The sequence below is a fragment of the Pseudomonas sp. UW4 genome, assembly GCF_000316175.1.
Lineage (GTDB): Bacteria > Pseudomonadota > Gammaproteobacteria > Pseudomonadales > Pseudomonadaceae > Aquipseudomonas > Aquipseudomonas laurylsulfatiphila.
Genome location: NC_019670.1, coordinates 4,160,949 through 4,218,099, shown reverse-complemented (window position 1 = coordinate 4,218,099; position 57,151 = coordinate 4,160,949). Strand labels below are relative to the sequence as shown.

Below are 57,151 nucleotides of genomic sequence, written 5' to 3'. Positions count from 1 at the left end.
CATCGAGCATCTGCGTCAGTCTGAAATACGCTCACGATGCGTGGTGGTGTATGCCACCTCGGATTTTTCCTCGGTGGATCGCTGCAACTCGGCCTTGCAGGCTACGGCTATCGCCGAGTATTTCCGTGACCAGGGCCTGCGTGTGGTGTTGTTGCTGGATTCGTTGACGCGCTACGCCAGGGCCCGTCGCGATCTGGCCCTGGCCGCGGGAGAAGCGCCGGCGCGACGAGGCTACCCGGCCTCGGTGTTCGATGCCTTGCCGCGCCTGCTGGAACGGCCCGGGGTGACTGCCTCCGGCAGCATTACCGCCTGGTACACGGTGCTGCTGGAAAGTGACGACGAACCGGACCCGATCGCCGAGGAGATTCGCTCAATCCTCGACGGCCATATTTACCTCAGCCGTGCGCTGGCGGCCAAGGGGCACTACCCGGCAATCGATGTGTTGCGCAGTGTCAGTCGCGTGGCGACGCAAGTCACTGCGCCGCAGGTGCAGCAACTGGCGGCGGCGACCCGGGAAACGCTGACGCGGCTTGAGCAGCTGCAGGTTTTTCTCGACATGGGCGAGTACAGCCCAGGCGCGGACGCTGCCAATGACCAGGCGCTGCAACGCCGTGAAGCCCTCTACCAGTGGTTGCGCCAGCCCACGGGCGAACGCTGTGAACCGGACGAGGCCCTGGGCCAATTGCAGGGGGTCATGGCATGAATCCATTAGCCGATCGTCGTCGCCTGTTGGCGCTCAGCCAGTTCCGCCTGCAACGCGGTCAACTGCTGATAGCGCGTACCCGGCAGCAACTGCAGCCGCTGGTCCAGGAGCGGGCCGCGTTCGACGGACAAGAGGCAGCGCTACACGGTTTGTTGGCCAGCCATCGCGCCAATGACTGTGTGCTCGATCACGGGCAACTGTTGGCGCTGTTGCGAAGGCAGGCGGTCATTCGGCGGCAGATCGAGCTGTTGCGCGTCGAGCGTAACCGGGTCGATCAGCAGTGCCGGGAGATTGAGCAAGCGTTGCAGGAGCAGCGCGAGCAACTGCGGTTCGCGCAGCGCAAACACGACAAGTACGAAGGGGCTGTTCAGCAGCTGTTACGGGGGCAACGGCTGGAGCAGGTACGCCGGGAAGAAAGAGAAGCCGAAGAGATGAACGGAGTTTCGCGATGAGCAATGTATCTGTAATTTCACCCTTGCCGGTTCAACCCTTGGACCCTGTCACCGAACAGCCGATGGATGAGTCGCACGACAGGCTGGTGCCGGTGCGGGAGGATGAGCTGCCGCAAGGTGTGCTGGAGCTGATGGCGCCGTTGATCCTGCGTCATCGGCCCCTGATGGACACGGGGCGCGCAATCACTCTGCAGGCGATGGTCACGCTCCCGGAAAAGCCGGCGGCTGAACTCGACGAAGTACGGCCGCTCGCACCGGTGTCTCATCCACAAGCGCAGCCGCTGTCGAGTAAACCTGAGCAGCTTCGGGTGTCGCCACCGGCGTCTCATCCACAAGCGCAGCCGCTGTCGAGTAAACCTGAGCAGCTTCGGGTGTCGCCACCGGTGTCTCATCCACAAGCGCAGTCGCTGTCGAGTAAACCTGAGCAGCCTCTGGTGTCGCCACCGGCGTCTCATCCACAAGCGCAGCCGCTGTTGAGCAAACCTGTGCCGCCTCGGTTGTTGCCAGCGGTGGCTGACGTTGCGCCTGTTGTCGACAGGGGGGGCGCGCAGACATCGACACTGACACCTACAAACCTGCCGACTCGGATCGTTGTTGAGCCAGGGCCGACCGAGCGCCCATCAAACATCGTCGAAGCGCTACCGGTCGAGCGTGCCGCCAGTCCAGGTGCACCCTCGATGTTTGAGTTCGAAGGGCAAAGGCCCGAAGCCTTATCGAACCTCCTGACCGCGCGCCATGTGCCGCCAATTGCCTCACCTGCGGCCTCGGCGCCCGGGATGCCGCCAGCGCCGCCTGCCCTCGACCCGATCATCGAAACCCTGCCGGTTGCCGACCGGGGGTTGCTGCAGGTTCCGTTCAATAAAGGTGCCGCCAGCGGGCAGGTGACGATCAGCCGCGTGGTCGATGAGCCCACCCGCAACCTGCAAATCAGCCCGAGCAATGCCCTGGTTTTCGAACAACTCAAAGTGTCGCTGGAGCACGTCCGCGAACCCGCCTGGCGCCTGACCGATAGCGACGGTGAGCAGCAGCGCCAGGGCTCGCGGCAGCCGCCGGACGACGAGCAGACCGAAGACGCCGGGCAGGGTGCATGAGCGCACTGAAGTTGCGTCGGGTCAACGCTTCGGCGCATGCCGCCGCGCAAGCGATACGACGCTGGCGAAACGCGGATGTCGACGCCGGTTCAGGCCATCCGCCAGGGCAATCGGGTTATCTGTGCTTTCGCGCATCAGGCGAGGGCGGGGAATGGCGGGGTTTGATCGACGCCCGCGACTGGTTGCATCGATCGCTCCCGGGGTTGCGCTCGTTACTGTCGGTCGAGTGCTCACTGATGAACATCGCCGAGCTGTTCCGCGCGGTGCCGCAACCCTTGCTGCTGGAGGTAGAGGACTTGCACTACCGGCAAATATCCGACGTCGATGGGGTCCTTCCCGGGCAATTGCCCCCGCAGGAACTGCCATGGCTCGACACGCCCCGCGGGCGCCTGTGGTTGACCCGATTGCCACCGGCACGAGCCGCCAGCCGGCCCCTGGACGCCGACTCATGGCTGAGCGATTTGCCGCTGCGCCTGGAGCTGATGCTGGGGGCGAGCCACCTCGGACACGGGACACGGCTCAAGGCCGGCGATGTCCTGCGAATCATTCAGCGTTCGCAACGATGCTACCTGGGGCATCAATGCCTCGGCGCTTTCACCTTTACTGAACAGGGGGTACACATGCAATCGACCGCGACCGACGCCCAAAGCACGGCAGATCTCGATACCGATACCGATACCGATTTTGACCTCGGTGCTTTGCCGGTGCGTCTGGAGTTCCTGCTCGCGACCCGGGAAATCGACCTGGCCACGCTGTCGCAGATCATTGCGGGCCAACTGATCCCGCTGGCGGACGATGCGGCGCGACACATCGAGGTACGCGCCAATGGCAAGCCGGTGGCCCGTGGCGAACTGGTGCAACTGCAAGAGCAGTTGGCTGTGGAGTTGCTCGAGGTCTATCGCAACGGTTCACCGGACGGAATGCCGCGATGAACGACGTTTCGCTGATCGCGCTGCTGGCGTTCGCTTCACTGCTGCCGTTTCTGGTGGCGGCCGGCACCTGCTACATCAAGTTTTCCATCGTCTTTGTCATCGTGCGTAATGCCTTGGGCTTGCAGCAGGTGCCCTCGAACATGGCCCTCAATGCAATCGCCTTGATGCTGGCGATTTTCGTGATGACGCCGGTGATGAAACAGGGCTATGGCTATTACAAGGAAGAACAGGTGGCTTTTACCGACATCGAGTCGGTGGTGAATTTCGCCGAGAACGGGTTGGGCGGCTACAAGGACTACCTGCGCAAGTACACCGACCCGGAACTGGCTCTGTTCTTCGAGCGGGCGCAAGCGGTGCAGAGTGAGTCCGACATCGTTCTGCCCGCCGATGAAGAACTCACGCCGTCGCTGTTTTCGCTGCTGCCGGCCTACGCATTGAGTGAAATCAAAAGCGCCTTCAAGATCGGCTTCTACCTGTACTTACCCTTTGTGATCGTCGACCTGGTGATCTCCAGCATCCTGCTGGCGCTGGGCATGATGATGATGAGCCCGGTGATCATTTCGGTGCCGATCAAATTGGTATTGTTTGTTGCTCTGGACGGCTGGGCGCTGCTGTCCACCGGGCTGGTCAAGCAATACCTGACGTTGCTGGCATAGGCGCGGGTTCATGAACGATCTGGTCTATGCCGGCAATAAAACCCTGTACCTGATCCTGTTGATGGTGGCGTGGCCAATCATCGTTGCCACGGTGGTCGGCCTGGTGGTCGGTCTGATTCAGACCGTGACCCAGTTACAGGAGCAGACCCTGCCGTTCGGTTTCAAACTGCTGGCCGTCGCCGCGTGCCTGTTTTTGCTGTCGGGCTGGTACGGCGAAACCTTGCTCGATTTCAGTCGAGAAGTCATCCGCCTGGCGCTGGCTTAGCGCGATGTCGGTGACGCTGTTTTTCGACCTGTACACCTGGCTTGCCGCCGCCCTCCTGGGGTTTGCACGCCTGGCGCCGATTTTTTTCATGTTGCCGTTCCTCAACAGTGGGGTGCTCACGGGCGCGCCACGCCAGGCTGTCATTGTGTTGGTGGCGTTGGGTTTCCAGGCTTATGTGGGGGTGCCGCTGCCGGACCTCGACGGGTTGGCATTCTTCGGTCTGATGTTGCGCGAGGCCGGCATTGGCGTGCTGCTTGGATGCCTGCTGTGCTGGCCGTTCTGGGTGCTGCACGCCATGGGCAATCTGATCGACAACCAGCGCGGGGCGATGCTCAGCAGCACCGTGGACCCGGCCAACGGCGTCGATACGTCGGAGCTGGCCAATTTTCTCCAGCTGTTTGCCGCGGTGGTTTATCTCGAGGGCGGCGGCATGCTGCTGATGCTTGAAACCGTTGGCCACAGTTACCGCCTATGCGCGCCGGTCAATGGCTGCGAGGTACACCTGACATCGATTCTGAGCCTGCTCGACGCGCTGGTGAGCAAGACCCTGGTGATCAGCGCGCCGGTGGTGGCCACGCTGTTGATCAGCGAAGCGCTGCTTGGCTTGCTCTCGCGGTATGCGCCGCAAATGAATGCTTTCTCGGTGTCGCTGACGGTCAAGAGCCTGGTGGCGCTGGTAGTGTTGATGCTGTATTTCGGCGTACACCTGCCGGACGAAGTCCTGCGCATGGGCATGAAATCCCAAGGGCTGGAACATTATCTGGGCCGCGAAGGGGAGGCTACCGATGTCGTCCAGCGCCTCGAAGACTGAGAAACCCACCGCCAAGCGCCTGCGCGATGCGTCACGCAAAGGGCAGACGTTCAAGGCCAAGGATCTGGTGATCACCTGCCTGACCCTCTGCGGCATCACCTACATGGTGTTCAACAGCTCGCTGGTGGAGGTCATGGAAGTCTATCGACGCATCATTGCCAGTGACTTTGACGTGGACCTGCAAGAGTACTCGGCCATGCTGGTGCTGGTCGGGCTCAAGGCATTGTTGCCATTGCTGCTGGTCTGTGTGTTGACCAGCGCATTGCCTGCACTGTTGCAAAGCGGTTTTGCCCTGGCCAGCGAAGCCTTGAAGCTCAACCTGGGAGCGTTGAACCCGATCAATGGCTTCAAAAAACTGTTCAGCATGCGCACCGTCAAGGACACGGTCAAAGCGCTGCTGTACCTGGGCAGTTTTGCCCTGGCCCTGTGGATTGTCTGGATCACCCAGCGGCAACTGCTGTTTGCCCAACTGTTCGCCCAAGCCTCTGACCTGTTCGCAATCTGGGGCCACTTGTTGCTGGTGCTGGTGCTGGCGTTCCTCGGATGCGTGCTGCTGATCGTCGTGCTCGATGCGTTGAGCGAATACTGGCTGTTCATGAAGGATCAGATGATGGACAAGGATTCGGTCAAGCGCGAACACAAGGAACAAGATGGCAATCCCGAGATCAAGGGACGCCGTCGTGATCTGCATCGTGAGTTGCTGTCAGAGCAAATCAAATCCGATGTGCGCAACTCGCGGATGATCATCGCCAACCCGACGCACATTGCCATCGGTGTGTATTTCCGCCCGGAAATCACCGTGTTGCCGTTTATCTCCCTGATGGAAACCAACCAGCGCGCCCTGGCCGTTCGCGCCTATGCCAAAGAGGTCGGTGTGCCGGTGATCAATGACATCGCATTGGCCCGGCGGATATTCAAAACCCACCAGCGCTACAGCTTTCTTCAAGTACAGGAAATCGAAGAAGTCCTGCGTCTGTTGATCTGGCTCGAACAGGTCGAGCAGGCCTGATTTCTCCCTTTTCCTTTTTCTTCCAAACGTTGGCATGAGCGCAATTTGGCAGCGTGCTCAGCAGCGCTTTGGCTCAATGCAGTCGTCAGCAATGCTGACGTTTTTCAGGAGTGTGGCTGATGAGTCGCGACAAACAACAAGATGAACAACTGGCCCTCGATGTCGTGGATGCGGTGCTCGGTGGTGCGGCATTGAAAGACGTGCAAGGCATCAGTGACGAACACATGAACGGTCTCTATGCCTTCGCGTTCCAGTTTTATGAGCAGGGGCGGCTGGACGATGCCGAAAAGTTCTTCCATTTCCTGTGCATCTACGACCTCAACAACAGCCATTACTGGATGGGGTTGGCCGCCGTACACCAACTCAAGCAGAACCACCAGAAAGCGATCGACCTGTATGCGATTGCCTTCGCCCAAGGCAAGAACGACTACCGACCGATGCTGTACACCGGCCAATGTCACCTGGCGCTGGGCAAGGTCGGCAAGGCCAGATTGTGCTTCGAATATGTGCTTGAGCAAGCCACGGAAGACGATTTGCGCAAACAGGCTCAGGTGTATCTCGACACCTTGAGTCACATGGAAAAAGATTGTTCGGAGACTGAACATGAGTGAAATCAGAAGCACCTTCAACCCGGTTTCTTTGGGCTTGACCGGTCGGGACGGGGCCGTTGAAAAATATGGCAAGGCTGTCAGTCAAGCGGCCGGAACGGTGGATTATCAGAAGGCCGGCCAAGAGGCATTGGCTCGCCTGATGTCGGTGAGCTACGAAGGCCTGCCCGGCCCATCCGTCGCCAGTGCGGGCAGACCCTTGCTGCACTTGCCAGCTCTACGCGCTGACGGCAACAAACAGGAAACCAACCTCGATCTGTTCACGCTGTTGATGGCGATGATCAGCGAGTTGATCGGCGAAGTCGACGTCAAAAAACTGAAAAACCGCCTGGCGATGCTGCAAAGCATGGCCGGTGCCAAGCAGCAGGGGTATGAAAAGCTGGCGGCTGACTACGCCGCCGCCGTCGAGGCGCTGGAAGTCGCCGAAGGCAATATCGGCAGCAGCCAGGAGCACCTCGATCAGTTGCAGGAGCGGGTTCGGCAGGTCCAGGGACTGCTGAATGAGAGTGAGGCACGGTTGGCGGAGCTGGATTCTGAATCACCGGAATACGCTCGCGAACTGGCACTGCGCGACAAGCTGAAAGGTGAACTGGCGGGCCATACCCAAACGCTGCAAAAGGCGACCGATGCTCACCTGAAACTGATCGAGATCGCCAACGCCTGCGCCAAAACGCTGGCCATGGTGGCCGTGAAGGTGCAAGAAGCCGGACTCGCCGGACCCTTGGTGAAGGAGTCTAACGAAAAAGCGCTGAACAGCAGCGCACTGGCGCTCCTGAACCGCTTGAAGATTATCGAGTTGCTTGGCGAGGCGGCGCAGAACAAGGAGGAGCTCAACCAGGAGTTGTTCCAGGAGATGCAAGCCAAGCTTCAGGAACACATGAAGCTCGAGTCGGAAAAGTACCTGGAAGAAGTGCGCAAGGCCGAGGCGCTGCAGAGCACCATGGGCTGCATTGGCAAGATCGTCGGTGCGATATTGACCCTTGCAACCATTGTTGTCAGCGTGCTGACCCTCAACCCGGTGCTGTTCGTGGTCGGGGTGATTGGCGCGGGAGTGATGATTAGCGATTTGGTGGTCGAGGAGGTGACGGGCAAGTCGTTCATGGCCGAAGCCATGAAGCCGCTGACCACGGTCATGCAGGAAGCCATCAAGCTGTTGACCGAACTATATAGAATAGGTCTGGTGACGTTTGGAATCGACGAGAAGACCGCAAAAGACATTGCGCAAATCGCCGGCATGATCGCGGGGATCGCGGCCACGTTGGCTGCCGTTGCAGTGGTGTCCGTGCTCGGGGCAAAGGTGGTCGGGCTAATGGCCGACGCCATTGCCTCGAGACTGTCCTCGATGATCGCCAACGCTGTGCCTGCTGCCATTGAGGCGTTCAAGCAGGTGTCTTCATCGGTCAGCAATTCACTGACCCAGATGCTGACCCAGTTGCGCAGCTTCATCACCAGAGGCGCCGATGCGGTGACCCTGGCCCGCATTACCGCCTATCTGCAGACGGCTCAGGCCGTCACCGAGTTCGGCAATGTGGTAGTGCAGGGCGGTTTGCAGATCGGTAGCGGCGAACATCTGGCCAAGGCAGCGAAGCACCTGGCGGACGTGCAGGTGCGCATGGCGATCAGCGAAGAGATCACTGACTACCTCACCCGGCTGGTCGAAGACTACGGCCAGGCGATGCAGGTCCGCACCGATGAGATCGGGAAGTTAATTGCCGACAACGATCGCAGTCATTACGTGAGCCTGCAAATGGCCCGGAACGTTCGAAGCCACGGATAAAAAGGTAATTTTTCATGACCACCATTCACACCACGACCAGGCCTGCTCCAGCGGTATTGACTCACGATCCGGTGAACGACGCAGGGTTGAGCGAGTTGATTGCCCAGGAGCAATTCTCGAAAAACCTCAAAGGCAAGCGCCTCTCGGATACGCCGCTTGTCAACCAGGTCACCACTGAGCAAGTGCTCCAGAACGGTAGCTTCATAGCGCCTACGGCTGCGGAGCTCGAAAGTAAAAGCAACGCCTACCAGCCCAGTGAGTCGGACTGGCAAGACTTCGCTGTAGCTTTGACGATGCTCAACGATGAAGTACGCAACGATCTGGTGTTTGATCCGGGCGCGTGGGAGAAACATGCCAACGTATTGGTCGCCGCGATCATTGCACTCAACGTCGCACGGGTCGCCAACGCGTATTTGCGCGGACATTTCAGTGTCTTGGCGGCGGAGGCCGCCAAGGCCCAGGGCGAGGCCATCGTCGAATCCGGTGATGCAGACTTCTACAGCGCCGCCAGTTCCGCCATAGTGTCCGGCTTTATTGCCGCTTCCGGTATGATCAAGACGTTGAAAGGCCTGGGGCTCAAGCATGACGATATCAACCTGCACAAGCGCAACGCTCTGGACGCCAACAAAATTGAGCGTGACCTGAAGCTCGATCGTTCCCGCGATGACTGGGATCCGCAAACCACCTACAAAATAGAGACTTTCGACGATTTCGGCCGGTCGAAATTCGTCGACTTCAAACCCGAGGGGACCACGCTGACGCCTCAGGAGCAGGCGTGGTTCGACGGGGAAATCTCCAAGGCGAAGGAGGTTGGGAAAACCTCCGACTGGTTGAGCCTTTCGGGCATCAAAGACATTGAGAAAAAGCTCGAAATCGGCCGTGCGCTCAGTGCGATGTCGATGAGCCTGAGTCAGGTCGTGTCCAGCATGGTGCGCATGAGCGTGTACGCTGCGCGGGAGAAAGAAGTCCTGCAGCAAAGTGCACAGAACACTCAGAAAAGCCTGAGTGACGAGGTCGCTCAGAAAGACTCCGCCGACAGGGCACTGGTGCAAAAGATGATGGATGAGATAGCGCAGATAAGCCGGTCGCGCATTGAAGTCCTTGGAAGGGTTTGAGTGAGGAAACCAATATGAGAATTGCAGAGCCCTCACATCCAGGAAGCGGTTTGCCTGCTGACTTCAATGCCAACGTTGATGCGCCGCTGCTTCCCGAAATGCCTGCCGAAGTCCACGCTGGATTTTCCCTTGCGCAGTTGCTCGAGCGTTCGGGGAAGGTGCTCAATCGTCACCTGGAAAACATGCTTAAGTGTCAAGCGGGCGTTCCAAGAGACCTTCAAGGCTCGCCTGCAGAAATTCTTGCGCAGTATTTTTCGTCTACCGAGTTTGCCGAGCAGACTCACGCTAAACGTATTCGATCGCTGATGTGGACACACCAGATGCGTCAGACTGGAATGGTGTTCAATCTTTGCCTCGATACGCTGCCAATGGAGCAACGTCAGCCACTCTACGATGAGCAAGATCGTATTCTCGATGAGCACAGACGAATGTCGGTGCCGGATGAGATCGCTGACGAGTTCGACGCGCGAGTGAACTCTTCAGTCGAATTTTTCGACAAGCTGATCGACCTCATTGACCTGATCAAAAAAGGTTATCTGGGCGGTTATGAATACATTATGGATGCCTATTCGGACTTCTTCGTCGATTTCAATGAGCTAATTACCGCGAGGTTGAAAGACTGGGTCGTGGGTGAGGACCAAGGTAACGGGGTCTGGTTGTACAACGGTCCGCTGCGAACCGCACTCAATGAGCTGATCAAAAAATACAGCCATCCAAATCCTGCATCCGTGCTGTTTCCCAAACCCGGAAAAGAAGGCGTGAGCAGGGAGGAAGCGAAAAAGTGGCTAGATACGCTGGGGCTGCCTGACGCTTGCCTTAAGCTAAATTCCGACGGCAGTTACTGCGTCGTCATAGACACTGGGCCGCTTTGGACGATGCGAGACAGCCTGCCACCAGGCGGGGGGAATGATAGTGTTTACTTCGATAACGCCAGATTCCAGGCTTGGCAAACCGGCTTCAATGCCCAGGAAGAGCGCCTGAAAAACACATTGCAGTCCTTCACGCAGAAATACTCGAATGCCAATTCCTATCATGACAATTTCAGTAAAACGCTGTCTTCACATTTGAATCAGTTTTTTGACATGTTGAAGGCGATGTTGAATTTTTGATGTGAGTCCGGGTTGTTTGGGCAAAGCATTTGAATGTCAGTAGATCGGGCGTAACACGGGTTCGTTTGAGCTGGCGTTGCGCCTGCGTCTTGTTATGTGGGAGAAAAGAATGTCAGATGAGTCAAGTGATAAGTTCGACATCGCGAGTCAAGTAATCAAGGTTTTGTCGGACTATTTTCCGGCGGGTCGTCGAGGCATCGAGTTGACTTCGCGATTGGTCCAGGATTTGTATGTTGACTCCATCAGTCTGATTGAGATTGTCATGGCGCTGAATGAAACCTTCGGTATTGACCTTCCTGAAGATAGAGTCGGGTTGTGGAGGACGGTAGAAGATGTTTGTGAATCAGTGATGAGTTCAAGAAGTTGCCGGGCGTCAGATTTGGAGTGAGAAAACAAAATGCCTTGTTTATATAGAAGCAAGGCATTTTTTCATGGTTGTTGTTTGTTTTGCGATTTTTCCTACAGGAAAAATCGTAGTTTCATTGCGTAATAAATCAATTCTCCTACGGAACCCTCCTACTCAATTTCCTATAGTCACGCGGTTTGTCATCTCGAGCCTGATCACGAACAGGCTTGATTGCGCTCAGTAACTTTCTATAGAGAAATTTCAAAGTATGGACAGTGCAGCTGATCAAACGCTGGTCAAGTCATTCGTTTTTGACCACTGGCTATTGCAAAGTGATGGAACGCTGATGCGAGATGGAGATGGCGTTCACGTCCCGCCCAAAGAGTTGAATGTTTTGCGCCTGCTGCTGAAGTCGGCGGGGGCGGTCGTCAGCAAGGATTATTTGCTGGACCATGTATGGCCCGAGATGGATGCCGCCGAAGAATCCTTGACCCGCTGCATTTATGCATTGCGCAAGCTGCTCAGGGAAAACAAGGATTACATTGCGACGGTATACGGCCAGGGTTATCGCTTTACCTGTGCGGTTGTCGAACTCGACACACCGGGTCAGGCGAGGGCTGTGGCGCCTTCGCTGGCTGTTTTGCCGTTTCGCAATCTGGGGGATACGGCAGCGCTGGATCTGCAGGATCTGATGATCCGTCAGTTGACGTTGGCGTTCGGCGAGATGTTGCACGTCATTCCCTCGGGATTGATGGCCGCATATACGCAACCGGTCGATGTGCGGTCGCTGGTCGGGCAGTTGTCTGCGGACTACTGCTTGAGCGGGCGTTGTAGCGGCCCAAGCGATCAGCAGCAATGGTCGGTCGAGTTGATCCGTGGCCGCGATCACGCTCTGCTGCATGGGCAGACACTGGATGCCCGTGATCCCGGGGCATCGCTTGGGGCATTGACGTGCCTGGTTGCACAGCGCATTCCCGGCTTGAGTTTTGTCGGTGATGCCTGCGCGTCATACCCGGCAGCGGTGGCGTACCTGCGTGGTTTGTGTAGCGTGCAGCAGCACACGCCGCAAAGCCTGCGCGATGCCCTGGTACTGTTTCGCCAGTGCCTGAAGCTCGATGCCGGGCACACATTGTCCTGGTATGGTTTGGCGGATGCGTGGCTGGGGCAGGCAATGATCGGATCCTGTGATCAGGGCCGGGCAATCGACGAGGCACAATCGGCGATTTCCAATGCCTTGGCATTGGACCCTGGCAACATCCCAGCATTGGCCCGCCTGGCTTTGCTCACCAGTCTGGGCGGCTGCGAACAGGCGGCCCAGGTGCTTTTCCGACGCTGTCTGCTGGCTGCCGATCAGGCTGACGTTCATTACTTTCATGCCTGGCATCACTGGTTCTGGCGGCATAACGATCTGGCTGCGCAAAGCATCGATAATGCTCTGCGGTACGATCCTGATTGCGTAAGGGCGCAGGTCTTGCGTATGCGCATTGCGCTTGCCGCAAGTCCCGAGTCGGCCTTGCAGATGGCTCGTCGAGCCCTGCAACAAGGCGCCTCGGGCAGTTCGTTGCTGGTGATCCTGTATGCCGTGGTGTTGGCTTATTTTGACCATCACGCGGCAGCCTGGAGCGAGCTCGAACAGGCCGGGCTCTGCGAAAGCGCAATCGGTGAACAGGGACTGGCTGCCTGGAATGTGCTGTTCGGCGTCAATCCGTTCAGTGCCCGCGACTTGCATGCGAACTGGTTGGCTCTGACCCGGTTGCGATCCGTTGATGACATTCCGTTGTCAGGTGGGTCCGGTTTATCGGGTGGTCCGGTGATTGAGCCGCTCTGGAGTTCTTTGCAACGAACACCTGAAGTGGGCTATCAGGCATCGACGCAGGACGATCCTGTCCGCGAGCAACTGATGCTGGTCAGCGAGCGGCGTATGGCATGACACAGCGCGGACTCAAGTGGCTAACGGTGCTGGTGTGCCTTGGCGCGGGTCAGGCGCAAGCCTGGTGCTGGAATGAGGCGGGGGCGCGACATGCGATCGAACCCGAACTGCTCCGAGCGATTGCCGATGTCGAATCGGGACAGAATCCGAACGCAATGAACTACAACAAGGATGGTTCGCGAGACATCGGGTTAATGCAGATCAACAGCCATCATCTCCCCCGGTTGAGTGCCCAGGGCATCACTGAGCAGCGACTGTTGGGTGATCCTTGCCTGTCGGTTGAAGTCGGTGCGTCGGTGCTTGCCGATTTTATCGCGCGTTACGGCTACAACTGGACGGCAGTGGGTGCCTACAACGCCGGTCATTCACCCGACCGGCAAGCCGCGCGCCTGCGCTATGCACGCAAGGTCTGGCAGCGTTATCAGGTGTTTTCCCTGGCTCGACAATGACGGTGCCATGAGCGCTGGCGCAAGATTCTGATCCTCCGCAGGGCGCGATCGGCAGAATTCGATCAGGAAGCCTGCAGCCAGCCTGTCTACCATGCCCGCTCATTTCACAGCCCAGGAGCTGCAACGGTGACAGTTCTGCCGACCCCCGACCCACAACCTTGCGTTCTACGGATACTCAATGGCGCGCTGCAAGGTTGCGAATTTCCCCTCGGCGAAACTACAACCCTGTTCGTGGTAGGGACTGTGGATCTGCTGGGAGAGGGGGTACTGACTGCCAGCGTCCCGGCGGATGCGATCTTCGTTCCCCTGGAGTCGGGGGGATGCAATTTTGAGGTATTGGCCGATCAAGTCACGCCGGATGGTCTGCCGCTGCGGGTGCTCAATGAGTCAATGGAAGTGCGCCACTGTGCCTTCCACACCAGGGTGCAGATCGGCGGCCTGCAGATCGCCCTGCGGCCTGAAGACCAATCCTGGGCACCTGAACTGCTCGGGCTGCAACCTGAAGCTACCACTGACGCCGCTGCTGTTGCGTGGTGGCGTGCCCCGCTGTCCAGGTGGGTCGCCAGCGGTCTGGCACTGGCCGCACTGGTCACCGCAGTTGGCATCTGGTCGATGCCTGGGCTGCCCACCCCTGAAACCGATGTTCGCGCGTTGATCGCCGGGGCCAGTGACGAGGCCAGGGTGTTGAGCGGTCGTGACAATGCGATCTATGTGTTCGTGGCTTCCGAACGCGATGCCGGCTGGAGTCGGCAAGTGCTGGTGCGGCACAACACGCTGAGCGGCAAAGTGCTGGTGATGGACCAGGAGCGTCGTCGGCTGGAGCATTTGCTGGACGACCATGATCCACAACTGGCCTGGCACTCCATTGATCTGAAGGATCCATCGATACCGCGACTGCTGCTGAGCGCACAACGCAATCTGCTCACCCCGCAAAAACAGGCAAAACTGCTCGAAGCACTGCTCTTGGCCGCGCCATATGCCCAGGACATCGCGGTGCAAATGCAGGATGACAGCCTGCTCGTCGATCTGGCGCAAGAGGGGTTGCAGCGCCTGTCACTGGACTTCAGCCGCGTCGAGCACGAGGACAGTGTCACGTTTGCCATTGCCGGCAATTTGCAGGATTCCGAATTGGCGAATGCTCGCCGGTACGTCGACAGCTTTTACCGGCAGTGGGGGGATCGCTACGTGCACTTCACCGTCGAACTCAAGGACGACTCGCTCAAGGACAAGTCGTTCCAGACCGGCCCGCAGGGCTACATCAAGATGACCTCGTCATCCTGGCATTTTCCTACACAACACTAAGAGGTGACTCATGGCCGACATCGGTATCCCCATCGACTTTTCCGATGACTTTCTCGGGCGTCAGGCCCAGGCATTCGAAGACGGTGCATCCAAACTCAAGGACAAGCTGGACGAAGCGCTGAAAGAATTGGAGGGCAATGTATCGGACCCTGGCAAGTTGGCCGCTTATCAGACCGCGTTTTCATCCTACACAGTGTTTCGAAACGCCCAGACCAACACCATCAAGGGCTTCAAGGATATCGACATGGCGATCATCCAGGCAGCTCGCTGATTCATCCTTTTTTGACCGGCCATTGGTACGTGTCAATGGCCATTTTCACGAGTGCATCGCATGGCTATTCAAAATATTTCCCTGTCTGACATCGGCCGGACAGCCTTTACGGAATTGCGCGGCCCCCAGGAAGGACCGATCGTATCCCTCGAGTCCCGATTGATCGAAGCGTTTGCCGGTTCCGCGGTCAATAGCGAGCAGGACGTTGCAGCCATCAATCAGATCATGCAGCGCCCGGATATCACCAGCCCCGAAGTATTGGCCAAGTTGCAGGAGCTGACAGGACAATACAACGTGGACATCAACCTGCTTAACGTACTGGTCCGCAAAGCGGTAGGTACTGCCGAAACCCTGTTGCGTGCCTCATGAAGCCTGGCGTGTTGCTGATACTGTTGTGCCTGGCGCTTTCGGGGTGTCGCCAACCCAATCTGCTTGAAGGGCTGGATCAACAGCAGGCCAATGAAGTGCTTTCGGTGTTGCAGCGCAACAATATAGCTGCGGTGAAAGTCGATGCCGGCAAAACCGGCTATGCGGTGAAAATCGATCAGGTCGATTTTTCCGCGGCCGTCGATTTGCTCAACCTCTATTCCTTGCCTTCGCGGCCGCGCCTGCAAGTGGCAGAGATGTTTCCTGCCGACTCGCTGGTGGCCTCGCCCCGCGCTGAAAAGGCCCGGCTTTATTCGGCGCTGGAGCAGCGAATCGAACAGTCGCTGGGGGTGCTCGAAGGCGTGGTGTCGGCGCGAGTGCATGTCAGTTATGACCTGGAGGCCGGCGAAGGCGGACGCAAGGCGCCGCCTGTCCACCTCTCGGCAGTGGCGATCCATGAGCTCGACGTCGACCCGCAATTGCTGATCACCGACATCAAGCGATTTCTCAAGAACAGTTTTGCGGCGGTCGAGTACGAGAACATCTCGGTGGTACTGTCCAAGCGTTCCCCGACCCAGCATGTCGCGCCGTCCGTGGCTGCAACGCAAGGGCATTCGCACTGGGTCTGGTGGTTGGCCGCGGTGACCGCATTGCTGGTGGCCAGTGGCGCAGCCTGGGCTTACCGCCAATCAAGCGCAGGTCAGCATGATGTCGCACGCTGAGTGTTTGGCGCAGATTCTCGCCGAGCCCTTGAGTTATCTGCATCCGCAGCGCCTGCCGACGCCGCAGGGATTTGATCGGCCCGAGGCACGCCATTGGCTCAACCAGATCCTGCTTGAAGATCTCGAACGGTCAGGCCTGCGGCCTTCGACGCCGTTGACAGCCGTAGCCAGGCAATGGGTTCGCCATTGGCGCCAGCTGACCTACATCGCCAGGCTGATGGGCGCTTATCGCTTGAAGCCCGACCTGGCGCGAGGCGCGGCGTTGCTAGGCCTGCCCTTGTCATTGCGCCGGTTCGCCGGTTACAGCCTCGGTGTTCGATGCGGCCTGCCGATCGAGGGCTCGCCCGTTTCGATAGAGCAGATCGAAGCCGCCGGCCTCAATGCGTTATGGAGTTGGTACGAGCAGGTACCGCCAGCCTTGCTCGAACGCCTGACCTTGCAATTTTCCGAACCGGTTGTTCGCCTGCACAGGCAATGGCCGGTCACGCAACCCGATACAACTCTTTTCTTTTGGCGGTGCAATATGCTCGACGCTATCCGAACCCTGACTGAACTCCCCGAGTCGAGCGACGCCCATTTGTCCCGCGAGGACATCGCCGCCGCACGTCGACGCCGGACCTTGCAGCGACAGGCGCAGCGCTGGGCCCGCGATTGTGTCGAGCAGGCCCGGCGTGATGCCCAGGCGCTTCATGCCCAGGCCTTTCAGGAGGGCTATGCGGCGGGCATCTTGCGCGCGACCGGGCAGCTGGCTGACGGCTTGCTGATGTCCCAGACGCTGGGGCTGCAATTGCGCAAAGACCTTGCGCAGGCCGCCCGCGATTTGCTCGCACAAGCCTTGGGTCGTCCCGAATGGCTGGATGACATGCTGGAGCGCTGGCTGAGCGAGCAACCGGGCGATTCGAGCGCCGTGTTGCAAGTGCTGCTGCCGCTGCGTTGTCGGCCGCAGGGCAATGAGCTGCGCGAGCGCTTGCGCAGGCATTGGCCCGGTGAACTGGTCCTCGACTATCACCCGCAAGAGCGCTATGTGGCGCGGCTTGCAGATCAGTTGCTGGAATTCGATCTGGAAACGACGCAGCAACGACTGGAGCCGCGGTTGCTGGCGTGCGTTGCGAACCTGCCGGAGTCGGTCCGCGCTCTGGACCGGGCTGCCATGCAGGCGCTCACGGATCTGTATTCGACCTTTGCCGAACGCACGGCCGGTTGCACTGAAACGGCCCCGACCGAGGTCCTCCATGAAGATTGAAAGCGGTTTGAGTCTGCGCACAACCGAGAGCGGGGGGCGCGCAACGCTCGAGTCGCTTGAGTCACGTGTGCTTGCGGCCAGCCGGAACGTGCCTGAAAGCAAGCGCCCGGACCCCGAATTCGAGCGCTTGTATGAGTTGCTGTCAGCCATGGAGGGGCAGGGAGAAAAGGTCATCTATGAGTTTCTCCGTTCACTTCGAGGTGCAGATGACCAATCACCCGCGTACCCCACTGCCCAGGCGTTGATGGCGGTCACGCTGCAGGTACTGGTTCGATTGAAGGACGACGGTCTGGAAAAGTCGCTGCTTTATAAGGAAATCAAAGGTGCCAATGGCCTGGCGTTCAGCATGGATCTCTTCGTCAAGGGCTTCATGCGTGAGGTGTTTCAACCGATTGAGGATGACGCTTGGGAGAAGAGTGAGTGGTGAGGCCGGGCACTAAGAATTTAATTAGCTGATCAGGGACGCGATAATGAATATTTCGATTGGTGGTTCAACAGGATATATCTCTGCCAATTCAGGCAATGAAACCTCACGCGTCAGTTCAGCTGCCATCGGTTTGAGGGAAGCTCTTGATCTCGTGAGCCCGGATTTTCATGCGGGACAGCTGGGGTCACCCAGGCAAATTGCTGCGGGGATAACACGCCTGGGTAACAGGATTGATAGCGAGTTGGAGGTGCTCCTTGAGGCGCAGGGCGAGACGGGCCGCGATTTGGCGGCTGCGGTGTGGAGCTTCATTGGCGATGGGACCCCTTTGAAAGGGGCGCAACATGAGGTGCTAGACGTTGTAATCAACGGGTTCGATGCATCTGATACCCAGCAAACCCGCGAAAGTCGAATGCAGTCCATTGTTGATGCGGGCTTGGAGTTGCTTGAGAGCGCCCGAGGGCCCGGGCTGAACCTGCTTAATGTCGCGGCGCGCACAGGCCTGGTCGTCACCCTGACCACAGTATTGCGTCAGTTGGTCGGTTTTTACGTGGAGAAAGCTATCCGGGAGGGCGATTCACCCGAGGCATCTCGCGCATGGGAGGTGGCCGCCATCACGATGATTGGTCCGGCACTGAGCCTGATGGGTGCCATCCGCGATGAGTGCGCAGGCACCGCCAATCTTCAGACTCGACTGGGGCGAGTGTGTATGGCGAGCATCACGATGGGGGCGCTGATCGCGGCACATCTGACCGGCGCATCCAGTTCAATGCTTTCGACGGCGGTCAATACGACTGTTTATACATTTGCCCGGGACCTGTGCAATGCCTTCTTTCCTTTCAAAGAAAAGAACGCCGGAGCGGTGAATGACAAAGCGACGGCAGTCTCCATGGCAGCCTTCGGTACGGTGCAGTATGTGTTGGAGCACTTGGCCCCACTGATGCCTGCCAGTGGCCCGGGGCGCGCAGCGGCGGACCTTGGTTGGAGCCTGGGGGCCGATGCCATTGCCGGAGCCGTGAATGCTTTGGGCGCGGTGATTGACGATGTCGTCTTTATCCTTTGCCGAAGTTGGTCGCTGTTATCGCCATCAGTGGGGTTAGAGGCGGCATCGGTTGACCCCGAATCACTCCGGCAACATGCCCTTGAAGTGCGCACCGAAGCACGCGTGCCCACGGCACAACAGTTGAGGGATGCGATGTTCAATAACGCGGCGTCGCGAACTTCTGCGTTTATGGGCATTGTTCTTGCCTTGGGGGCCGCAACCGTTGAACTGTCGTTGACTGAACTTGGTGAAAACACTCAAGCGCAACTCGTGAATATCGGCCTGGGGATGATGATGATGCTCATCTATTTCCCATTCATCTGGAGTTGCTCCCAGAGTGCGCCTGAGGCTAAACCTGCAGCGCTGTCGCAGGCGTAACCTGATGCGCCACCACCCGGCTCGACAGCGGCGATCCGGGTGGTGGATGAGGTCTGCGACGTTGAATCGCAGAGTTTCTCGCCCGCCACCCTCCACATGGCTATAATCGCCCCACTTTTCGTAGCCTTGAGTCAAACCCGCCCATGTACACCCTGGCCCGTCAGCTGTTGTTCAAACTCTCCCCGGAAACCTCCCACGATCTGTCCCTGGACCTGATCGGCGCGGGCGGGCGTCTTGGGCTCAACGGCTTGCTGTGCAAGGCCCCGGCGAAAATGCCGGTGAGCGTCATGGGCCTGGATTTCCCGAATCCGGTGGGGCTGGCCGCCGGCCTGGACAAGAACGGCGCGGCCATCGACGGTTTTGCCCAGCTGGGTTTCGGTTTTGTCGAAATCGGCACCATCACCCCGCGTCCACAGCCGGGCAACCCCAAGCCTCGCCTGTTCCGTTTGCCGGAAGCCGAGGCGATCATCAATCGCATGGGCTTCAACAACCTCGGCGTCGATCACCTGCTGGCCCGCGTGGCGGCGGCCAAATACAAGGGCGTGCTGGGCATCAACATCGGCAAGAACTTCGATACGCCGGTCGAGCGTGCCGTGGACGACTACCTGATCTGCCTGGACAAGGTGTACGCCCACGCCAGCTATGTGACGGTCAACGTCAGTTCACCGAATACGCCGGGACTGCGCAGCCTGCAATTCGGCGACTCGCTCAAGCAGTTGCTGGCTGATCTGGCCGAGCGCCGCGCGGAGCTGGCCTTGCGTCATGGCAAGCATGTACCGCTGGCGATCAAGATCGCGCCGGACATGAGCGACGAAGAAACCGCACAGGTTGCACAAGCGCTGATCGAAACCGGAATGGATGCGGTCATCGCCACCAACACCACCCTGAGCCGCGTCGGCGTCGAAGGCATGGAACATGGCGACGAGGCCGGTGGTCTGTCCGGCGCACCGGTTCGCGACAAGAGCACCCATACCGTGAAAGTGCTGGCATCGGAGCTGGGGGGTCGCCTGCCGATCATCGCGGCTGGCGGCATTACCGAAGGCAAGCACGCCGCAGAGAAAATCACCGCAGGCGCGAGCCTGGTGCAGATCTATTCGGGCTTCATCTACAAGGGCCCGGCGCTGATTCGTGAATCCGTAGACGCCATCGCCGCCCTGCGCTGATCCCCTGTAGGAGCGAGCCTGCTCGCGATGGTCGATAACGATAACGCGTGCTTTCTGGATACACGCGATGTTTTCGAGTCCATCGCGAGCAGGCTCGCTCCTACAGGGAAATTGCGTTTCCGGGAGGCATAAAAAAGGGCCCCTTTAAAGGAGCCCCTGGGCCGCAGCCCGCCGTCCGGATGGGACGTGCGTGGTTAATTCAGTACAAAATCAGATTGTCGTGTCGCAGTGTTGTGCCCTGTAATTAGCCGACGGCGTGAAGTTCGTTGAGTCTGTGGATTCCCGCAGTGCCGGTCATACCGTCCCAGTTGTCGCCGCGTCCTTCTCGCCAGCCGTTGATCCAGGCTTGGCGTACCGACGGTAGAGTAAATGGGCAAAGCTCACGGGATTTGCCACCAACGCCATATTGATATCCGCGCAAAAATGCTCTTTCCAACGGATCACGCTTAAGTCTTCTCATAGGGTGTTGCCCTCACTTGTTGACTGTATTTATCGCGTCGACCTCTATTGAGGTCTGGCAGAAAAACTCTGCCGTTGGGGGCTCGTTGCCGGCGTGACGAGCCAAGGTGTTGGCGTCATTGCGGCGCCAACCTGAGTTGAGTTCTAACCAATGCGTCACATCGAGGGAATGATCGTTTTGTCATAAGGACGTAACCATTCATGTGTTAAGGCCATAAGTAACAGAGTGTTTGTAGCGTATTTATTAGCCAAACCCCGGTATGATCGGCTCTGCGCTGGATGATGGGCTTAATCCTTTAGTGAGAATGGCTCCTGTTGCCGGGAGGTACTATTCGACGAAGGGTCGACTTATGACATTTCATTGCATCAACTTTTTTATCTGTCCTTGCATCTAAGCTCATTTAACCCGAGCAGCAGGGGTGGAACGGCACACCTTCGTGCCACGCGGGCGCTCTTCGAGAAAAGCGCCTGATTGAAAACCGGACCGGCAATGCGTTGCCCGGTCGCTCAGCTAAAGGTTCTGGAATTCCCATGTCCGATCGTTTCGAACTCTTCCTCACTTGCCCAAAAGGCCTTGAAGGCCTGCTCATCGAGGAAGCCGTCGGGCTTGGCCTTGAGGATGCACGGGAGCACACCTCTGCCGTGCGCGGCATGGCCACCATGGAAACCGCTTATCGCCTGTGCCTGTGGTCACGCCTGGCCAACCGCGTGCTGCTGGTGCTCAAGCGTTTCCCGATGAAGGACGCCGAAGACCTGTACCACGGCGTACTGGACATCGAGTGGCAAGACCACATGCTCAACGACGGCACCCTGGCCGTCGAATTCAGCGGCCATGGCTCGGGTATCGACAACACCCACTTCGGCGCGCTGAAGGTCAAGGACGCAATAGTCGACAAACTGCGCACCCCGCAAGGCGACCGTCCGTCCATCGACAAGCTCAATCCGGACCTGCGCATTCACCTGCGCCTGGACCGTGGCGAAGCCATTCTGTCTCTCGACCTGTCCGGCCACAGCCTGCACCAGCGCGGCTATCGCCTGCAGCAAGGTGCGGCACCGCTCAAGGAAAACCTCGCGGCCGCCATCCTGATCCGTTCCGGCTGGCCACGTATCGCGGCCGAAGGCGGCGCGCTGGCCGACCCTATGTGCGGTGTCGGTACTTTCCTGGTGGAAGCGGCGATGATTGCCGCCGACATCGCGCCGAACCTGCGCCGCGAGCAGTGGGGCTTCACTGCCTGGCTCGGTCACGTCCCGGCGTTGTGGAAAAAACTCCACGAAGAAGCGTCCGAGCGCGCCGCGGCCGGTCTGGCCAAGACACCGCTGTGGATTCGCGGCTACGAAGCCGATCCGCGCCTGATTCAACCGGGTCGCAACAACGTTGAGCGGGCCGGCCTGAGCGAGTGGATCAAGATCTACCAGGGTGAAGTCGCGACGTTCGAGCCGCGCCCGGACCAGAACCAGAAAGGCCTGGTGATCTGCAACCCTCCGTACGGCGAGCGTCTGGGCGACGAGGCGAGCCTGCTCTATCTCTACCAGAACCTCGGCGAACGCCTGCGTCAGGCCTGCCTGAACTGGGAAGCGGCGGTGTTCACCGGCGCGCCGGACCTGGGCAAGCGCATGGGCATCCGCAGCCACAAGCAGTATTCGTTCTGGAACGGCGCCTTGCCGTGCAAGCTGCTGCTGATCAAGGTGCTGCCCGATCAGTTCGTCACCGGCGAGCGTCGTACGCCGGAACAGCGCCAGGTCGAGCGTGAGCAAGCCGCCTACGATCAAACGCCGAACGAACCGCAGGAACGCAAGTTCAATAAAAACGGCAACCCGATCAAACCGACGCCGGCACCGGCTCCGGTGGTCGAGCAGCCGCGCCTGAGCGAAGGTGGGCAGATGTTTGCCAACCGTCTGCAAAAGAACCTCAAGGCCCTGGGCAAGTGGGTCAAGCGTGAAGGTATCGACTGCTACCGCGTGTACGATGCCGACATGCCGGAATACTCCATGGCCATCGACCTGTATCACGACTGGGTCCATGTTCAGGAGTACGCCGCGCCGAAATCCATCGATCCGGAAAAAGCGTCGGCCCGCATGTTCGATGCCCTGGCAGCCATCCCGCAGGCGTTGAACATCGACAAGAACCGTGTGGTGGTCAAGCGCCGCGAGCGTCAGAGCGGCACCAAACAGTACGAGCGCCAGGCGGCGCAGGGCAAATTTGTCGAGGTCAATGAAGGCGGTGTGAAGTTGCTGGTGAACCTCACCGACTACCTCGATACCGGTCTGTTCCTCGACCATCGGCCGATGCGCATGCGTATCCAGAAAGAGGCGGCCGGCAAACGCTTCCTCAATCTGTTCTGCTACACCGCAACGGCCAGTGTGCATGCGGCCAAGGGCGGCGCGCGCAGCACCACCAGTGTCGATCTGTCGAAAACCTATCTGGACTGGGCGCGTCGCAACCTGTCGCTGAACGGTTTTTCCGACAAGAACCGCCTGGAGCAGGGCGATGTGATGGCGTGGCTCGAAGCCAGTCGTGACGAGTACGACCTGATCTTCATCGACCCGCCGACGTTCTCCAACTCCAAGCGCATGGAAGGCGTGTTCGACGTGCAGCGCGACCAGGTGCAACTGATCGACCTGGCCATGGCGCGTCTGGCACCCGGTGGCGTGTTGTACTTCTCCAACAACTTCCGCAAGTTCGAACTGGAGGCCAATCTCGGCGAGCGTTATGCGGTCGAGGACATCACTTCCCAGACCCTCGATCCGGATTTTGCCCGTAACGCCAAGATCCATCGCGCCTGGAAAATCATGGCACGTTGATGGTTGCCCCCCTGTAGGAGCGAGCCTGCTCGCGATGGTCGACAACGATAACGCGTATATCTTGGAGTACGCGGCGCTTTCGAATCCATCGCGAGCAGGCTCGCTCCTACAGGGTGCTGGTCAAATTAGTGGCTAATAGCTATAACTCCACTCAGGGCCAAAGGGCTTTCCTGCACCTGGCGTTTTGAGTTGCGTTTTATGTCGTTGCACGCCGTGCGCCCCAGGATCCTGGGTTTTATCAGCGAAGATGCCTCGGCCTGGCTGGTCGCGCTGCTGGTTTTGTTGATCGGCGGGGTGCTCACCGGCTTGCTGGCGTGGTCGACGCTGAATCTGTTTCACCATCAATTGCGGCAACGCTTCCAACTGCTGGCCAGTGAGCGTTACAGCCGTATCGAAGAACGTTTCGAAGATCAGGAGCAGCGCCTCGACGGCCTGCGCCGGTTTTTCGCCAATTCCGGTTCGGTGTCCCGAGCGGAATTCGACGGTTACACCCAACCTTTGTTGCTGCGAACCCAGGCGTATTCCTATGCCCAGCGGGTCACTCGTGACGAGCGGGCGGCGTTCGAGCGAAGGGTGCGAGACGAGGGCGTGAACAGCTTCACCCTGAGAGAGCTCAACGCCGACGGCCAATTGCAACTGGCCGGCGAGCGCGATGAGTACGTGGCGGTGCTGTATAGCCAGACGCAAAGCAAACTCGGCGCTCCCCTCGGTTACGACTTGCTGGCCCAGCCGCTGCGGCGTGCCACGCTCGAGCGGGCCGATCGGCGTGGCGGCATGGCGGTGTCGCAACCGATGCATCTGGTGAGTATCGAACCGGCTTATGCGCGCGGCGTGCTGCTGGTCGCGCCGGTCACGCAGCGCACCGGACAGGCCCACAATGCCACGAAGCCCTACGGGTATGTGATGGCCGTGATCAGCATGCGCCAATTGCTGGCGGACGGACTGCCGGAAGCGAGTCGCGACTATCTCTCGGTACGCATCCTCGATTTGTCCACCGACGACCGGCACGAAGTGCTGTTCGAGTCGCCCAACCCGCCAGCCGTCAGCGAGCTGTCGGCCACGCGCCTGTTGCGCATGGCCGACCATCACTATCAAGTCGATATCCGGCCCAGCGACGCGTTCGTGCAGGCCAACCATTCCTCCGTGACCAGTCTGCTCGTGTTGGGCGGATTGCTCAGCCTGTTGCTCAGTGCCTTGCTCTATGTGCTGGTCAGTCAGCGGCAGCGGGCGTTGAGACTGGTCGAACAGCGTACCCAGGAGCTGCGCGATCGGGAACAGGAGCTGCGTGGCACCCATGGTCAGTTGCGTGGCGTGCTGAATGCCGCCACCCAGGTTGCGATCATCGCCACCGACCTGCGCGGCGTCATCAGCACGTTCAACGCCGGTGCCGAGCAGATGCTCGGCTATAGCAGTGCCGAAGTGGTCGGCCATATGACCCTGGAGAACCTGCACCTGCCCCGGGAGCTGGCCGGTCGTTCGGCCGAGTTGAGCGCGCGCTATGGCAAGCCGGTGCCGACCTGCCAGGCGATGCTGGTCGAAGGCGACGTAGAGGGCGGTCACGAGGCGCGGGAGTGGACACTGGTGCGCGGCGATGGCAGCCATCTGATGGTCAACATGCTCGCCACGCCGGTGCTCGACGAGCAAGGCCTGTGGGTCGGGCACCTGGCGGTGTGCATCGACATCACCGAACGCAAACGGGTCCATGAAGCGCTCGCGGCGCGGGACCTGCTGTTGAAAAAACTCAGCGCCCACGTGCCCGGCGGCATCTACCAGTTCAAGATGGAATTCGACGGGCGCTTCAGCGTGATCTATGCCAGCGACGGCATTCGCGATATCTACGAGCTGGAACCCGACGTACTGCTGCTCAATGCCGAAGCGATCTTCACCCGCATTCACCCCCAGGACACTACACGTGTCCGCGCCTCGATCCGCGCTTCGGCCGAAACCCTCAGCCCATGGCGCGAGGAGTACCGCGTGCAACTGCCGCTACGGGGTTTGCGTTGGGTTCGCGGCGAAGCCACTCCGGAGGAGCTGCCCGGTGGCGGTGTGCTCTGGCACGGCTACATCTCGGACATTTCCGATATGAAGCGGGTGGAAGAAGAATTACGTGCGTTGTCAGTCACCGATTCTCTGACCGGTATCCATAACCGACGTTATTTCCAGGAGCGCCTGAGCACCGAAATGGTCCGGGTGGAGCGTGGCGGTGGGGATTTGTCGGTGATCATGCTCGATATCGACCATTTCAAGCGCATCAATGACCTGCATGGCCACGCCATCGGTGACCGGGTGTTGCAGGCAGTGTGCGAGCGGATCGGCCACCGGTTGCGTCGCACCGATGTGTTCTGCCGCCTGGGCGGTGAGGAGTTCATGGTGTTGTGCCCGGACATCGGCGGCGAACATGCCTATGTGCTGGCCCAGCAATTGTGGCACAGCCTGCGCAGTTCACCCATTGAAGGCGTCGGTACGGTCACCGCCAGTTTCGGGATTGCCAGTTGGCGCGCCGGGGAGGGCGCCGATGCCTTGCTGTTGCGCGCGGACTCGGGGGTTTATGCGGCGAAGCAGGCAGGGCGAGACCGGGTAGAAGAGGAGATGAATTAACCCGGGTTGTACGCTGCCCCTGTAGGAGCGAGCCTGCTCGCGATGGTCGATAACGATAACGCGGACATACTGGATGTACGCGGCGCTCTGGAATCCATCGCGAGCAGGCTCGCTCCTACAAGGGGCAGAGCTGTGCTTTACAACACCGAAGCCGTCTGCGGCGCTTTCGGTTGGCGGTACAGGTCGAGCAGCACCTGATCGAGCACCGACGAGGCGCCGAACGGGGCCTTGTCGTTGAGGATCGCCACCACCGCCCAGGTGTTGCCGTTGACGTCGCGACTGAAGCCGGCAATCGCCCGTACGGTGTTCAGCGTGCCGGTCTTGACGTGGGCTTCACCGCGCATCGCCGTGGTCTTCAGGCGCTTGCGCATGGTGCCGTCGGTGCCGGCAATCGGCATCGAACTGATGTACTCGGCGGCATACGGGCTGCGCCACGCCGCTTCGAGCATCGAGGCCAATTCCCGGGCGCTGACGCGCTCGGAGCGGGACAGGCCGGAACCGTTCTCCATCACCAGGTGCGGCGCGGTGATGCCCTTTTTCGCCAGCCACTGACGCACGACACGCTGGGCAGCCTTGGCGTCGTCACCATCGGCATCGGTGCGGAAACGTTGGCCCAGGCTCAGGAACAACTGCTGGGCCATGGTGTTGTTACTGTACTTGTTGATGTCGCGGATGATTTCCGCCAGGTCCGGCGAGAACGCACGGGCCAGCACCTTGGCGTCTTTAGGGGTTGGCGCCAGCACATCCCTGCCCTGGATGCTGCCACCCAGTTCCTTCCAGATCGCGCGCACGGCGCCAGCGGTGTAGGTCGCGTGGTCGAGCAGCGACAGGTAAGTCTGCGAGCTGCAGCCTTCACCCAGTTGACCGCCGACGGTAACGGTCACGGTTCCATCGGCTTGCGCCACCGGGTTGTAACGCACGCCACCGGTGCATTGTTTGGAGTTGAGGGCCTTGACCTGGTTGTCGATGCGGATGCTCGCAATCGGCGGTTCCACCGAGACCAGTACCTTGCCCGAGTCATTGCGCGCAACGAAGCGCAGCGCCTTGAGGTTGACCAGCAGCGAGTCGGGTTTGACCAGGAACGGCTTGTTGTCATCGTTGCCGTCGTCATTGAACTCCGGCAGTTGCGGTTGCACGAAGAAGGTTTTATCCAGCACCAGGTCACCGGTGACCTGGGTGACACCGTTGGCACGCAGGTCGCGCATCAGCAGCCAGAGTTTCTCCATGTTTAGCTTCGGATCGCCGCCACCCTTGAGGTAGAGGTTGCCATTGAGGATGCCGCCACTGAGGGTGCCGTCGGTGTAGAACTCGGTTCTCCACTGGTGGTTCGGGCCGAGCATTTCCAGGGCCGCGTAGGTGGTGACCAGTTTCATGGTCGACGCCGGGTTGACCGACACGTCGGCGTTGAACACCGTAGGAGTGCCGGGGCCGGTGAGCGGGATCATCACCAGCGACAGGGCGTTGTCCTGCAACTTGCTGGCTTTCAGGGCTTTTTCAACGTTGGGCGACAACGCGGTATTGATTGGAGCAGCGCAAACGGGGAGGGCCAGGGGGAGAAGAAAACCGGCCAACAGCAATGGACGCAAAGACTTGATCATCTGAAATAAAACCCTACAGCCGAGGGGGAAATAAGATGAGGGCATGAAGATAAATTCCCTCAATGGTCATGAAAGTGTCGGCATTATGCCCCAAGGTGTCACGACTTGTGCCGTGCGAGGGCTGTCCGATCGGCTATTTTTTTACCGACGGTAGGCGAGGTGGCCCAGAGAGTCAGGCAATCGGCGGCTTAAACTGCTAAAGTGCCGCCCGTTATTACTTAAGAGGATTGTTCCAATGGCGACTAACCGTTCCCAGCGTCTGCGCAAAAAACTGTGCGTCGATGAATTTCAAGAGCTGGGTTTCGAACTGAACCTGGATTTCAAAGAAGATTTGGCTGATGAAGCCATTGATGCTTTCCTCGACGCGTTCCTCAAAGAAGCCATGGAAGCCAACGGCCTGGGTTATGTTGGCGGCGACGACTACGGTCTGGTTTGCCTGCAGAAGCGTGGCTCGGTCAGCGCCGAACAGCGCGCTGCCGTTGAAGCCTGGCTCAAAGGCCGCACCGAGCTGACCAGCGTTGAAGTCAGCCCGCTGCTGGACGTCTGGTACCCGGAAAAGCCGATCAATCCGGTAGCTTGATGTTCTGAAAAAGAACGGCGACCCAAGGGTCGCCGTTTTTTTTGCCTTTTCTTTGTAGGAGCGAGCTTGCTCGCGATGAACCTGAGAACACCGCGGGGTGTCAGGCTTCCAGCGTTATCGTTGACGACCATCGCGAGCAGGCTCGCTCCTACAGTTCAGAATCAGCAGCGTCACCACCCCCGCGACAATCCCCCAGAACGCCGAACCGATGGAAAACAGCGTCAGCCCCGATGCCGTGACCATGAAGGTGATGAGCGCCGCTTCACGCTCCTTCACTTCGCTCATGGCGATGCTCAAGCCGTTGATGATCGAGCCGAACAGCGCCAGTGCGGCAATCGACAGCACCAGTTCCTTGGGCAGCGCGGCAAACAATGCCGCGAGCGTTGCGCCGAACACGCCGGCGACCCCGTAGAAAATCCCGCACCAGACAGCTGCGGTGTAGCGTTTGTTGCGATCTTCATGGGCGTGCGGACCGGTGCAGATCGCCGCGCTGATCGCCGCCAGGTTGATCCCGTGAGAACCGAACGGTGCCAGCAGCAAACTGGCGATGCCGGTGGTGGTGATTAGCGGCGAGGCCGGTACGGTGTAGCCATCGGCGCGCAATACGGCGATGCCGGGCATGTTCTGTGACGTCATGGCGACGACAAACAGCGGGATGCCGATGCTGATGGTCGCGGCCAGGGAGAACTGCGGTGTGGTCCAGACCGGCGTGGCGACCTCCAGGTGAAACCCGCTGAAGTCCAGCAGCCCCATGAAACCTGACAATGCCGTGCCGATCAGCAAGGCTGCCAGTACCGCATAGCGTGGCGACAGGCGCTTGACCAGCAGATAAGTGACAAACATTCCCAGTACCAGGGCCGTGCGGTGTTGCGCGGCGACGAAAATCTCGCTGCCGATCTTGAACAGGATCCCTGCCAGCAGGGCGGCGGCCAGGGAGGCCGGGATTTTCTTCACCAGCCGTTCGAAGCTGCCGGTCAGCCCGCAAATCGTCACCAGCACCGCGCAGGTCATATAGGCACCAATGGCTTCGCCGTAGCTAACGCCGCCCAGGCTGGTGATCAGCAGCGCGGCACCGGGGGTCGACCAGGCAATGGTGATCGGCGTGCGAAAGCGCAGGGACAGGCCGATGGAGCACACCGCCATGCCGATGGAGATTGCCCAGATCCACGAAGAAATCTGCCCGCTGCTCAGGCCCGCCGCTTGCCCGGCCTGGAACATCAGCACCAGGGAGCTGGTGTAGCCGGTCATCATGGCGATGAACCCGGCGACGATGGCCGAGGGCGAGGTGTCGGCCAGAGGGCGGATTTGCGTGTGGGTGGCGTCGTTCATGACGGTGGTGTTCCTTATACAAATGAAGATGCCCGCAGTAACGCTGAACCCTGTGGGAGCGAGCTTGCTCGCGATAGCGGTGGATCAGCCAACAGGAATGCTGAATGTGACGCCGTCATCGCGAGCAAGCTCGCTCCCACAGGGATTGCATTACAAAAGGCGGATTCTGCGTTAAAGCCTAAACTCAAAAGTAATCAGGTGTTGCGATACAGCCGAGGCAACATTCAGCCGTACAGTCGTGTTGCCACCATCCATTGTGTACAATCGCAGTGTTTTTTACGCGATACTTGCCAGCGACCCACTGTGCCGTATTACAGTCACGGTCAATTCGCCGCAGTTCTTCCGACTCGAGTGCCCATGAACGAACAGTTGCAACCCCTAAAGAAACAACCGCGAGCAGGCAAAGCCGGCCGTAGCGGTACCCAGGACGATATTGTCTACGCGCATATCTTCGAGGCCATCCTCGAGCAGCGTCTGGCGCCCGGCACCAAGTTGAGCGAAGAAGCGCTGGGGGAAATTTTCGGGGTCAGCCGCACCATCATTCGCCGCGCCCTGTCGCGCCTGGCCCATGAAGGCGTGGTGCTGTTGCGTCCGAATCGCGGCGCCGTGGTTGCCAGCCCGAGTGTCGAAGAGGCGCGCCAGGTGTTCATGGCCCGGCGTCTGGTCGAGCGCGCGATCACCGAGCTGGCGGTGCAGCACGCCACCGCCGAGCAGATCGCCGAATTGCGCCAGATGGTCAACGACGAACGCGACAGCTTCTCCCGTGGCGACCGTGGTGCCGGCATCCGCCTGTCGGGCGAATTCCACCTGAAACTGGCTGAAGCGGCGAAAAACGCCCCGCTGATCAGCTTCCAGCGCAGCCTGGTGTCCCAGACCTCGCTGATCATCGCCCAGTACGAAAGCGGCAACCGCTCCCACTGTTCCTACGATGAGCACACACAGTTGATCGACGCCATCGAGAAGCGCGATGCTGAACTGGCGGTGAACCTGATGATGCATCACATGGATCACATCGACAGCAAACTCAACCTCGACGAGGAAAGTGCTTCGGATGACCTGCATGCGGTGTTCTCGCATTTGCTGCAGACCAAGAAGCCTGGGCGATCGCCGGCGAAAATCTGATAGACCGCGTCGCTGCTTTCGCGAGCAGGCTCGCTCCCACAGGGTTTTGTGTTGAATACATAAGCCAGGATCACTGAAGATCCATTGTGGGAGCGAGCCTGCTCGCGAAGGCGGTGTGACAGGCAATAAAAATCCCCCGGGCTGAAAAGCGGCGGGGGATTTTTTATGCCCGCAATACCTTAGCGCTGATGCACCAGGTTCCCCGCCGCATAGGTCTGCAACACCGTCCGGTCATCCCCCAGCGTCATCAACACAAACAACGTCTCGGCAATGTTATTGGCCTGCTTCAGGCGATAGCTCAGCAGCGGCGTGGCGTTGTAGTCCAGCACCAGGAAGTCGGCGTCGGTGCCCGGTTGCAGGGTGCCGATCTTGTCTTCCAGACGCAGCGCACGGGCGCCGCCGAGGGTGGCCAGGTACAGCGACTTGAACGGACTCAGGCGCGCACCTTGCAGCTGCATCACCTTGTACGCCTCGTTGAGCGTTTGCAGCAGCGAGAAACTGGTACCGCCGCCGACATCGGTGCCGATGCCGACATTGAGTTTGTGCTTCTCGGCCATCGGCAGGTTGAACAGGCCGCTGCCGAGGAAGAAGTTCGAGGTCGGGCAGAACGAGATGGCCGAACCGGTTTCTGCCAGTCGCGCGCACTCGTCATCGCACAGGTGCACACCGTGGGCGAACACCGAGCGTTCGCCGAGCAACTGGTAGTGATCGTAGACGTCCAGGTAGCCCTTGCGCTCGGGGAACAGCTCCTTGACCCACTCGATTTCCTTGAGGTTTTCGCTGATGTGGGTCTGCATGTACAGATCCGGGTATTCGGTCAGCAACTGGCCGGCCAGGGTCAACTGTTCCGGGGTGCTGGTCGGTGCGAAGCGTGGGGTGACGGCGTAGTGCAGGCGACCCTTGCCGTGCCAGCGCTCGATCAGCGCCTTGCTGTCGACGTAGCTGGATTCGGCGGTGTCGGTCAGGTAGTCCGGGGCGTTGCGGTCCATCATCACCTTGCCGGCGATCATCCGCAGGTCGAGCTGCTCGGCCGCTTCGAAGAACGAGTTCACCGATTGCGGGTGCACGCTGCCGAACACCAGCGCGGTGGTGGTGCCGTTGCGCAGCAGTTCCTTGATGAAAATGTCCGCGACCTGGTCAGCGTGGGCCTTGTCGGCGAACTGGCTTTCGCACGGGAAGGTGTAGGTGTTGAGCCAGTCCAGCAATTGCTCGCCGTAGGCGCCGACCATGCCGGTTTGCGGCAGGTGGATGTGGGTGTCGATGAAGCCGGGGGTGATCAGCGCATCCTGATAGTGGGTGATCTCGATATCCGCCGGCAGGGTCGGCAGTAATTCGCTGGCGTGGCCCAGGGCGCTGATCTGGCCGTTATCCACAACCAGCAAGCCGTCTTCGAAATACTCGTAGGAGGCTTCGATACCGACTTCGGCTGGGTCGGCAATGCTGTGCAGGATGGCGGCGCGGTAAGCTTTGCGAGTCAAAGGCATGAGATTCTCAGTTCGAGGCTTTCAAGTTTGCGGTTTGGCTGCGGCGTGACGCGGGCAGCAGTTTGGCAATCGGTTCGGCGCTGGAGGTCTGCTGGCCGAAGTTCGCGTTATAGGTGGCGATGATTTCGCCGGCGATGGAGATGGCGATTTCCACAGGCAACTTGCCTTTGACTTCGCCGATGCCCATCGGGCAGCGCATGCGTTGCACGACGCTGTTGTCGAAACCGCGGTCGCGCAGGCGATGTTCGAACTTCACGCGTTTGGTCTTCGAGCCGATCAGGCCGAAGTAGGCGAAGTCATTGCGCTTGAGGATCGCAGCGGTCAGTTCGAGGTCGAGCTGGTGGTTGTGGGTCATCACGATGCAATAGCTGCCGGCGGGCAGGTCATCGATTTCATCCACCGGCTCTTCGCTGACGATCTTGCGCACGCCGTGGGGGATCTGTTCGGGGAATTCCTCTTCCCGCGAGTCGATCCAGCGTACCCGGCAAGGCAGGCTGGCCAGCAGCGGCACCAGGGCGCGGCCGACGTGGCCGGCACCGAATACGGCGATCTGCGCCTGCACCTGGCCCATCGGTTCGAACAACAAAACGGTGGCACCGCCGCAGCACTGGCCGAGGCTGGCGCCGAGGCTGAAACGCTCCAGATGGGTGTCCTGCTTGCCGCTGACGAGCATCTCGCGGGCGATCTTCATGGCCTTGTATTCCAGGTGCCCGCCACCGATGGTGTCGAAGGCCTGGTTCGCGCTGATGACCATCTTCGAGCCGGCGTTGCGCGGCGTGGAGCCGAGCTCTTCGATGATGGTCACCAGCACGCAGGGTTCACCCCGGTTTTGCAGGTCGGCGAGGGCGTCGATCCAGTTGTACATGTTTCACCTCAACATCTCTGTTGTCAGTTCGGGCCTCTTCGCGAGCAAGCCCGCTCCCACATTTGGAATGCATTTCAATGTGGGAGCGGGCTTGCTCGCGAAGGCCGCACCTCGGTCTTAAAGCGAAGCCAACTCGGTTTCAGCCTCGACAGCCTTGGCCGCCTTCAACTGGCGCATCTGCTCACAGCCCCACAACACCCGCTCCGGAGTCGCCGGTGCGTCGATTTTCGGTTGATGCCTGTAATCACCCAGGCTCGCCACGGCGTCCTTGATCGCACACCACGAAGCGATGCCGAGCATGAACGGCGGCTCGCCCACGGCTTTGGAGTGGAACACCGTGTCTTCCGGGTTCTTGCGGTTTTCCACCAGCTTCACCCGCAGGTCCAGCGGCATGTCCGCAACGGCCGGGATCTTGTAGCTGGCCGGGCCGTTGGTCATCAGCTTGCCCTTGTTGTTCCACACCAGCTCTTCCATGGTCAGCCAACCCATGCCCTGGATGAAACCGCCCTCGACCTGACCGATGTCGATGGCCGGGTTCAACGAGGCGCCGACGTCGTGGAGGATGTCGGTGCGCAGCATCTTGTATTCGCCGGTCAGGGTATCGACCAGCACTTCGCAGCACGCCGCGCCAAAGGCGAAGTAGTAGAACGGCCGGCCACGGGCCTGGCTGCGGTCGTAGTAGATTTTCGGGGTCTTGTAGAACCCGGTGCTCGACAGCGACACCTGGGCGAAGTACGCCTGCTGGATCAACGCTTCGAAGGTCAGGATGTGATCGCGGACCCGCACGTGGCCGTTGTGGAACTCCACGTCTTCTTCGCTGACCTTGTACTGGCGAGCGGCGAATTCCACCAGGCGCTGCTTGATGGTTTCGGCGGCGTTCTGCGCAGCCTTGCCGTTCAGGTCGGCACCGCTGGACGCGGCAGTCGGCGAGGTGTTCGGCACCTTGTCGGTGTTGGTTGCGGTGATCTGCACGCGATCCATTTCCACCTGGAACACTTCGGCCACGACCTGCGCGACCTTGGTGTTCAGGCCCTGGCCCATTTCGGTGCCGCCGTGGTTCAGGTGGATGCTGCCGTCGGTGTAGACGTGCACCAGGGCACCGGCCTGGTTGAGGAAGCTGGCGGTGAAGGAAATGCCGAACTTCACCGGGGTCAGCGCCAGGCCTTTTTTCAGGATCGGGCTGTTGGCGTTGTAGCGACGGATCGCTTCGCGGCGCTCGGCGTACTGGCTGCTTTCTTCCAGTTCGGCGGTCATCTCCTCGAGCATGTTGTGCTCGACGGTCTGGTAGTAGTGGGTGACGTTGCGTTCGGTCTTGCCGTAGTAGTTGGCCTTGCGCACGGCCAAAGGATCGAGGGCCAGATGGCGGGAGATGGCGTCCATCACTTCTTCGATGGCGACCATGCCTTGCGGGCCGCCGAAACCACGGTAGGCGGTGTTCGATGCGGTGTTGGTCTTGCAGCGGTGACCGTTGATGGTCGCATCGCCCAGGTAATACGAGTTATCCGAGTGGAACATCGCGCGATCGACGATCGACGCCGACAGGTCAGGCGAGCAACCGCAGTTGCCGGCCAGTTCCAGGTTGATGCCGTGCAGGCGGCCGGTGCTGTCGAAGCCGACGTCGTACTCGACATAGAAGGGGTGACGCTTGCCGGTCATCAGCATGTCTTCGACCCGTGGCAGACGCATCTTGGTCGGCTGGCCGGTGAGGTGCGCGATCACCGCGCACAGGCACGCGGGGCTGGCCGCCTGGGTTTCCTTGCCGCCGAAACCACCGCCCATGCGGCGCATGTCGACGACGATCTTGTTCATCGACACGTCCAGTACTTCGGCCACCAACTTCTGAACTTCGGTGGGGTTCTGTGTGGAACAGTAGACGATCATGCCGCCGTCTTCGGTCGGCATCACCGAAGAGATCTGGGTTTCCAGGTAGAAGTGCTCCTGGCCGCCGATGTGCAGGGTGCCCTGGATACGATGCTCGGCAGTGGCCAACGCCGTGGCCGAATCGCCGCGCTTGTGGGTGTGGCTGTCGAGTACGAAGTGGCGCTTGCGCAGGGCTTCGACCACGTCCAGCACAGGTTCCAGATCTTCATATTCGATGATCGCGGCCATGGCCGCCTTGCGTGCGGTTTCCAGGTCTTTCGCCGCCACCGCGACCACCGGCTGGCCGACGAACTGCACGGTGTCGATCGCCAGCAGCGGATCGCCCGGCAGCAACGGACCGATGTCCTTCAGGCCCGGCACGTCTTCGTGGGTGATGGCGATGCGCACGCCTTCGAAGGCGTAGCAGGGCGAGGTGTCGATGCTGATGATGCGGGCATGGGCACGGTCCGACATGCGGGCGTAAACGTGCAACTGGTTCGGGAATTCCAGGCGATCGTCGATGTACTGCGCTTCACCGGCGACATGCTTGGCGGCGCTGTCGTGCTTGACGGCGCGGCCGACACCGGTGGTCAGGTCCTTGGCGAACAGTTCAGCCAATTCGGCTTGGGTCTTCTCTACGGCGTGATGATTAGACATAAGCGGTCACCCGAGTCTCGATGTGCGGTGTTTGCAGTTCGATGAAGTATTTGCGCAGCAGGTTTTGCGCGCTGAGCAGGCGATATTCCTTGCTGGCGCGGAAGTCCGAGAGCGGCGTGAAGTCTTCGCTCAGGGCGGCGCAGGCGCGTTCGACAGTAGCGTTGTTGAAGGGCGAACCGAGCAGCGCGGCTTCGCAGGCGGCGGCGCGTTTCGGGATGGCCGCCATGCCGCCGAAGGCGACGCGGGCTTCAGCGACCACGCCGTTTTCCAGGCGAATGTTGAAGGCGGCGCACACCGCAGAAATGTCATCGTCCAGGCGCTTGGAGACTTTGTAGGCGCGGAACAGTTTTTCGACGCTGGCGCGGGGCACGATGATCTTCTCGATGAACTCGCTTTCCTGGCGCGCCGTGACGCGGTAATCGATGAAGTAATCTTCCAGCGCCAGGGTGCGGCGGGTTTCGCCTTTGCACAGCACGATTTGCGCGCCGAGGGCGATCAGCAGGGGCGGCGAGTCACCAATAGGCGAGGCGTTGCCTATGTTGCCGCCCAGGGTGCCCTGGTTGCGGATCTGCAGGGACGCAAAGCGGTGCAGCAATTCACCGAAGTCCGGGTATTCGGCGTTCAGGGCTTCGTAGCAATCGGAAAGGGCGGTGGCGGCGCCGATTTCCAGGCGATCGTCAAAGCGGTCGATGCGTTTCATCTCGGCAACGTTGCCGACGTAGATCATCACCGGCAGCGTGCGGTGGAACTGCGTGACTTCCAGCGCCAGGTCGGTGCCGCCGGCCAGCAGGCGGGCCTGTGGATAAGCGTCGTAGAGGTCCGCCAGGTCGGCCACGGTCAGCGGCACCAGGCAGCGTTTGTCGCCGCTGTTGAGTTCGCCGATATCGGTGGGGGCAATGGCTTTGAGGCGCGCGATGGTGTCGGCCTCGCGGGCGTCGAACTGGTCCGGCTGCTTGCCGCAGCAGGACTGCTCGGCGGCTTCCAGGATCGGCCGGTAACCGGTGCAGCGGCAAAGATTGCCGGCCAGTGCTTCGTGGGCCTTGGCATGATCCGGTGCATCGCTGTTCTTTTGCAGGGCAAACAGCGACATCACGAAGCCGGGGGTGCAGAAGCCGCATTGCGAGCCGTGGCACTCGACCATGGCTTTCTGCACGCTGTGCAGTTCACCTTTGTGCTTGAGGTCTTCAACGCTGATCAGTTGTTTGCCGTGCAGGGACGATACGAAGGTCAGGCACGAGTTGAGGCTGCGATAGCGAATGTGTTCGCGGCCGTCGTCATCGGTCTGCAATTCGCCGACGACCACGGTGCAGGCGCCGCAGTCACCGCTGGCGCAGCCTTCTTTGGTGCCGGGTTTGCCCACATGGTCGCGCAGATAATTGAGCACGGTCAGGTTCGGGTCCAGGGCGTGCTCGCTACGGAGTTCCTGGTTTAGTAAAAACTGGATCACGGAAGGCCTCGCAGACTCATTATTGTTGTTAACCGATAGGAACCGAATTTAGCAGGTCTGACTTTTCGGTCAATGATTTTCTGACTTAAAGGTCAGGAAATTGCATTTTGTCGATCAACCCCTTGTTCCTTAATTATTGTCGTTGGTTCGATAGCCTGCTTTTTTGCTTGAATCGTGCCAAAAACCTCCGGGCGGGCACTCTAATGCTGTTCAGTTAAGCGAATGTGGTCCTCTGTAGGAGCGAGCTTGCTCGCGATGGTCGTTAACGATAACGCGTATTTACTGGCTAAACGCGGCGCGCTTGAGTCCATCGCGAGCAAGCTCGCTCCCACAAAGAATCACTTTGCTTAAGTGAACAACATTACGGGCGGGCACTGCGCCCTGACGCAGCAATTGCGCTACACTGCGCCGCTTGTACGGATCAAAGAGTTTGAAGGACAACCATGACGTTCAAGGCGCCGGACAGCCTCGCCGAGCAAATCGCTCACCACCTCGCCGAACGCATCATTCGCGGCGAAATGAAGCCCGGGGAGCGCATCCAGGAACAGAAGGTCACGCTGGCCCTCAATGTCAGCCGTGGTTCGGTCCGCGAGGCCTTGCTGATCCTCGAGCGTCGGCACCTGATCGCAATCCTGCCGCGACGTGGCGCCCACGTCACCGAGCTCACGCCGCACAAGGTGCAGAGCCTGTGCACGCTGATGAGCGAGATGTACATCCTGCTGGCCAACGCCGTTGCCAGCGGCTGGAAAGTCCAGGCCGACCTGGCGCCGTTCGTGCAAATCCAGCAGCGCCTGACCGCCAGCTACGAGCGCCAGGACATCCACACCTTCGTCGACGACAGTTTCAACGTGATGCGCGCCACGTACGGGTTTGCCAACAACCCGTACCTGCAGGAAACCGTCGAGAATCTGCAGCCGGCCATGAGCCGTGCCTATTTCCTTGCCCTGGACCAGCGCAAGGCGTCGATGAGCGAATACCTGGAACTGTTCGAGCGCCTGCTCGCGGCCGTGATCGCCCGTGACTTTGCGCAGATCCGCACCGTGCTGACCGCGTATGGCCAGCGCAGTTGCGATCTGGTGATCTCCGCCCTGACGGACGCCTGAGCGTGCGGCTCAAGTGCATCAAGCTGGCGGGGTTCAAGTCCTTCGTCGACCCGACCACGGTGAACTTCCCGAGCAACATGGCGGCGGTGGTCGGGCCCAATGGCTGCGGCAAATCGAACATCATCGACGCCGTTCGCTGGGTAATGGGTGAAAGTTCGGCGAAGAACCTCCGTGGCGAGTCGATGACCGACGTCATCTTCAACGGCTCCACCAGCCGCAAGCCGGTGAGCCAGGCGAGCATCGAACTGGTGTTCGATAACTCCGACGGCACCCTGCTTGGCGAATACGCCGCCTACGCGGAAATTTCCATTCGCCGCAAAGTGACGCGCGACAGCCAGACCACCTATTACCTCAACGGCACCAAGTGCCGGCGTCGTGACATCACCGACATCTTCCTCGGCACCGGCCTTGGCCCGCGCAGCTACTCGATCATTGAGCAGGGGATGATCTCCAAACTGATCGAGTCCAAGCCCGAAGACCTGCGCAACTTCATCGAAGAAGCGGCGGGCATCTCCAAGTACAAGGAGCGCCGGCGCGAAACCGAAAACCGCATCCGTCGTACCCACGAGAACCTGGAGCGCCTGACCGACCTGCGCGAAGAGTTGACGCGTCAGCTCGAGCGCTTGCATCGCCAGGCCGAGGCCGCCAAGAAGTACCAGGAATACAAGGGCGAGGAGCGCCAACTCAAGGCGCAACTGTCGGCCCTGCGCTGGCAGGCGTTGAACGATCAGGTCGGCCAGCGTGAAGCGATCATCGGCAACCAGGAGGTTTCCTTCGAAGCCCTGGTGGCCGAACAGCGCAATGCCGACGCGAGCATCGAGCGCCTGCGTGACGGGCACCACGACCTGTCGGAACGCTTCAATCTGGTGCAAGGGCGTTTCTACTCGGTCGGCGGTGACATTGCCCGGGTCGAGCAGAGCATCCAGCACGGCCAGCAACGCTTGCGGCAATTGCAGGACGACCTCAAGGAAGCCGAGCGCGCACGCCTGGAAACCGAATCCCACCTCGGCCATGACCGCACGCTGCTGCTGACCCTGGGCGAAGAGCTGGATATGCTGACCCCGGAACAGGAAGTCACCAGCGCCGCCGCCGAAGAGGCCGCCGCCGCGCTGGAAGAATCCGAAACCACCATGCATGGCTGGCAGGAGCAGTGGGATACGTTCAACCTCACCGCCGCCGAACCGCGCCGTCAGGCCGAAGTCCAGCAATCGCGGATCCAGCAGCTGGAAACCAGCCTGGAGCGCCTGGCCGATCGTCAGAAGCGCCTGGGCGAAGAGCGCGCCTTGCTCTCGGCGGACCCGGAAGACGCGGCGATCATGGAGCTTAGCGAGCAACTCGCCGAGTCCGAGGCGACCCTCGAAGATTTGCAGACCAGTGAAGAGGCTCAGGTCGAAAAGCTCGAGCAACTGCGCCAGCAATTACAGCAAACGCTGACGGCGCAACAACAGGCCCAGGGCGATTTGCAGCGGCTCAACGGTCGATTGGCTTCGCTCGAAGCCTTGCAGCAAGCCGCGCTCGATCCGGGCACCGGCACCGCCCAATGGCTGCGTGAACAGAACCTGGCGAATCGCCCGCGCCTTGCCGAAGGCCTGAAGGTCGAGGCCGGTTGGGAGCTGGCGGTGGAAACCGTGCTTGGTGCCGACCTGCAGGCGGTGCTGGTGGACGATTTCAACGATTTCGATCTGTCGGGCTTTGCCCAGGGCGACTTGCGCTTGCTCAGCCCGGCCGGCGATGGCGTACGGGTGCCGGGCAGCCTGCTGGACAAGGTCGAGGCGCAGATCGATCTGTCGCCATGGCTGGGGCAGGTCAAGCCGGTCGACAGCCTTGAACAGGCCTTGGCCTTGCGCGGGCAATTGGCTGCCGGGCAGAGCCTGATCAGCCGTGACGGTTACTGGGTCGGTCGGCATTTTCTGCGCGTACGTCGGGCCAGTGAGGCGGAAAGCGGCGTGCTCGCCCGTGGCCAGGAAATCCAGCAACTGGGCCTCGAGCGTGAAGAGCGCGAAGCCGCGGTCGAAACCCTGGAAACCCAACTGCAGAATCTCAGGGCGCAGCAGCGTCAGCAGGAAAACGGCCGCGAGCACTTGCGCCGTTTGCTGCAAGACGAAGCCCGTCAGCAAGGTGAATTGAAAGCCCAGTTGTCGGCCGGAAAAGCCAAGGCCGAGCAATTGACCCTGCGCCGCACTCGCCTCGACGAAGAGCTCACCGAGCTGGATGAACAGCGCGCGCTGGAGCACGAAAACATCGGTGAAGCGCGCCTGCAACTGCAGGAAGCCCTCGACAGCATGGCGCTGGACACCGAGCAGCGCGAGTTGCTGCTGGCCCAGCGCGACAGTTTGCGCGAGCGCCTGGATCGGGTGCGGCAGGAGGCGCGGCAGCACAAGGATCATGCCCATCAGTTGGCGGTGCGTCTGGGTTCGCTCAAGGCGCAGCACGATTCGACTCGCCAGGCGCTGGAGCGTCTGGAGATGCAGTCCGAGCGCCTGACCGAAAAGCGCGAACAACTGAGCCTCAATCTGGAGGAGGGCGAAGCGCCACTGGAAGAGCTGCGCCTGAAACTCGAGGAGTTGCTCGACAAGCGCATGACCGTCGACGAGGAACTCAAGACCGCGCAGATCGCCCTCGAAGACGCCGACCGCGAACTGCGCGACGCCGAAAAGCGCCGCAGCCAGGCCGAACAGCAATCCCAGTTGATTCGCAGCCAGCTCGAAACCCAGCGCATGGAATGGCAAGCCCTGACCGTACGCCGCAAGACCTTGCAGGACCAGTTGCTGGAAGACGGCTACGATCTCCACGGCGTACTCGCGACATTGACCGCCGAGGCCAGCGAGAAGGAAGCCGAGGAAGAACTCGAGCGCATCGCCGCGCGAATTCAGCGTCTGGGCGCGATCAACCTGGCGGCCATCGATGAGTACCAGCAACAATCGGAGCGTAAACGTTATCTGGATGCCCAGGACGCCGATCTGGTGGAAGCGCTTGAAACCCTTGAGAACGTGATTCGCAAGATCGACAAGGAAACCCGCAACCGCTTCAAGGATACCTTTGATCAGATCAATGGCGGTTTACAGGCGCTTTTCCCAAAAGTTTTCGGTGGAGGCCGCGCGTATTTGGAACTGACGGGCGAAGATCTACTCGATACAGGGGTGACAATCATGGCGCAGCCGCCTGGAAAGAAGAACAGCACCATCCATTTGCTCTCCGGTGGCGAAAAGGCCCTGACCGCATTGGCCCTGGTTTTTGCGATCTTCAAGTTGAATCCGGCGCCGTTCTGCATGCTCGATGAAGTTGACGCGCCACTGGATGACGCTAACGTTGGACGCTACGCAAAATTGGTTAAAGAGATGTCGCAGTCAGTGCAGTTCATCTATATCACCCACAACAAGATCGCCATGGAAATGGCCGATCAACTGATGGGGGTGACGATGCACGAACCCGGTTGTTCACGTCTGGTGGCGGTGGATGTCGAGGAGGCGATGGCGATGGTGGATGCCTGAGTCGTGGTTGCAGGAAGGCGTGTTCATGAGTTGTAGGACTCTTTTCCTCGCTTCGACTTGCTGGCCAATCGACATATTCGCGCTAGCCAAGGTAGTAGACGGTGTAAAGTTGCCTTTGGTCGTGCTAGTTTAATGTCAATTTTTCGTATACGTGGGCAAAACGCCTGTCAGAACATAGAGTTGGCGCCACGTTTTAAAGCGGTTTGCAGGTTGTAAACCCCTTATTTTTCAGCATTTTTTATAGAGGCACGGGATTACATGGAAATCGGTCTGCGCGAGTGGCTGATCGTCATCGGCATTATTGTCATTGCCGGTATTCTTTTTGATGGCTGGCGCCGTATGCGCGGCGGCAAGGGAAAACTGAAATTCCGCCTTGACCGAAGTCTGTCCAACCTGCCGGACGAGGACAGCAGCGCCGAGCTGCTGGGCCCGCCGCGCGTGCTGGACACGCATAAAGAGCCGCAACTGGACGAGCAGGACCTGCCGTCGGTGAGCATGCCGGCCCGCGAGCCTCGTGAATCGGGCTCCAAGCGCGGCAAGCGTGGCCACAGCGAACCATCCCAGGGCGACATGAACCTCAGCCTGGATCTGGATGGCGGCCCGAGCTTCAGCAGCCGCGACGACGATTTCCCGGATGACACCAAGTCTTCGCCTGCGCACAGCGAAAAAGATCAGCCGCAAGCTGAAGAAGTGCTGGTGATCAGCGTGATCTGCCGCGACGCTGCCGGCTTCAAGGGCCCGGCGCTGTTGCAGAACATTCTGGAAAGCGGCCTGCGTTTCGGCGAGATGGATATTTTCCATCGTCACGAAAGCATGGCGGGCAACGGCGAGGTGCTGTTCTCCATGGCCAACGCCGTCAAGCCGGGCGTATTCGACCTGGACGACATCGACCACTTCAGCACCCCGGCGGTAAGTTTCTTCCTGGGTCTGCCAGGCCCTCGCCATCCGAAGCAAGCCTTCGACGTGATGGTGGCCGCAGCGCGCAAATTGTCCCAGGAGCTCAACGGCGAACTGAAGGACGACCAGCGTAGCGTACTGACTGCCCAGACGATCGAGCACTACCGTCAGCGCATCGTCGAATTCGAACGCCGCGCCCTGACCCAGAAGCGCTAAATCAAACGGAGCTCTCTATGTCAGGAGAGCTTTTGTGGGGAGGGGTAAACCCCCTCGCCACAAATGCAGCCCCTTGCCGGGCCGAAATATGAAAATTGAGCAGCCTCGGCTGCTCTTTTGCTTTACGAGAGAACACCCATGACCGCCGCCAAGAACCGCATTTTAGAGCTGCGCGCTGAGCTGGATCAGCACAACTATCGCTATCACGTGCTCGACGAGCCGAGCATTCCGGACGTCGAATACGACCGCTTGTTCAACGAGCTCAAGGCGCTGGAAGCGGCCCATCCCGAGCTGATCACCAGCGACTCGCCCACCCAGCGAGTGGGCAGCGCGGCGCTGTCGGCGTTTACCCAGGTGCGTCACGAAGTGCCGATGCTCAGCCTCGGCAACGCCTTCGAAGAAACCGACATGCGTGAGTTCGACCGCCGGGTGACCGAAGGCCTGGACTTGCCGGCGGGCGACCTGTTCGGTGGCGGCGCAACAGTCGAATACAGCTGCGAGCCCAAGCTCGATGGTCTGGCCGTCAGCCTGTTGTACCAGGATGGCCTCCTGGTGCGCGGCGCGACCCGTGGCGACGGTACAACAGGCGAAGACATCAGCGTCAACGTGCGCACCGTACGCAACATTCCGCTCAAGCTGCACGGTACTGGCTGGCCGGCGACCCTGGAAGTGCGCGGCGAAGTGTTCATGTCCAAGGCCGGTTTCGAACGGCTCAACGCCACGCAAATGGAAGTCGGCGGCAAGACTTTCGCCAACCCGCGCAACGCAGCAGCGGGCAGCTTGCGCCAGCTGGATTCGAAGATCACCGCCAACCGTCCACTGGAATTCTGCTGCTACGGCATCGGCCAGGTGTCGGCGGACATTGCCGATACGCACATCGGCAATTTGCAGCAACTCAAGGCTTGGGGCATGCCGATCAGCCATGAGTTGAAGCTGGCGCAGGGTATCGCCGAGTGCCTGGATTACTATCGCGACATCGGTGAGCGGCGCAATGCGCTGCCCTATGAAATCGACGGCGTGGTGTTCAAGGTCAACAGCATCGCTTCGCAGCGCGAACTGGGTTTTCGCGCCCGTGAGCCGCGCTGGGCCATCGCCCACAAATTCCCGGCGATGGAAGAGCTCACCGAACTGCTCGATGTGGAATTCCAGGTCGGCCGCACCGGTGCGGTGACACCAGTGGCGCGTCTGAAGCCGGTCAAGGTCGCGGGCGTCACGGTGGCCAATGCCACGCTGCATAACATGGACGAAGTGGCGCGCCTGGGCCTGATGATCGGCGACACGGTGATCATTCGCCGCGCCGGTGACGTGATTCCGCAAGTGGTGCAGGTGGTCCTGGAGCGTCGTCCGGAAAACGCCCGGCCGGTGCAGATCCCGGAGCAGTGCCCGGTGTGTGGCTCCCATGTCGAGCGCACGCAACTGATCAAGCGCAGCAAGGGTCGCGAGACGGTCAGCGAAGGCGCGGTGTACCGCTGCGTCGGTCGCCTGGCCTGTGGCGCGCAACTCAAGCAGGCCATCATTCACTTTGTTTCCCGTCGAGCCATGGACATCGAAGGCCTGGGCGAGAAGAGCGTCGAGCAACTGGTCGACGAAGGCCTGGTGAGTTCGCCTGCCGATCTGTACGCCCTGACGTTCGAACAGATCGTCGATCTGGAAGGCTTTGCCGAGCTGTCGAGCAAGAACCTGCTCGGCGCCATTGAAGACAGCAAGAAGCCGGGCCTGGCGCGGTTCATCTACGCCCTCGGGATTCCCGATGTCGGCGAAGAGACGGCCAAGGTGCTGGCCCGCTCCCTGGGTTCGCTGGAGCGGGTGCAGCAGGCCTTGCCGCAGGTGCTGACGTACTTGCCGGATGTCGGGCTGGAGGTCGCGCACGAGATCCACAGCTTCTTTGAAGACGCGCATAACCAGCAGGTGATCGCTGAACTGCTCAAGCATGGCTTGCAGATTCAGGACCAGGGCGAGTTGGGGGCCGAGTTTGCCGCGAGTACGACATTGGGCGGTTTCCTCGACAAACTGCATATTCCATCGGTAGGTCCGGGCGGGGCGCAGAAACTGGCGGACAAGTTCGGCTCGCTGCAGGCGGTGATCGGTGCTGACTGGCTGGATATGCGTCAGGCGCTGCCGGAGAAACAGGCCAATTCGGTGCGCGAGTTTTTTGCGGACGAGGACAATCGCCAACGCTCGATCACTGCTGAGGCGCAGTTGGCCGAATTCGGCATGCACTGGCAGAGCGAGAAAAAGGTCGTCGAAGGCTTGCCGCTGGCCGGGCAGACCTGGGTGCTGACCGGTTCGCTGGAGCTGATGAGCCGCGATGTGGCCAAGGACAAACTCGAAAGCCTGGGGGCCAAGGTCGCCGGCTCCGTGTCGGCCAAGACTCATTGCGTGGTCGCAGGGCCGGGCGCCGGTTCAAAGTTGACCAAGGCCAATGAGCTGGGGTTGAAGGTGCTGGATGAAGAGGCGTTTGTCGAGTTTCTGCGCGAGCACGATATTTCGGTGTGAAGCCATTCGCGAGCAAGCCCGCTCCCACATTTAACCGAGTTCTTCCTGAAAAAATCCGATCGAATGTGGGAGCGGGCTTGCTCGCGAAGGCGATTTCAGCACCTTGGCAGAAAGCCGGAACAATCAACTCTCGGAAATGATCTAGTCTTGGCAAGCCCCAGGAAGAGATCGCCATGCACCCTTTCTTTGAACAGCTCAGCTCGCGCATCGCCGCACCGTTCGTGGCCGAAAGCTCGCGCAACAGCAAGGTCTGGTCCTGTCGTTGCGGGCAATCGCTGTTTTTCCGCAACAGCCAGTGCCTGGCGTGTTCAGCGGCCCTCGGGTATCAACCTGAGCAAAGTCGTTTATCTTCCCTGCAACCGGGCGAGTGCCCCGACACCTGGTGGCTCGACGCCGATCCGCAGGCGGGCGCGTTCCGCCGCTGCGCCAACCTCGATTCACCGGCTGCGTGCAACTGGCTGCTTGCGGCCAATCACCACGAAACCTTGTGCATGGCCTGTAGCTTGAATCGCACGATTCCCGACCTGTCGATCACCGAAAATCACGAGCGCTGGCGCAAGGTGGAAACCGCCAAGCGGCGTCTGGTCGCGCAACTGGTCAGTCTGGGGTTGCAGGTGATTCCCAGGACAGTCGATGAAGAGACTGGCCTTGCCTTCGATTTCATCGGTGTCGACCTTGAAGGCAAGCCGCCGACCACGGGTCACGCCAACGGCCTGATCACTCTCGATATCAAGGAGGCCGACGACGCGCACCGCGAGCAGGTGCGGGTGCAAATGCACGAACCCTATCGCACGTTGCTCGGGCATTTTCGTCACGAAGTCGGGCATTACTACTGGGACCGATTGATCGCCCACAGCCATTGGCTTGAGCCTTTTCGCGGCTTGTTTGGCGATGAGCGCGCGAGCTACGCCGATGCCCTCGAACGGCATTATCAGCAGGGCGCGCCGCTCGACTGGCCGCAGCGCTGCGTCAGCGCCTACGCGACCATGCACCCGTGGGAAGACTGGGCGGAAACCTGGGCGCATTACCTGCACATGATGGACGCCGTGGACACCGCGCTGGGTTTTGGCATGAGCGCCCGGGAAATGGACTTCGACTATCAGCCGTTTCCACCCCAAACCCTCTACGATCCGCAGCATCCCGGCGGCGCGGCTTTTTTGTCGTTCGTCAACGCCTGGATCGAACTGGCCGGCATGCTCAACGAGCTGTCACGCAGCATGGGGCAGCCGGATTTCTACCCCTTCGTCCTGCCGCCTGCTGTCGTTGCCAAGCTGCATTTCATTCACCTGGTGATTCAACAGGCGGGCGGCAGGGCGGATGCGGTGCTTGAGGCGCAATAGCAAGTGCTTGAAGCCCCTCATGTTTTTAATCCGAAACCAACGGTTGTAACTTCGCCTCAGATAGGTACAATGGCGCGGCTCGCCGACAGGTGAGCGTCGTTATGGTGACCCTATCGGTCCCCCCGCAACGATCAGCCGTGAACCCGGTCAGGCCTGGAAGGGAGCAGCCGCAGCGGTGACATTGTGTGCCGGGGTGTGGCTGGTAGGGTTACCACCTATCTCTAAGTCCTTGAATTCTCAGGGATTTTTCAGTCAAAAAACTCGAAGTGTGACAGCGTTTAGGTACACCTAAGTGGTGCATCATGCTGGGCATTCTAGTCGACTGTAATTCTCCGATCTAGGCTCCTGTCCCTGCTGTCTCGGCACTAGTCGCTTCCGATAGGTTGCTCTAATGTTAGGGCTCCAATTCACTACAGGGCAGTAGCATGGACATTGCAGCACTCAACGGCGTGGTACAGGCGATCAACCTAACGAAACAACTTGCCAAGGCTGCGTTTGATGGGAAGGTGGATGCTGAGGCTAAAGCGAAGATCGGTGAAGTCCTAGAAAAATTGGGGGACGTGCAAGATGGGATGTTCAATCTGCGGGAAGACCTACACAGGCTCCAGGTAGAGAGAGACGACCTGAAGAAAAAGCTTGATGCCGCAGACTCGTGGCAACAACGAGCAGTCGCTTACAAATTTACGCAAACAGCAGGCGGTGCAGTTGTGTACGTTTCGAATGACGAAACGCCCCATTACGCCTGCCCGAGCTGCTTCAACAAGAAGGAAATCCACCCGCTCCAAGACAACCGGACTGCCCGAGGCAAGTTCCGTTGCACTGGGTGCACAGCAGAATTTCCCATAAAGCCTCAAGCAGGGACATCCAGCGTACAACCTGTAGCCCACCATTGGAACGACTGAACTAAGCGGCGACCACGTTTCCCAAAAATCCCAACCCCCCCCGTTTTGGGAATCTCGATTTCAGGTCGATCTGTATTTTGACGGTGCTGAAATCCGTCAGCGGGACATCGACCCGGCTCGACACCTACTGTTTATAGGTCGGCTGGAGCGTCAAACATTCTAGAAATCCAGCAGCAAGCCGACAGTTGATTGATATGGCTCTTTTACCGCTGCTCCAGCGATCAATTAGGCGTTGTAGCGACGCGCTAGCCCTATCCCACAGGATGCCCAAAAAACCCGCTAATCCCACTCGCAAGGCAAGGTGAGGGACTCTGAGCTTGTTTGATTCTTCATACCTAACATCCACCGTCGATCCTGCCAGCTTGAGCTTCTGCGCAAACGGTAATACTGTATAACCATACAGCTTGTGGTGTGCGCGATGGACAAGTGCTTGATCGATGATTCGGGTTTTGAGCTGGGGATGCCCACTCGCGAAGATATGCTGAAGCACCAGTGTGATTTGCTGTGTGCTGAGCTGGAAACGACACGTAGGGACTTGCGGAAGGCTCACCAGAATATCGCCAAGCTGATCGTCTTGCATAGGGATAGCTCTAGGAGGTTGTCAGCACTCAGGGGTGAACGCGAGCGTTTGAGGTGGACCCTGAGTGAGATGTACAGCCGGGAGCGGGAACAGGTGACGGCACAGATGGGGTATGCCTATGGCGATTACACCATGGATAAGACCTAGCTCTAGGTCAATCGCGTGACGTAATGGCGGCAGGCTACGGCAACCGGTAGGATCTCCCATCCTTAAAAGACACAAGGACGAACGATGAATCGGGCAAATGAACGTGTAGAGCTACTCATCACCTTGCACAAGGGCGAATCTAGCAAGCTAGATCACTTCATTCTCGGTGTCACGCTGGCAATTTGCGCCTACCTCGCACAGACGAACCCCTACGCTCAACTTGGTGTGAACAAGGAAACATTCCTACTCTGCTCATTGCTCGTGTTTGCTGCCAGCGCCATTTGCGGATTCAAGCGACTTGAAGCAACCATCGAATCGTTACGACTGAACGCAATCGCGCTACAACAAGAAGACCCAAGACTCCGAACTCATCTGTTGGAGAAAGTAAGGGAGCGAAAAGCGCCGTCACGATACTACTGGGGCCGAAACTACCTCCTAGCTGCCGGACTGCTCTGCTACCTTGCAACCAAAGTGTGGGCCACTTACCAGAACAACGGATGGATTCCAGTCCACTGAGGGCGGAGCGCTTGCTAGTACCGACACATCGCGCCCGGTAACATCACCCAATCACTCAGAAGGAATTCAATATGAAGGCATGGATTGGGGTGGCTGCACTGGCTGGGGCGTTGGCAAGTGGCTCAGCAACAGCGGCGCCAGCGGCAACAGGGAATGAGCTGCTCCAATGGTGCAAGAACGTGTTATCGAACAACGAGGCGGAATCTACCAGTTACACTGCCGGGTACTGCACCGCGGTCGTAGCGACTGTTGGCGATCTGATAAAAAGCATTAACCACGACCTCGGGCCAAAACTTCAAATCTGTGTTCCCGGCGGAGTGAGCAATGGGCAAATGGTGCGGGTACTGGTGAAGTATCTGGAGGCGAACCCGGAAAAACTCCACATCAACGCTACCGCCCTAACCATCTTTGCAACCCAACAAGCATTCCCCTGCAAGAGCTGACCTAGACTGTTTTACACAGGATTTTGGTCCCGCGTTAAGCGCCATCACAGCCGACCAGCTAGTCAATGATCGATTGATAAGGCGCATTGTATGCGGCTACAGCCATGAATTAGGCGTTGTGGTGATGATGTAGGGCTAATCCACAGGTTGGGGCTAGCGCCTCATTCGGAGTGAGAAATGACGAGACTTCGACCGACGAGTGAGTGAGCAAGGTCAGCTCCAGGTCGAACGAGTGGCGTGATGGCACCGTGGCAGCCAGTCCGGTAATCTGAGGAAATCCGCCATCCCGGAAAGGAGCCTCCCGTGATTATTGGTCACTCCGACCCACACAAATATCTCTACCACTACACCAGCGCCGCGACCGCGATCAATTGCATCCTCAAGTTTCGTACTCTCCGGTTTGGTGAATACAGACGTACCAATGACCCCAAAGAAAGTAAAAACTGGTTGTTCGATTTTGTATCGTTCGAGCCGAAGCCTGACCGCATAGATTACGACCGCGATGTAATGTCGGCATGGCTTTCAGATGAGTTGAAGCGTGATACTCGACTAGTCTGCTTCTCACGTGATACAGGGACGTTGACCGGAAACCACCTTACCGATATTTTCAACCGGGGGTTTTGTAAACCTCGTATGTGGGCACAGTACGCTGAAAAACATACCGGCGTCTGTCTGGTGTTCAACCGCGAGAGTCTTCAGAAAGAAATAACTACTCAGCTTGCTGCACACACTCCAGTACTCGGTGGTGAGGTGCAGTACAAAGATTGTGGAATCGCTCGTGACCTTTTTGAAGAGCTGACCTTTAGCATCAACACAGACGATCTTGAAAAGTATGGTCGAGACAGATATCCGGCGATCCATTTAAGAAAGCATCATCAGCAGCTTTTCTTTGAAAAAATGAGCGATTGGGAAGCTGAGAATGAATATCGCTATGTAGCGTTTACAAAGTCGACGGAGCCGCTGGATGTAAAGTACGGAAGTGCTTTGGTAGGTATGGTGTTTGGTGAGGACACCAGTGAGGAGAACAAAAGGGAAATGTCCTTGCTCACCAGCGGAACGGGAGTCGATATGCGAGGGTTAAAATGGAAGAACCACAGCCCTTGGTATGATTTCGAGCGGCAAGGCTACCGTTGATTGCGGGTTATGATAATTCATACCGAAGTCAATTTCGCCTAGCGGGGGCTTTAGATTAGGCTCTGTTCCAGTGGCGTTTGACTGTCGCAATGCCAATCTTGAGGTCACCCGCAACTTCAGATTGCGACTTATCCTGTGCCTTGAGTCGTTGCACTGCTGCTGTCGTGTCTGTTGCCTCTGGTCTACCCAGCTTCTTACCTTCAGCCTTCGCGCGCTTCAATCCTGACTGAGTGCGTTCGATCAGCAAGTCACGTTCAAACTCAGCTACAGCACCCAACACCTGCATGGTCATCTTGCCGGCTGCACTGGTGAGGTCTACACCACCAAGGGCGAGGCAGTGAACACGGATGCCATTCGAGGCAAGATGCTCAACCGTCTGACGCACATCCATGGCGTTACGACCTAAGCGGTCAAGCTTGGTGACGATCAGCACGTCACCCGATTCCATACGTTCTAGGACCTTCTGGAAGCCTGCACGCTCCTTTGCAGCGACGCTACCCGACACCGTTTCTTCCACTACCCGACTAGCCTGTACATCGAAGCCAGCGGCTTTCACTTCCTGCACTTGGTTTTCAGTGAACTGGTTGGAGGTGCTGACACGGCAATACAGGAAAGTGCGGCTCATGGTGGTTGATCCATAGGTATCATTTAACGTGGGATCACTGTAATGGGATCACCAAATAAGGTCAACCATATTTTGTTGATACCATTTTTCGCCTGTTCGACAGGTATCGTTTAACGGTCGTTTGTTGATGCCATTGCTCCTTACACCAACTGGCGTATCTGGAGAATGCCAGCGGCGATGGTTGACGCATTCGCATCTAGAGCTTCCAGTGCAGTCACGGCGTTCTCATGCGATTCAGGTGAACCCATTGACCTAGCCCATAGGGCCACTTCTTCGATTGCAGCAGCTAGAGCGTGCTGGTTGTGTAGCAACAGTGTCAGAACGTCAGCGATGGCGATATTGGAGTGGTTGTCTGGCATGACTGTCGTCCTTGAAGGTGATGTAAAGATCGTAGTTCAGCACATGGGGGACGGCGTGTAGTGGCATCTGAGGTGAGATCGACATACCAGTCATGGTTAACGCCAACACTCTGTAGCGGTAAGCACAGCCGGATTGTGATGACCTTCATTCAACGTCAGCTAGCCATGTCAGTCGGTGTGGTGCGTTCGCTCCAGGTCAATCGTGTGAAAGCCGTACGGGTTTCCGTTATCACTGTCTACACTGCCATCATCGATAGTGGCCACAACTACCACGTGGACGGGAGAAATAGCATGAATGGGTGGCAACGACTCTGGGTTGTGGCGTGTCTGGCAACGGGTATTCCTCTGGCGGCAACCGTATACAAAAACATGCCAGATGATGTGAGGCTCACCGATTACCACCAGCAGGCAGTAGCTTCGTGGACACGCGACTTAGAACGCGCAACCGAAAAGGCAAATGCCAACCCCGGCCTACGGAACGACTACGGCGATGAAACTGTTGCAAGCGTAAAGGCAAAGTTGCAAAAGGAAGATGAGAATTATAAGAAAGAACTTGCCCAGCTACCCTCAGAGCGGCGGGAATATATAATTGCGTGCCTCAGTCTCTGGGTTGGCTTCAGCGTAAGCCTGTATGTCATTGGCTGGCTAATGGGTTGGGTATACCGGGGCTTCCGCCCCAAGAGGGTATAACCACGTTCATCACCCTGTAGTGGTATCGTTACCCGGTGTAATGGCATCTCGCTGGTGGATAACGGCGGTACACATGGTAAGAATGTCACCGCTAGGAATTTGCGCTTGGAACAGGCTGCCCATTAAATCAGGCTTGGATGGAACAATATGAGTAGTGATGAAGAGATTGGAGGGGCTTTTGGTTCATTGTGGGATGATATGAAAGCAGAGGAAACATTCCCACAGAAACGATTGCTACTCGCACATTACACGTCCATTGCTACCCTTGAAGGGATTATGGCAAATGACCAGCTATGGTTTTCAAATCCTCTTTTCATGAATGACTTGGATGAACTTGCATTTGGCATTCTTGAAAGCGCCAAAATAATTCGTAAAAGTCAGGAGATAAAGAAAGCATGTGGCACTGAAGAATGGTATAAATTATTTCAATCAATATTCGAATCATACCTAGATGACTTTAGTGTCGAGCATGCATTTGATGTGTATGTATTGTGTTTTTCTGATCATACCGACGTAAAGGACGATGGCTTGCTGTCAATGTGGAGGGGGTATGGCGGTAACGGTAATGGAGCTGCAATAATATTTGATACGCAACAGCTAAACTATAACGAAGACTCACCATTTATAGTTTCAAAAGTCGAATATAATTCCACAGAAGAAAGAATAAAGTGGATTGAGAATAAATGTATTGAGTTCTCAGCAATACTGAAAAATACTAACGTGCCGGATGACAAACTGTACTTGCCTGTCGGGTATCTATTTGAGCGAATGAAAATATTCTCTATTTTTACTAAGCACGCTGGATTTTCCGAAGAGCGTGAATGGCGGGCGGTATACATCAGGGAGCGAGATACAAAACGTAAACTGGATGAAATGCTTCATTATGCTATTGGGCGAAATGGTGTTGAGCCAAAGCTTAAATTCAAAGTGAAACCCGTTGACGGCATAACGGCAGATGATTTCTCCCTCGAAAAAATAGTTAGCAAAATTATCTTAGGTCCGACAGTATCAAGCCCTTTGGCTCTAAGTGCTGTGAAACGAATGTTAGAAAAGAATGGAAAGTCAGAGATTGCCAAAAAGCTAGTCTCTTCTACAACACCATTTCGAGGATAGTGGATTTAATTGAAATCCAGAACCGTGCACTGTGGGGTTTCTTAAGAAGCTTTTAGGATTGCCCCTTCATGCATTATTGTATGCTATGGTTTTATTCTGATTTTTAATCAAATGGATTCACTACCGTGTGATTTGGGGGAGAAAGTGAGTCGTGCTTGACCTGAGAACGGTTGAAGGCCAGGTTTAATCAGTGTTACACAGATGTTGGTGTATAAATTCAAGTGTGTTGACTGTGCTATCATGTCTGTTGTGGATTCTGATAATGATCCTGTTGTTTGCAAGGTGAATAAATTACAGATGTGAAAAAGCCCCTGAACGCTGTTAGGCACTCAAGGGCTTGTGATGTTGCCGGATGTATTACTAACATTGCAAAAGCTCTCAGAATCGATTGTAGGAGCTTACAGCTATCGTCTTTTGTTTACTCTGGGTAAATCAATGGTGCGAATGTATCATTTACTTCTTTTTCAATCTCTTTCAAAAGTTTTGCTCGTTTCTCGTCTTCGCGTTTCTGCTCTTTCAATTTAGCACTTTGCAGAAGTTGGGCAGTGAGCAACTGTCGGTACTTTTCACGCTCTGCTTCCAAGTCAGCAATGTATTTCTGCTTAACTTCAACATCAAGTGCTTTAAGGTCTTCAGCAATGATCGCATCTGGTTTCTTCATGTGTGCATGATATGACATCAGAGTAGTTACAATCGGATACTTACTACTCAATTCATAACCTTGATTAGCAAGTTCAATCACATTAGCAAGAAACTCGAATGCAATCTCACCTCTGGCTAGACCATAACTTTCAGATGTTAGATGGTATTGATTGTGTCGTGCGATTTGACGTTGCTTCAAAACTTGTTCTTCAAACTTTGGAGCAGTGCCTTTTATGGAAATCTTGTCAGTCATTTTATTTTATCCTTTTGATTTAATGTGGGCTATCATCTTTTGAATGATGGTTGTTCTGTACAGCTCGTCATGATCTTGTTCGGTGATGATTGCATCACTGGTTCTAACCAAACTGGCAACTGCATCGATCGCAACTGCATCAGCTGTAACCTTTTGTGCTTCTTGTTGCTTGGTACGTTCTTTTGCATGTCGTTCAAGTGCATTGGTGAATCCAACTAGAAAGCGGTGTTGGGCATTAGTCATGGCATTCATCCTGCGCTTGACGCAAAGCAGATACACCATATTCAAGTACCAGACGGTCAAGCTGTAGAGTGGCACGGCGACATTCATTGTGGTCACCAACTGCTATTGCAGATTGCTGGATGTGCAAGTAATGCTGGATTTGAGCAACAGCAAGATGCCGTTCAAGCATTGGGGTAGTGAAAGAATTCATTGCTTTATCCTTTTATTTTTTTGTATTGATTGCACCTGAGATATGTCCCATTTGGCATATCAAGCCCTTGCAATCCAAGGGTTGTAGAGGTGTGATACAGGGATGATATGGGGTAGCCTAAGTATGCTATTTTTTGTGCTTATCAACCAATGATTCTAAGAACGAAGGTGACACTGCTGCGAGGTCACCAGCCGACACCAGAACACCTTTGCTGTTAGCCTTTGACTTGAGTTGATAGTATTTTTTCAGCATCATTTCAGAAGCACTGTGGAAGCTATGTTCAGAATCTGGTGTCGGTGCTTTCGACGAGGTGATTACGTTGATGATCAGCGAGGATGGTTTGTGAATGGAGATATAGTTCAAATGGTATTTCCTTGTGTTATTTTCGTTTAATTGAATTTCCTTTGATTTACAATGGAAGTAGGTGTGATTGCAGGCACCATCAGTTGCTTGTCGGTGATGTTCCAAGCGCACGGCTCATCACAAGCGCATCAACAGTCAGCCCTAGGTTGTAGGCTGCAAACCGCAAGCTTTCAAAGTGTTGAACCGTAAATAGCAACTTCAAAGGAATGTGTTGTTTTTGGCTGGATCGCCAGATGCGGACTCTACAAGTTGAACTACATGTTTTTATATGGGATCGTTTGCTAATCATTTCTTTGTAACAACTTAAGCAATGTTTTATAAGCACAGATGTACCTCCTAGGGGTTGGTAAGGTGATTAGTTGAATGGTTTCATATGTTGCCGATTGGCCAATAAAAAAGGCCAGCCTTTTTGGAGGGTGACCTTTTTTATTTAGTGAGGAGAGTTGCCAACATACTGCCGAGAAATGGCTAAACAACCTAACAGTAGCGCCATGAGGATGGTGTGTGGTTCTTCTCTTTATGTGCCTATTGTATCAAATTTTTGGCAAAAAGTCCATACAGTTACAACTAAATGCAACAGTTATTTCAACTATTTTTTCAAATCCATAGAGTCATCTAAAGAGTATATTGTTTAATGGTTTACATATTTGTCTGTCTACGGACAATTTACTCTCCATCATTCAAATTAGCAATCACACCATCGTTAATGGTGTGATGTTGATGTGCAAAGATTTGTTTGTTTCCATACTTGCTGAATGTTTGTTCAGAGTGTTTCCGTGGGTTACCATCGGAGAAAGTCAACAGCAACGAACATTGGGTGCCATACAGTTAACTTTCATGCACCCAATGTTCGCTGGCGCGAGAAGTGTCACTACCTTTCTAATTGATGTACACCGTACCGGTGAGAAACCAACACAAAACAAAGATGTTGATCTTGACGTTATTTCAGGGCATGCCTCTGGATATTCACTATCTGTTGTATCTTTATTTGATGGGGGGGGGACCAATCCTAAAAGGCTTCTTAGGAAAGGTCCCCCCACAAACACCCCAATAGACGGGCTACTATCTACTCAAGCGGCGATAAATTTTTCTATCCAATTCCTGATGGTCTTTGGGCTGACACTAGCTCTACGTGCAATCTCTTTGATTGGTACATTATCTTGATACAGTGCAAGAGAGTTATGCAGTTCAGGGTGCAACTTTTTCCTGCCGTCAGGTTTCACTGGGATTTTCTCGCTGAGTGACCAGTCAATCACAGCATCAGGGAGGTACGTTTCCATCAAATACCCTGCAACCCGGTCATCCTGAACAAATAGTGTGATCGGAATTTTATTGTCCATACGGCGGATTGCCGTTCGGGTCACCGCTTGCAGGGATGGCTCAAGCAGTCTGGTGGTGACGAATGCGGTCTGCATCACCTGCAAATCTTGCCCATATTTATTACTTAGGTACTCCAGCCCGCTGTTGTCTGAGGGACTCGGGTTGCCACCAAACATCAGGATGGCTTCCGTCGCGGAGTCGTATCCGTTCAGGCCGCGACAATCCATGGGCACTTGCTGCACTTGACTCTTCTGCTTGGGTCGACCCCATTTGTTCGCAAACAGAAGTGGCTTGGTGTCGGTTTCCTTCAGGATTATGTCCAGTGCAAGGTCATGAAGCTTGCTGTCTCCATGGCGGGCAGTCATCTTTCTTTTGCTGAAACTTTGACCCTTCGGCATGATCGGGTAGATGGTCACTGGACTGGTGTATTGTCTTGCCTCAGGTGTAAACACGGACACCTTGAAGGTGAATCCGTGGAGTTTGGCAAACACCTCAAACTCGCCATTCGCGATGTTCGCAGCTAGCACATGCACTTCACCTGCAAACGACAAGATGCTCCACCAATCGAGAAACTCCTCAACTGCACGTACATGGCGAATGCCATCCTCCTGGGGCTGATCGATGAAGACAGCAACGTCGCTCAACAGCAGTCGGAAAATGTGGGCAGCCGAGGTGCCTAGGGTGGAGCAGTCAATCCCCACCGAATCTGCACGGTTGGTGCTCACTTGGTCCCTGACGTCCTGTTTGAACTCTTCCTTGATCCAAAGCTGACCGCTTGCTTCCTCGGTGTAATCGAGTACACGGCTGAGCTCAGTCGGATTCAGGGCGTAGTCAGGGTAGTCAACCACCTTGGGCACTTCGTCGATAACGAGAGTCCACCCACGCAGCAGCGAATGCCGCACTCGTCGAAGAGCCTCCTGAGTGCAGATGATGAATGAATCACGCTTATCTCGAAGGGCGGCCTCTAACTCAGGAGCAACCAGTTCTCCGTTTCGGTGATCTACGATCCGAAATGGGATACTGACGCGTGAGGCGCGTTCTGCAATGTGGTCGATTAGGACAAGAGTCGGAAGGGCTAGGACGACTAGTCTGCCTGCTTTTTGAATGGCTGGAAGGCTAGACA

The 57,151-nt window shown here is 57.9% G+C and carries 53 protein-coding genes and 1 other RNA gene (2 of these 54 only partly in view); 39 read left to right on the top strand and 15 right to left on the bottom strand.

Features of this window, described 5'->3' with window-relative positions; translation table 11 throughout:
* The 23 genes from sctN to PPUTUW4_RS18330 all read left to right on the top strand — a co-directional run.
* Nucleotides 1-703, top strand: the 3' portion of a protein-coding gene (gene sctN, locus PPUTUW4_RS18445; protein ID WP_015096050.1) for a type III secretion system ATPase SctN. The gene continues 584 nt to the left of window position 1, outside the view; only the last 703 of its 1,287 coding nucleotides appear in the window; its start codon lies beyond the left edge, outside the window; the stop codon is at nt 701-703.
* Nucleotides 700-1,155, top strand: coding sequence for a type III secretion system secretory apparatus (locus PPUTUW4_RS18440; RefSeq protein WP_015096049.1), 456 nt, complete (start codon nt 700-702; stop codon nt 1,153-1,155). Before sctN ends, PPUTUW4_RS18440 begins: the two co-directional genes overlap by 4 nt.
* On the top strand, nt 1,152-2,246 hold the full coding sequence (locus PPUTUW4_RS18435; RefSeq protein ID WP_015096048.1) for a hypothetical protein: 1,095 nt from the start codon (nt 1,152-1,154) through the stop codon (nt 2,244-2,246). The genes PPUTUW4_RS18440 and PPUTUW4_RS18435 overlap by 4 nt, the downstream gene beginning before the upstream one ends.
* Nucleotides 2,243-3,178, top strand: coding sequence for a FliM/FliN family flagellar motor switch protein (locus PPUTUW4_RS18430; protein ID WP_015096047.1), 936 nt, complete (start codon nt 2,243-2,245; stop codon nt 3,176-3,178). Before PPUTUW4_RS18435 ends, PPUTUW4_RS18430 begins: the two co-directional genes overlap by 4 nt.
* A complete protein-coding gene (locus tag PPUTUW4_RS18425; RefSeq protein WP_015096046.1) occupies nt 3,175-3,834 on the top strand; it encodes an EscR/YscR/HrcR family type III secretion system export apparatus protein in 660 nt (219 codons plus the stop codon). Before PPUTUW4_RS18430 ends, PPUTUW4_RS18425 begins: the two co-directional genes overlap by 4 nt.
* A 10-nt stretch (nt 3,835-3,844) precedes the next feature.
* On the top strand, nt 3,845-4,099 hold the full coding sequence (locus PPUTUW4_RS18420) for an EscS/YscS/HrcS family type III secretion system export apparatus protein (RefSeq protein WP_007993424.1): 255 nt from the start codon (nt 3,845-3,847) through the stop codon (nt 4,097-4,099).
* Between the two features lie 4 nt (nt 4,100-4,103).
* Complete coding sequence (gene sctT / locus PPUTUW4_RS18415) at nt 4,104-4,910, top strand: type III secretion system export apparatus subunit SctT (protein WP_015096045.1); 807 nt, start codon at nt 4,104-4,106, stop codon at nt 4,908-4,910.
* On the top strand, nt 4,885-5,919 hold the full coding sequence (locus PPUTUW4_RS18410) for an EscU/YscU/HrcU family type III secretion system export apparatus switch protein (RefSeq protein ID WP_015096044.1): 1,035 nt from the start codon (nt 4,885-4,887) through the stop codon (nt 5,917-5,919). Before sctT ends, PPUTUW4_RS18410 begins: the two co-directional genes overlap by 26 nt.
* A 119-nt stretch (nt 5,920-6,038) precedes the next feature.
* Nucleotides 6,039-6,530: a type III secretion system translocator chaperone SicA gene (gene sicA, locus PPUTUW4_RS18405; protein WP_015096043.1), complete on the top strand. Its 492-nt coding sequence runs from the start codon at nt 6,039-6,041 to the stop codon at nt 6,528-6,530.
* A complete protein-coding gene (gene sctE, locus PPUTUW4_RS18400; protein WP_015096042.1) occupies nt 6,523-8,304 on the top strand; it encodes a type III secretion system translocon subunit SctE in 1,782 nt (593 codons plus the stop codon). Before sicA ends, sctE begins: the two co-directional genes overlap by 8 nt.
* Before the next feature lie 86 nt (nt 8,305-8,390).
* A complete protein-coding gene (locus PPUTUW4_RS18395) occupies nt 8,391-9,419 on the top strand; it encodes a cell invasion protein (RefSeq protein ID WP_227698100.1) in 1,029 nt (342 codons plus the stop codon).
* 14 nt (nt 9,420-9,433) lie between these two features.
* Entirely contained in the window at nt 9,434-10,528 is a 1,095-nt protein-coding gene (locus tag PPUTUW4_RS18390) for an IpaD/SipD/SspD family type III secretion system needle tip protein (RefSeq protein WP_015096040.1), read from the top strand.
* A 109-nt stretch (nt 10,529-10,637) separates the two neighbouring features.
* The gene (locus PPUTUW4_RS18385; RefSeq protein WP_015096039.1) at nt 10,638-10,916 is read left to right on the top strand and encodes a phosphopantetheine-binding protein; all 279 of its coding nucleotides are present in this window, start codon (nt 10,638-10,640) and stop codon (nt 10,914-10,916) included.
* Between the two features lie 304 nt (nt 10,917-11,220).
* Complete coding sequence (locus PPUTUW4_RS18380) at nt 11,221-12,804, top strand: winged helix-turn-helix domain-containing protein (RefSeq protein WP_227698099.1); 1,584 nt, start codon at nt 11,221-11,223, stop codon at nt 12,802-12,804.
* A complete protein-coding gene (locus PPUTUW4_RS18375; protein ID WP_015096037.1) occupies nt 12,801-13,253 on the top strand; it encodes a transglycosylase SLT domain-containing protein in 453 nt (150 codons plus the stop codon). Before PPUTUW4_RS18380 ends, PPUTUW4_RS18375 begins: the two co-directional genes overlap by 4 nt.
* Nucleotides 13,254-13,379: 126 nt before the next feature.
* Complete coding sequence (locus tag PPUTUW4_RS18370) at nt 13,380-14,555, top strand: PrgH/EprH family type III secretion apparatus protein (RefSeq protein ID WP_015096036.1); 1,176 nt, start codon at nt 13,380-13,382, stop codon at nt 14,553-14,555.
* A 10-nt stretch (nt 14,556-14,565) separates the two neighbouring features.
* Nucleotides 14,566-14,826, top strand: coding sequence for a type III secretion system needle filament subunit SctF (gene sctF, locus PPUTUW4_RS18365; RefSeq protein WP_015096035.1), 261 nt, complete (start codon nt 14,566-14,568; stop codon nt 14,824-14,826).
* A gap of 60 nt (nt 14,827-14,886) precedes the next feature.
* On the top strand, nt 14,887-15,195 hold the full coding sequence (gene sctI, locus PPUTUW4_RS18360) for a type III secretion system inner rod subunit SctI (RefSeq protein ID WP_015096034.1): 309 nt from the start codon (nt 14,887-14,889) through the stop codon (nt 15,193-15,195).
* A complete protein-coding gene (locus tag PPUTUW4_RS18355) occupies nt 15,192-15,914 on the top strand; it encodes an EscJ/YscJ/HrcJ family type III secretion inner membrane ring protein (RefSeq protein WP_015096033.1) in 723 nt (240 codons plus the stop codon). The genes sctI and PPUTUW4_RS18355 overlap by 4 nt, the downstream gene beginning before the upstream one ends.
* On the top strand, nt 15,898-17,157 hold the full coding sequence (locus tag PPUTUW4_RS30375) for a type III secretion apparatus protein OrgAB (RefSeq protein ID WP_015096032.1): 1,260 nt from the start codon (nt 15,898-15,900) through the stop codon (nt 17,155-17,157). The genes PPUTUW4_RS18355 and PPUTUW4_RS30375 overlap by 17 nt, the downstream gene beginning before the upstream one ends.
* On the top strand, nt 17,147-17,584 hold the full coding sequence (locus tag PPUTUW4_RS18340; RefSeq protein ID WP_041474926.1) for a hypothetical protein: 438 nt from the start codon (nt 17,147-17,149) through the stop codon (nt 17,582-17,584). Before PPUTUW4_RS30375 ends, PPUTUW4_RS18340 begins: the two co-directional genes overlap by 11 nt.
* A 43-nt stretch (nt 17,585-17,627) precedes the next feature.
* Entirely contained in the window at nt 17,628-19,001 is a 1,374-nt protein-coding gene (locus PPUTUW4_RS18335; RefSeq protein WP_015096030.1) for a hypothetical protein, read from the top strand.
* Between the two features lie 143 nt (nt 19,002-19,144).
* Entirely contained in the window at nt 19,145-20,164 is a 1,020-nt protein-coding gene (locus PPUTUW4_RS18330) for a quinone-dependent dihydroorotate dehydrogenase (protein WP_015096029.1), read from the top strand.
* A 244-nt stretch (nt 20,165-20,408) separates the two neighbouring features.
* Here PPUTUW4_RS18330 and PPUTUW4_RS28315 read toward each other — a convergent pair whose 3' ends face one another.
* Nucleotides 20,409-20,624, bottom strand: coding sequence for a ribosome modulation factor (locus PPUTUW4_RS28315; RefSeq protein WP_003223300.1), 216 nt, complete (start codon nt 20,622-20,624; stop codon nt 20,409-20,411).
* A gap of 530 nt (nt 20,625-21,154) precedes the next feature.
* Here PPUTUW4_RS28315 and rlmKL point away from each other — a divergent pair.
* Nucleotides 21,155-23,425, top strand: a complete 2,271-nt coding sequence (gene rlmKL / locus PPUTUW4_RS18325; protein WP_015096028.1) for a bifunctional 23S rRNA (guanine(2069)-N(7))-methyltransferase RlmK/23S rRNA (guanine(2445)-N(2))-methyltransferase RlmL — start codon at nt 21,155-21,157, stop codon at nt 23,423-23,425.
* A 198-nt stretch (nt 23,426-23,623) separates the two neighbouring features.
* Entirely contained in the window at nt 23,624-26,023 is a 2,400-nt protein-coding gene (locus tag PPUTUW4_RS18320) for a diguanylate cyclase (RefSeq protein WP_015096027.1), read from the top strand.
* Between the two features lie 137 nt (nt 26,024-26,160).
* Here PPUTUW4_RS18320 and dacB read toward each other — a convergent pair whose 3' ends face one another.
* Nucleotides 26,161-27,621, bottom strand: a complete 1,461-nt coding sequence (dacB, locus tag PPUTUW4_RS18315; RefSeq protein WP_015096026.1) for a D-alanyl-D-alanine carboxypeptidase/D-alanyl-D-alanine-endopeptidase — start codon at nt 27,619-27,621, stop codon at nt 26,161-26,163.
* Between the two features lie 235 nt (nt 27,622-27,856).
* On the opposite strand from dacB, the gene PPUTUW4_RS18310 reads away from it, so the two are divergent.
* Nucleotides 27,857-28,201 (top strand): YggL family protein, encoded by a 345-nt coding sequence (locus tag PPUTUW4_RS18310; protein WP_007971486.1) that lies wholly within the window; start codon nt 27,857-27,859, stop codon nt 28,199-28,201.
* A gap of 114 nt (nt 28,202-28,315) precedes the next feature.
* On the opposite strand, the gene PPUTUW4_RS18305 is transcribed toward PPUTUW4_RS18310, so the two are convergent.
* Nucleotides 28,316-29,530, bottom strand: a complete 1,215-nt coding sequence (locus tag PPUTUW4_RS18305; RefSeq protein ID WP_015096025.1) for a benzoate/H(+) symporter BenE family transporter — start codon at nt 29,528-29,530, stop codon at nt 28,316-28,318.
* Nucleotides 29,531-29,887: 357 nt separating this feature from the next.
* On the opposite strand from PPUTUW4_RS18305, the gene PPUTUW4_RS18300 reads away from it, so the two are divergent.
* Nucleotides 29,888-30,652 carry a GntR family transcriptional regulator gene (locus tag PPUTUW4_RS18300; protein ID WP_007971481.1) on the top strand — a complete coding sequence of 255 codons (765 nt, stop codon included), beginning with the start codon at nt 29,888-29,890 and terminating at the stop codon, nt 30,650-30,652.
* A 179-nt stretch (nt 30,653-30,831) separates the two neighbouring features.
* Here PPUTUW4_RS18300 and guaD read toward each other — a convergent pair whose 3' ends face one another.
* The 4 genes from guaD to xdhA form a co-directional block, all read right to left on the bottom strand.
* On the bottom strand, nt 30,832-32,136 hold the full coding sequence (gene guaD, locus PPUTUW4_RS18295) for a guanine deaminase (protein WP_015096024.1): 1,305 nt from the start codon (nt 32,134-32,136) through the stop codon (nt 30,832-30,834).
* A 7-nt stretch (nt 32,137-32,143) separates the two neighbouring features.
* Nucleotides 32,144-33,001 (bottom strand): xanthine dehydrogenase accessory protein XdhC, encoded by an 858-nt coding sequence (gene xdhC / locus PPUTUW4_RS18290; RefSeq protein WP_015096023.1) that lies wholly within the window; start codon nt 32,999-33,001, stop codon nt 32,144-32,146.
* A gap of 117 nt (nt 33,002-33,118) precedes the next feature.
* A complete protein-coding gene (gene xdhB, locus PPUTUW4_RS18285) occupies nt 33,119-35,518 on the bottom strand; it encodes a xanthine dehydrogenase molybdopterin binding subunit (RefSeq protein ID WP_015096022.1) in 2,400 nt (799 codons plus the stop codon).
* Complete coding sequence (gene xdhA / locus PPUTUW4_RS18280; protein ID WP_015096021.1) at nt 35,511-36,965, bottom strand: xanthine dehydrogenase small subunit; 1,455 nt, start codon at nt 36,963-36,965, stop codon at nt 35,511-35,513. Before xdhA ends, xdhB begins: the two co-directional genes overlap by 8 nt.
* A gap of 443 nt (nt 36,966-37,408) precedes the next feature.
* Between xdhA and PPUTUW4_RS18275 the strand changes: the two genes are divergently transcribed.
* The 7 genes from PPUTUW4_RS18275 to PPUTUW4_RS18250 all read left to right on the top strand — a co-directional run bounded on the left by PPUTUW4_RS18275 (nt 37,409) and on the right by PPUTUW4_RS18250 (nt 47,410).
* Complete coding sequence (locus PPUTUW4_RS18275) at nt 37,409-38,068, top strand: GntR family transcriptional regulator (protein ID WP_015096020.1); 660 nt, start codon at nt 37,409-37,411, stop codon at nt 38,066-38,068.
* 2 nt (nt 38,069-38,070) lie between these two features.
* Complete coding sequence (gene smc, locus PPUTUW4_RS18270; RefSeq protein WP_015096019.1) at nt 38,071-41,559, top strand: chromosome segregation protein SMC; 3,489 nt, start codon at nt 38,071-38,073, stop codon at nt 41,557-41,559.
* 258 nt (nt 41,560-41,817) lie between these two features.
* Nucleotides 41,818-42,672 carry a cell division protein ZipA gene (gene zipA, locus PPUTUW4_RS18265; protein ID WP_007971469.1) on the top strand — a complete coding sequence of 285 codons (855 nt, stop codon included), beginning with the start codon at nt 41,818-41,820 and terminating at the stop codon, nt 42,670-42,672.
* 138 nt (nt 42,673-42,810) lie between these two features.
* Nucleotides 42,811-45,168, top strand: coding sequence for an NAD-dependent DNA ligase LigA (gene ligA, locus PPUTUW4_RS18260; RefSeq protein ID WP_015096018.1), 2,358 nt, complete (start codon nt 42,811-42,813; stop codon nt 45,166-45,168).
* 173 nt (nt 45,169-45,341) lie between these two features.
* Entirely contained in the window at nt 45,342-46,508 is a 1,167-nt protein-coding gene (locus tag PPUTUW4_RS18255) for a putative zinc-binding metallopeptidase (protein WP_015096017.1), read from the top strand.
* A gap of 111 nt (nt 46,509-46,619) precedes the next feature.
* An RNA gene (gene ffs, locus PPUTUW4_RS28305) (signal recognition particle sRNA small type) lies at nt 46,620-46,716 on the top strand.
* A gap of 217 nt (nt 46,717-46,933) precedes the next feature.
* The gene (locus PPUTUW4_RS18250; protein WP_015096016.1) at nt 46,934-47,410 is read left to right on the top strand and encodes a hypothetical protein; all 477 of its coding nucleotides are present in this window, start codon (nt 46,934-46,936) and stop codon (nt 47,408-47,410) included.
* Between the two features lie 124 nt (nt 47,411-47,534).
* Here the strand turns inward: PPUTUW4_RS18250 and PPUTUW4_RS29940 are convergent, their stop codons facing one another.
* Nucleotides 47,535-47,990, bottom strand: coding sequence for a hypothetical protein (locus tag PPUTUW4_RS29940; protein ID WP_158467557.1), 456 nt, complete (start codon nt 47,988-47,990; stop codon nt 47,535-47,537).
* 231 nt (nt 47,991-48,221) lie between these two features.
* Here PPUTUW4_RS29940 and PPUTUW4_RS18240 point away from each other — a divergent pair, with 231 nt between their 5' ends.
* The 3 genes from PPUTUW4_RS18240 (at nt 48,222) to PPUTUW4_RS18230 (ending at nt 50,230) form a co-directional block, all read left to right on the top strand.
* Nucleotides 48,222-48,653, top strand: coding sequence for a hypothetical protein (locus PPUTUW4_RS18240; protein WP_015096013.1), 432 nt, complete (start codon nt 48,222-48,224; stop codon nt 48,651-48,653).
* 71 nt (nt 48,654-48,724) lie between these two features.
* Nucleotides 48,725-49,096 (top strand): Rap1a/Tai family immunity protein, encoded by a 372-nt coding sequence (locus PPUTUW4_RS18235; RefSeq protein WP_015096012.1) that lies wholly within the window; start codon nt 48,725-48,727, stop codon nt 49,094-49,096.
* A 303-nt stretch (nt 49,097-49,399) separates the two neighbouring features.
* Nucleotides 49,400-50,230, top strand: a complete 831-nt coding sequence (locus PPUTUW4_RS18230) for a DUF2971 domain-containing protein (protein WP_015096011.1) — start codon at nt 49,400-49,402, stop codon at nt 50,228-50,230.
* A gap of 55 nt (nt 50,231-50,285) precedes the next feature.
* On the opposite strand, the gene PPUTUW4_RS18225 is transcribed toward PPUTUW4_RS18230, so the two are convergent.
* Both PPUTUW4_RS18225 and PPUTUW4_RS18220 read right to left on the bottom strand, forming a co-directional pair.
* Nucleotides 50,286-50,855 carry a recombinase family protein gene (locus PPUTUW4_RS18225; protein ID WP_015096010.1) on the bottom strand — a complete coding sequence of 190 codons (570 nt, stop codon included), beginning with the start codon at nt 50,853-50,855 and terminating at the stop codon, nt 50,286-50,288.
* Nucleotides 50,856-50,995: 140 nt separating this feature from the next.
* Nucleotides 50,996-51,214, bottom strand: coding sequence for a hypothetical protein (locus PPUTUW4_RS18220; RefSeq protein WP_015096009.1), 219 nt, complete (start codon nt 51,212-51,214; stop codon nt 50,996-50,998).
* A 138-nt stretch (nt 51,215-51,352) separates the two neighbouring features.
* Here PPUTUW4_RS18220 and PPUTUW4_RS18215 point away from each other — a divergent pair, with 138 nt between their 5' ends.
* Complete coding sequence (locus PPUTUW4_RS18215) at nt 51,353-51,904, top strand: hypothetical protein (RefSeq protein ID WP_015096008.1); 552 nt, start codon at nt 51,353-51,355, stop codon at nt 51,902-51,904.
* A gap of 147 nt (nt 51,905-52,051) precedes the next feature.
* Entirely contained in the window at nt 52,052-53,017 is a 966-nt protein-coding gene (locus tag PPUTUW4_RS18210) for a DUF2971 domain-containing protein (RefSeq protein ID WP_015096007.1), read from the top strand.
* 418 nt (nt 53,018-53,435) lie between these two features.
* Here the strand turns inward: PPUTUW4_RS18210 and PPUTUW4_RS18205 are convergent, their stop codons facing one another.
* From PPUTUW4_RS18205 to PPUTUW4_RS18195, 5 genes are all read right to left on the bottom strand, one after another.
* Nucleotides 53,436-53,912, bottom strand: a complete 477-nt coding sequence (locus tag PPUTUW4_RS18205; protein ID WP_015096006.1) for a hypothetical protein — start codon at nt 53,910-53,912, stop codon at nt 53,436-53,438.
* Nucleotides 53,913-53,918: 6 nt separating this feature from the next.
* A complete protein-coding gene (locus tag PPUTUW4_RS18200; RefSeq protein ID WP_144443120.1) occupies nt 53,919-54,155 on the bottom strand; it encodes a hypothetical protein in 237 nt (78 codons plus the stop codon).
* Nucleotides 54,148-54,345, bottom strand: a complete 198-nt coding sequence (locus tag PPUTUW4_RS29535) for a hypothetical protein (RefSeq protein WP_144443119.1) — start codon at nt 54,343-54,345, stop codon at nt 54,148-54,150. Before PPUTUW4_RS29535 ends, PPUTUW4_RS18200 begins: the two co-directional genes overlap by 8 nt.
* 126 nt (nt 54,346-54,471) lie before the next feature.
* Entirely contained in the window at nt 54,472-54,708 is a 237-nt protein-coding gene (locus tag PPUTUW4_RS29530; RefSeq protein ID WP_015096005.1) for a hypothetical protein, read from the bottom strand.
* A gap of 1,070 nt (nt 54,709-55,778) precedes the next feature.
* Nucleotides 55,779-57,151, bottom strand: the 3' portion of a protein-coding gene (locus PPUTUW4_RS18195; protein ID WP_015096004.1) for a hypothetical protein. It continues 76 nt past the right edge of the window; the window shows 1,373 of its 1,449 coding nt (coding positions 77-1,449); its start codon lies beyond the right edge, outside the window; its stop codon occupies nt 55,779-55,781.

Bases quoted from the DNA above. Each gene is read 5' to 3' on its own strand.
- xdhB (WP_015096022.1), bottom strand. From the start codon at position 35,518: ATGTCTAATCATCACGCCGTAGAGAAGACCCAAGCCGAATTGGCTGAA.
- PPUTUW4_RS18310 (WP_007971486.1), top strand. From the start codon at position 27,857: ATGGCGACTAACCGTTCCCAGCGTCTGCGCAAAAAACTGTGCGTCGAT.
- PPUTUW4_RS18335 (WP_015096030.1), top strand. From the start codon at position 17,628: ATGAATATTTCGATTGGTGGTTCAACAGGATATATCTCTGCCAATTCA.
- PPUTUW4_RS18355 (WP_015096033.1), top strand. From the start codon at position 15,192: ATGAAGCCTGGCGTGTTGCTGATACTGTTGTGCCTGGCGCTTTCGGGG.
- PPUTUW4_RS30375 (WP_015096032.1), top strand. From the start codon at position 15,898: ATGATGTCGCACGCTGAGTGTTTGGCGCAGATTCTCGCCGAGCCCTTG.
- PPUTUW4_RS18220 (WP_015096009.1), bottom strand. From the start codon at position 51,214: ATGCCAGACAACCACTCCAATATCGCCATCGCTGACGTTCTGACACTG.
- PPUTUW4_RS18305 (WP_015096025.1), bottom strand. From the start codon at position 29,530: ATGAACGACGCCACCCACACGCAAATCCGCCCTCTGGCCGACACCTCG.
- rlmKL (WP_015096028.1), top strand. From the start codon at position 21,155: ATGTCCGATCGTTTCGAACTCTTCCTCACTTGCCCAAAAGGCCTTGAA.
- PPUTUW4_RS18225 (WP_015096010.1), bottom strand. From the start codon at position 50,855: ATGAGCCGCACTTTCCTGTATTGCCGTGTCAGCACCTCCAACCAGTTC.
- PPUTUW4_RS29940 (WP_158467557.1), bottom strand. From the start codon at position 47,990: ATGCAAGACGATCAGCTTGGCGATATTCTGGTGAGCCTTCCGCAAGTC.
- PPUTUW4_RS18300 (WP_007971481.1), top strand. From the start codon at position 29,888: ATGAACGAACAGTTGCAACCCCTAAAGAAACAACCGCGAGCAGGCAAA.
- PPUTUW4_RS18215 (WP_015096008.1), top strand. From the start codon at position 51,353: ATGACCTTCATTCAACGTCAGCTAGCCATGTCAGTCGGTGTGGTGCGT.
- PPUTUW4_RS18275 (WP_015096020.1), top strand. From the start codon at position 37,409: ATGACGTTCAAGGCGCCGGACAGCCTCGCCGAGCAAATCGCTCACCAC.
- dacB (WP_015096026.1), bottom strand. From the start codon at position 27,621: ATGATCAAGTCTTTGCGTCCATTGCTGTTGGCCGGTTTTCTTCTCCCC.
- guaD (WP_015096024.1), bottom strand. From the start codon at position 32,136: ATGCCTTTGACTCGCAAAGCTTACCGCGCCGCCATCCTGCACAGCATT.
- PPUTUW4_RS18440 (WP_015096049.1), top strand. From the start codon at position 700: ATGAATCCATTAGCCGATCGTCGTCGCCTGTTGGCGCTCAGCCAGTTC.
- ligA (WP_015096018.1), top strand. From the start codon at position 42,811: ATGACCGCCGCCAAGAACCGCATTTTAGAGCTGCGCGCTGAGCTGGAT.
- PPUTUW4_RS18200 (WP_144443120.1), bottom strand. From the start codon at position 54,155: ATGACTAATGCCCAACACCGCTTTCTAGTTGGATTCACCAATGCACTT.
- PPUTUW4_RS18375 (WP_015096037.1), top strand. From the start codon at position 12,801: ATGACACAGCGCGGACTCAAGTGGCTAACGGTGCTGGTGTGCCTTGGC.
- sctI (WP_015096034.1), top strand. From the start codon at position 14,887: ATGGCTATTCAAAATATTTCCCTGTCTGACATCGGCCGGACAGCCTTT.
- PPUTUW4_RS18240 (WP_015096013.1), top strand. From the start codon at position 48,222: ATGAATCGGGCAAATGAACGTGTAGAGCTACTCATCACCTTGCACAAG.
- zipA (WP_007971469.1), top strand. From the start codon at position 41,818: ATGGAAATCGGTCTGCGCGAGTGGCTGATCGTCATCGGCATTATTGTC.
- PPUTUW4_RS18250 (WP_015096016.1), top strand. From the start codon at position 46,934: ATGGACATTGCAGCACTCAACGGCGTGGTACAGGCGATCAACCTAACG.
- PPUTUW4_RS18425 (WP_015096046.1), top strand. From the start codon at position 3,175: ATGAACGACGTTTCGCTGATCGCGCTGCTGGCGTTCGCTTCACTGCTG.
- sicA (WP_015096043.1), top strand. From the start codon at position 6,039: ATGAGTCGCGACAAACAACAAGATGAACAACTGGCCCTCGATGTCGTG.
- xdhC (WP_015096023.1), bottom strand. From the start codon at position 33,001: ATGTACAACTGGATCGACGCCCTCGCCGACCTGCAAAACCGGGGTGAA.
- PPUTUW4_RS18255 (WP_015096017.1), top strand. From the start codon at position 45,342: ATGCACCCTTTCTTTGAACAGCTCAGCTCGCGCATCGCCGCACCGTTC.
- PPUTUW4_RS18410 (WP_015096044.1), top strand. From the start codon at position 4,885: ATGTCGTCCAGCGCCTCGAAGACTGAGAAACCCACCGCCAAGCGCCTG.
- PPUTUW4_RS18380 (WP_227698099.1), top strand. From the start codon at position 11,221: ATGCGAGATGGAGATGGCGTTCACGTCCCGCCCAAAGAGTTGAATGTT.
- PPUTUW4_RS18390 (WP_015096040.1), top strand. From the start codon at position 9,434: ATGAGAATTGCAGAGCCCTCACATCCAGGAAGCGGTTTGCCTGCTGAC.
- PPUTUW4_RS18435 (WP_015096048.1), top strand. From the start codon at position 1,152: ATGAGCAATGTATCTGTAATTTCACCCTTGCCGGTTCAACCCTTGGAC.
- PPUTUW4_RS18205 (WP_015096006.1), bottom strand. From the start codon at position 53,912: ATGACTGACAAGATTTCCATAAAAGGCACTGCTCCAAAGTTTGAAGAA.
- PPUTUW4_RS18330 (WP_015096029.1), top strand. From the start codon at position 19,145: ATGTACACCCTGGCCCGTCAGCTGTTGTTCAAACTCTCCCCGGAAACC.
- PPUTUW4_RS18340 (WP_041474926.1), top strand. From the start codon at position 17,147: ATGAAGATTGAAAGCGGTTTGAGTCTGCGCACAACCGAGAGCGGGGGG.
- sctF (WP_015096035.1), top strand. From the start codon at position 14,566: ATGGCCGACATCGGTATCCCCATCGACTTTTCCGATGACTTTCTCGGG.
- sctE (WP_015096042.1), top strand. From the start codon at position 6,523: ATGAGTGAAATCAGAAGCACCTTCAACCCGGTTTCTTTGGGCTTGACC.
- PPUTUW4_RS18320 (WP_015096027.1), top strand. From the start codon at position 23,624: ATGTCGTTGCACGCCGTGCGCCCCAGGATCCTGGGTTTTATCAGCGAA.
- PPUTUW4_RS28315 (WP_003223300.1), bottom strand. From the start codon at position 20,624: ATGAGAAGACTTAAGCGTGATCCGTTGGAAAGAGCATTTTTGCGCGGA.
- PPUTUW4_RS18210 (WP_015096007.1), top strand. From the start codon at position 52,052: ATGAGTAGTGATGAAGAGATTGGAGGGGCTTTTGGTTCATTGTGGGAT.
- PPUTUW4_RS18235 (WP_015096012.1), top strand. From the start codon at position 48,725: ATGAAGGCATGGATTGGGGTGGCTGCACTGGCTGGGGCGTTGGCAAGT.
- PPUTUW4_RS18430 (WP_015096047.1), top strand. From the start codon at position 2,243: ATGAGCGCACTGAAGTTGCGTCGGGTCAACGCTTCGGCGCATGCCGCC.
- PPUTUW4_RS18385 (WP_015096039.1), top strand. From the start codon at position 10,638: ATGTCAGATGAGTCAAGTGATAAGTTCGACATCGCGAGTCAAGTAATC.
- sctT (WP_015096045.1), top strand. From the start codon at position 4,104: ATGTCGGTGACGCTGTTTTTCGACCTGTACACCTGGCTTGCCGCCGCC.
- PPUTUW4_RS18420 (WP_007993424.1), top strand. From the start codon at position 3,845: ATGAACGATCTGGTCTATGCCGGCAATAAAACCCTGTACCTGATCCTG.
- PPUTUW4_RS29535 (WP_144443119.1), bottom strand. From the start codon at position 54,345: ATGAATTCTTTCACTACCCCAATGCTTGAACGGCATCTTGCTGTTGCT.